The organism is Glutamicibacter sp. BS14 (genome assembly GCF_056934375.1).
The window spans coordinates 3,647,501-3,705,171 of record NZ_CM167801.1 but is presented as its reverse complement, the minus strand read 5'-3'; the positions used below and the strand labels follow the sequence as shown (position 1 = coordinate 3,705,171).

Genomic DNA, 57,671 nt, shown 5'->3' with positions numbered 1-57,671 from the left:
GTCGATACGGCCGCCTATATCCAGCGGATCTCACCGCATCGCCGCTGGGCCGGATCCTACGTATGGCATGTGATCGTGGCCGGGTTCCTCGGCTATGTCGCTGCCGTGGGAATCTCCGGATTGCTGCTGGCCATCAACCTGGGCGTGCACTGGACCGACGTCGCCAACGTGTCGCAGGAGTTGCGCCCCGGCCCGATCGGCTCGGCCGCGCTGACCACGGTGCAGCTGTCCTTCATCCCGAACGCAGTGTTCTGGGTCTTGTCCTGGATCAGCGGTGGCGGTTTCAGCATCGGTACCGGCAGCACCCTGTCCACCTTGGAAACCACGGTGGGTCCGCTGCCGTCGCTTCCGATGCTGGCTTCCCTTCCTTCAGGAGAGATGGCCCATCAATGGCTGTTCCTGCTGATTCCCGTGGCCGCGGGCATCGTGGCCGGCTGGTACTTCCTGCGCGTTGGCGAGAACCACCTCGAAGACTGGTTCGCCCGTCGCATTCCGTTCAATGCCCTGTCGCTGGCGGCATCGACCGCGTCCTTGGCGGTCTTCACCGGCATTGTCTGCGGGCTGCTGAGCCTGATCGGTTCCTGGCTGTCATCGGGCTCCCTGGCCATTGGGCGACTGGTTGAGATCGGCCCGAACATGTGGGCGACCGCAGGTGCCTTGGCACTGCAAATCGGCGTGGGCACCTCGATCGGCTACCTGATTGCCCCGCTGTTCGAGACCGACCCGGTACTCGAAGGCTAGAGTCTTGCCGCTGTTGGCCTAGGTCAGGCTGGCCAGGACCAGCGGATCGCCATCGGGGCGGTTGATGGTGATCGTCCCCAGCGCACTGGCAGTCGACTCCTCCATCACCAGCAGCACCGAATCATTCTCGGCAACTACCTGGATATCCTCGGCTTCAAGTTCGGGATGCTCGGCGCGAAGCTCGGAGATGGAGTTCTCCACCGTCACGTCGCTGATGCCAGCCGGCATCAGGTAGGTGACGGTCTTGAAGCTGTTTTCACCGCCATCGACCTTGAGCGGAATACCGTTCTGGACCACATAATCCATCGTCGGGCAGGTGGTCCCGGCGATCTCGTAATCGCCATCTTCTTCCACGGGCTTGGGAACGGCGATCATGCACAGCTGGCCTTCGTTGCCTACGGCGACGTAGTGCCTGCCGAAGTCCGAGGTGGCCAGCAGGTGGCGGGTTTCCGCGTCGTAGGACTCGGTATCCTCAAAGCCTTCAGGAAGCTTGTCTTCATCATCCTGCGTTTGCACCAGAAGCGGCATGTATTCTTCAGCCGATGGGACTGGAGCAGCGGATTCACCGGTCTCCGGAATCCCGGCAGAACACGCGGTCAAGGACAGCAGCCCGGTGAAAGCCAGTGCAGAAATTTTCCCGAAATATGGCTTGGGCATGACTGCCTGGCTCCTTATGTAGAACTGTTTTCGCGCGTACGCCAAGAAGTCTAGCCAAAGGGCAGTGCACCTGCCATTTGGCCCCTTCGTTTGTGTCGGGCGCGCCTAGCTGGTCTGCGGAGCCAGATCCCACAGATGATGCATGACGTCATGCCAGGCATACTGATTCAGCGTTTCAATGGTAAACGCGGCACCGTTCGAGCGCAGGCCGCGGCGGGAATACTGCGCCGGGTCGATGCTCGACAGCTTCGCGGCGTAGCGGGCGGCGCTTTCGCGCAACAGCTCGGCGACCTGCCCTGCAGGCAGCGAATTGTAGTTTCCCTCGTCGGCGGCCCGGTCCTGGTCCCAGTTGGGGAACGTCGGGTCATCGTGCTCAAGCATCAGGACCAGGCGCCCGGTCATCACCTGCAGCATTTCGGCGACGTGGGCCACGTACTCCTGGTCGCTCCAGCGGGTAGGGTTCGTGCGGGTCTGCGCATCGGGGCGCGCGAGCACTTCGATGTAGCGGTCCACGCACACCGGAAGCTGGGTCATGGCATCGCCGGGCGAGATGCCGCGCACATCGACGGCGCACTGCGCGCACACCGCGTCCAGGACAACGGTCCAGTCCTTGCCGTCGGGAACTATCTGGCTCATCAACTTCTCCACTTCGAATGGCGCTCTTACGGCCAGTCTAGGGCCGGCGCGGCAACGGTGCCGGGAAAAGGCCTGCGGATCGAAACGCCATGCAACATTGCGTCCGGGATGAAGCGTCGGACCCGGCGAACCGTAGAATTGAATTCATGCGCATTGTGGTTTTGGTTTCAGGTACCGGTTCTAATCTCCAGGCAGTCATCGACGCAGTGGCCGACGGCCAGCTGGACAATGTCGAGATTATGGCCGTGGGAGCGGATAAGCACGGCACCTACGGCGTGCAGCGTTCGGCTGAAGCCGGAATCGAAACGTTCGTCGTGAACTTCAAGGACTACGCGGATCGCGGCGAATGGAACCATGCGCTCACCGGAAAGTGCTTGTCCTACGCCCCGGACTATGTTGTCTCCTCCGGTTTCATGCGCATCGTCGGCGAGGAATTCATCAACGCCTTCGACGGCACCTACATCAACACCCACCCTGCGCTGCTGCCGTCCTTCCCCGGCGCCCACGGCGTGCGCGATGCGCTGGCCTACGGCGTGAAGGTCACCGGCTGCACCGTGCACATTGCCGATGCCGGGGTTGATACCGGTCCGATCCTGCGCCAGGAAGCCGTGCCGATTGAAGAGCACGACACCGAGGAATCGCTGCATGAGCGCATCAAGCTCGTCGAGCGCCGCCTGCTCATTGCCACGCTCGCCGATCTCGCCAAGGGAAAATAGGGCGCTGCCCACCGCGTAAAATTGGTGGGGAGATGACTGAACCTACGCCGCTGCCCTTGCAGGCACCAGAAACCGAACTGTTTACCGAAGCAGAACTATCCGCCGCTTTGAAGGTCCTGTCGGTGGTGCACCAGCTGGATCCCGAGGATGAACGGCACATTGCCGTGCGCAGGGCCACCAGCAACATGTTCAAGGCGGCCAAGCGCTACCGCAAGTCCCAAAAGCGTGCCGAGATCAGTGCCGCGGACAGGGCCGTGATCGAGCGCACCGCCACCGGCTCGCCGCAACGGCTGGATGACGAAACCCTCGGCCTGGACCTGAGCAGTTCAACCGGAAGCGCAAGCGCCGGGGAATTCCGCAAGCCGCGTGGCTGCTACATCTGCAAGCAGCGCTACACCACCGTGGATGCCTTCCACCATTATCTCTGCCCTGACTGCGCCGCACAGGGACGCGAACGCAGGGACGCGCGCGCGGACCTGAGCGGCAAGCGCGCCTTGCTGACCGGCGGGCGAGCCAAAATCGGCATGCACATCGCGCTGCGGCTGCTGCGCGATGGAGCCCACACCACCATCACCACGCGTTTTCCCAAGGACGCCGCACGGCGCTTCGCGGCACTGGAGGACAGTGCCGAATGGATGCACCGGCTGCGCATTGCCGGCATCGACTTGCGCGACCCGGCACAGGTCATCTCCCTGGCTGACCGCGTGGCTGCCGAAGGTCCGCTCGATATCCTGATCAACAACGCCGCGCAGACCGTGCGGCGCACGGCCAACTCCTACCAGCATCTGGTCGAATCCGAGCAGCAGCCCCTGGCCGCGCAGTTGCTGCCTGGCAACGGGGGACCGGAGCTGTGGGGCGAAGCGAACCCGCCCTCCGAGCATCCCAAGGCCCTGGCCAGTGCCTTCCGCCTGGAAGAATCAGCCCTGCTGGCCCCGGCGGCATCGGAAAGCTACGATGCGCAGCAGCTGGCCGATCTGGCCATGCGGGCCGGCTCCGCATCGCTGGAACGAATCGCAGCGGGAACCGCAATCGATGCCGGGGGCTTGATCCCGGACGTGGTGACGGAGAATTCCTGGACGCAGATCCTGGGTGATGTTGATGCCCTGGAAATGCTCGAAGTGCAGTTGTGCAATGTCACCGCCCCGTTCCTGCTCGCTTCGCGGCTGCGCCCGGCCTTGGCCGCCAGCGGGGCCCGGCGCAAGTACATCGTGAACGTCTCGGCGATGGAAGGCCAGTTCTCCCGCCGCTACAAGGGGGCCGGGCACCCGCACACCAATATGGCCAAGGCCTCGCTGAACATGCTCACCCGCACCAGCGCGGAAGAGATGCTGAAGACCGACCGGATCCTCATGAGCGCGGTGGACACCGGGTGGATCACCGATGAGCGCCCGCATGATGCGAAGGTCCGGAAAGTTGCCGACGGGTGGCACGCCCCCTTGGACCTGATTGATGGCGCAGCCCGGGTGTACCAGCCGATCGTTGACGGGGAACGCGGCATTGACCTGTATGGCTGCTTCCTCAAGGACTATGAGCCATCGCCCTGGTAGGGGTCGGCGGAATCCTCCCCGGCTAGGACGCCAAGCCCGGTGATACCAACGGCCAGGGCGTAGGCGGGGTCGGTTATGCGGTTGCTCCGGACGGGACAATGATCCAGTGATTCCCGCAAGCCAGGACCGTGGATTGCAGCGGGGCTGGCCCTTCGCACGCCATGGCGTGCGAAGGGCCAGCCCCGGAACCCGCGGTTACCTGGCCAGGGCGAAGCGCAGGGTGCGCACTTCGAAAGCGCCCAGCTTCAGCGGCACAGCACCATCGGAAAGCTCGATGGCCTGCCCCGCCAGCTCATCTTCCAGCAGGCTCGCGGTGGCTGCAGACAAGGCCTGCGCGTTGACCAACAGGCTGCCGCTGGCACGGCGCCCCAGGGATTCATAGACCCGCACCACCAAATCGCCGGAGTGGTCCGCAGCCAGCTTCACGCTGGAAATCACCAGGCCTTCGCCGGTGACCGATACCAGCGGGTCCACGCCGTGGGCGCCATGGACGACTCGCTCTGCGCTGTTGAGCAAGGCGCCGGCTTCTGTTGCCATGGCCACGTCCGCGCCGATGACCAAACCGTAGCGGTGGGCCTGCAGGCCTTGGTCGGTTTCAGGATCCGGGAAGCGCGGGGCTCGCAGCAATGACAGGCGCATGGTTGTCGTGACGGCCGCGTCCTTGGCATCGCGGGTGACATCGAATCCGTAGATGGAATCATTGACCAGTGCCGCGCCGAAGCCGGGTTCCTCGGCCAGCACGAAGCGGTGCATGGAAGTTTCGAACTTCGCCGCTTCCCAGCTGGTATTCACGTGGGTAACGCGCTTGTGGTAGCCGAACTGGGTTTCGGCAATTGCATGCTCGGCACGGATATCCAGCGGGAAGGCGACCTTGAGGAATTTCTCTGCCTCATGCCAATCGGTACTCTGCGAGATCTGCACGGTCCGCGAGCCTGGCGCCAGCGATAGTTCCTGGACCAGCGTGGATTTGGAGAAGCTGCGGGCAATCGTGATGACCTGGCTGCCGTCCTCGCGCGATGACAGCTCCAGGCTATCGAGCTCGCGCAGGTCGGTGACCTGGTTGCGGTAGTACTTGTCCACGTCCCAGGCATCCCACATGTTCGGGAAGTCCTGGTGCAATTGCAGCAGGTTCGCTTTCTGGCCCTCGGCAATAGTTTCACGGCCGGTAGCCAGATCCACCGCGGAGGCAATCAGGCCCTGGGCATTGACCGCCACCCGGATGACCGAGTTATCCAGGATGTAGCCGCCATCGGCTGCGGTTGCCCGGACCGCGGAAACAGGAACGGTTTCCACTTCCCTGGCCTGGCCGAAGGCCAGGTTATTGCGCGTGAACGCCGCACCGTTGAATGCAATAGGGGTGGACCCTTCGCCAGCCAGCTGCTGCTGGGCGGCGCGGATCAGCGCTTCGGCCTGCTCGATGACCTGGGCGTAGCGTGCCACCACTTCGCGGTGCACCCAGGCGATGGAGGTGCCGGGCAGGATGTCATGGAACTGGTGGAGCAGCACGGTTTCCCACAGTTCGTCGAGCTGCTCGTACGGGTATTCGGCCCCGGTGCGGATGGCTGCGGTAGCTGCCCACAGTTCGGCCTCGACCAGCAGCTGCTCGGTGCGGCGGTTGCCCGACTTGGTCTGGTGCTGGCTGGTCAGCGTGGCGCGGTGCAGCTCCAGGTAGAGCTCTCCCACCCATACCGGAGGGTTGGGCAGCTCGGCCTTGGCCCGGTCGAAGAAGTCGTTCGGGTGTTCCCACCGGACTTTCGCACTGCCTTCCAGATTGGCCAGGCGCTTGGCTTTGCCGGTCATTTCCCGGGTGGTGCCGCCGCCGCCATCGCCCCAGCCGACCGGTGCGATGGAGTTGTTGGCAAGCCGCGCTTCGCGGAACTGGCGCGAGGCCTTGGCGACTTCCTCCCCGGAGAGCTGCGAGTTGTAGGTGTCCATCGACGGGAAGTGGCTGAACACGCGCGAGCCGTCGATGCCTTCCCAATCGAAGGTGTGGTGCGGGAATTTGTTCTGCTGGTTCCAGGAGATCTTCTGGGTGAAGAACCATTCGAAGCCGGCCCGGCGCATCAGCTGGGGCAGGGCAGGGGAGTACCCGAAGGAATCGGGCAGCCATACGCCCTTTGAAGCGATGCCGAATTCGTCGCGGAAGAATATCTGGCCGTAGAGGAACTGGCGGACCAGCGATTCACCCGAGGGCATCACGGTATCGGACTCGACCCACATGCCGCCCAGCGGCAGGAAGCGCCCGTCGGCAATGGCCTTCTTCACCCGATCCCAGACCTCGGGGCGATGGGTCTTGAGCCACTTGTACTGCTGGGCGCTGGACATGCCGTAGAGGAATTCTTCCTCGTCGCCCAGCAGCTCCACCATCGAGGAGCAGGTGCGGGAGACCTTGCGGATGGTTTCGCGCAGCGGCCACAGCCAGGCCGAGTCGATATGCGAGTGGCCGATCGCGGAAATCTGGTGCGCACTGTGCTCGGCTGGGGCGGCCAGGACCGCTGCCAGCTCCTTGCGGGCGGCCTGCGCGGTCTCGGTAATCCGCTGCAGGTCGAGCACGTCCAACGCGTTGTCCATGGCCTGCAGCACCTGCATCTTGCGCGGGCCCGCCGGCAGCTGCTCTTGCAGATCCAGCAGCACCTCCAGATCCAGCGACAACTCGTGTACTACGGATTCAAAGACCGCCAGGTCCATGCGGCGGGTGGTGTACAGCCGGCGCGAAGACGAGGTAAGGATATCGCCCTGCTCGGTGGGGAGGAACGGGTGGTAGTCCAGCAGCACCGGGTTGGATGCCGCTTCCAGGTACAAGTCGATGACCTCATTGCCTTCGGCCTGACCGGTAATGGGCACCCACTGGTTGCGCGGGTTGATCGCCTTGATGGTGATGCCATCGGGCCGGTAAACCAGGCCCTCGCACTGGAAGCCGGTCATGTTGACGTCAAATCCCAGATCAATCACGGCTTCCACCCGGCGTCCGGCCCAATGCGCCGGAACCTGGCCCTGCAAATGGAACCATGTGGTGCCCCAGGCCGCGCCCCACGGGGTACCAACCTCTGTGGGCTGGTAGTCCAGTGCAAGGCCCTGCGCAGGAGCTATCGGCTCTCCTGGCAATTCGTGCCAGGAGAGGGTCAATGGCATGGTTTCCGAATATATCGCTGGAAGGATACGTTCGGTCAGAACGCGGCGGACGCGTCCGGTGGTCAGGGAAATGTCGTCGTGCATGAGGGCCTTCCGTTTGTGCGCTCAGCGGAAAATGAGCTCCCCTGCCAGACTACCGAAAAAATAGATGCTGAGTTGGTGCAACTCGCGATCCCCGGTGGAGCGGGGTGCTCAGGGGATGCCGTCCTCGCCACCCGTCACGTCCTCGGTGAGAACATCGCGAACGAAGTCGCCACCGAGCGGTTCTGGATTCCACCGTTCCAAGGCCCACGTTCCGCCGATGCCCAATTCCAGCAAGGAGCCACCGGTATTCTCGATATGCAGCTCTGCGGCATCGGCAGGCGCCATCTTCGTAGCCCATGCGCTGAAGACGCGAATGGCGGCACCATGGCTGAATACCGCGACCGTGCCGGAGTAGTCCTGTGCCCGGGCGATGGTTTCCAGGGCCTTGGAATATCTTTCAATGAAGTCGTAGCCGTTCGGCCCGCCGGGCATCTTCTGCTCCCAGTCGCCATGCATCCACGAATGCAGGCACATGCCGTAGGCATAGCGTGAGGCCTCGTCGGCCTGCATCTCCAAGGTGCCTGCTGAAATCTCCTCGAGGCCGTCAATGACCTGCAGCTTCTGTCCGGTGGATTCGCTCAATGGCCGGGCCGTCAGCTGCGTGCGGTTCAGCGTCGAGGCATAGATGGACTGCAACTGCCCGCCACTGAATGCCTGCGGCAGGGCACGAGCCTGGCGATGCCCCAGCGGAGTGAGGCTGGCACCCGGGTAAGCGGTATCAAGCTGCCCGGCAACATTCGATGGGGTTTGTCCGTGCCTGATGAGCTGAAAACGCATATCCGAGGATTCCTTGGCCTTGAGGTTCTAGATCCTAGGGATAGCACGGTTTCTGGAAATGCGGAATGGCTGGGCGCGGGCGCGGGGAGCAAACTTTTCGTTCTGGAAAGTTGATTTCCGCTTCGTCAGAGCACTGCCTGTCCGCTATCGTGAAATCGTCAGGTGGCAAGTCGTGCGCCAGAATTTCCTTCAGATCGGATTCCACTCATGCGTTCAGATGCTCTTCGGCGACGTGAGAACATCCTTCGAGCAGCTCGTGAATTATTTGCAGAACACGGCGCCCAGATTGCGATGGAAACTATTGCAGAGGCCAGCGGAGTGGGCATCGGCACACTGTATCGAAACTTCGCTGACCGGAATGCGCTGGTTGAAGAAGTCACCCTCGGCACGCTTGGGGATATCCGAATCGCTTCCCAATCAGCGGTTCAGCGGCTTGAAGACGGTGACACGGACGCTTGGGAAGTTCTGCTTGGCACGCTGGTCCAGCAGAATCTCGGGGCACTGAGCGAAGCGCTCGGGCTGCAATTGCCACGGAAGATCAGCCCCCGCATTCTGGAGGTCCAGGCAGAGGCCGGCCAGTCCCTGCACTCCGCCTTGGACTTGGCCAAGAACGCGAATTTGGTCCGCAAAGACGTAACGGAGATAGAACTGATTGCCACCATCGGGGCCATGACCCGTCCACTGCCGCGGGCCTTCAGCAAGAGCCAGCCTGGTTTGGAGGACCGCATCGTGCAGATCATGCGCGATGGCTTGCGCCCGCAAACTACGCAGGACTAGCAAATGCCAGCACCAGAAGGTGCTGGCATTCGCCGCTGGCCGATGATCCTTAATCCAAACTCATGCCGCGGGTTTCTGGAGCGAATCGCGCCATGAAGACGACGGCTACCAGCACCAGCGCAGTCGCGCCGGCAAACAGCCAGCCCAGCCCGACCACTGGCCACAGCGCCGCGAAAAGCAGGGGACCGAAGCCGGCGGCAAAGCGGGACATGGTCGAGGCCCAGCCAAAACCGCTGGCGCGCAATTCGGTGGGGTACAGCTCGGAAACGTAGGCATACAGCACCGGAATAGCGACCTGGACCACTACGCCGAAGACCAGCACCCAGGCAATCGCGGTCGCTGGGATATGCAGGTTCTGGGCTACGATCACAAGCACGATGCCTGAGATTGGCGCGGAGATCGCCAGCAGCCATTTACGGCCAACCCGCTCCACCAGCAATGCTGCCAGAACAACGCCCACCAGCCCCATCAGGGCCATCACCGCGGTAGCGAAGAACGACGCTGACTGGGCCATTCCGGCCTCGGTCAGAATCGATGGCAACCAGGTCAATGCCAGGTAGTAGACCAGCAAAATGGTCATGAACAGCAGCCAGCTAGTGGCGGTGATCTTCCAGGAGTACCGCCACAGCGAAGCGACCTGCTCCCACCAGCGCGGAGCCTTTTCCAATTCCACAGGTGCAATTACGTACTCGCGCTCAGTGGCCCCGGTGCGTTCCACGAGCTGGTCGATGACCGCACGGGCCTCGGCGTCGCGGCCCTTGGCTGCCAAGAACAGCGGGGATTCGGGCATGGAGCGCCGTACCAGGTACACCATGAACGCGGGCAGGATCATGACCGCCAGGATCAGCCGCCAATTATCGGCGGTGGCCATCACCCACCCCGAAACGAAGAAGGACAGTGCCGCGCCCACCGGCCACCAGCCATCCATGGCGGTGAGCACGCGTCCGCGCAGCTTGGCAGGGGTGAACTCGCCGACGAGCGCATAGTCCACAGGGATGCAGCCTCCCAGGCCGACGCCGGCCAGGAAGCGGAAGGCGACGAAGAAGCCGAAATTCGGGGACAGCGCGCCGAGGATGGTGAATAGCGAGAACATCAGAAGCGTCAGGCTGAAGGCGTTCTTGCGTCCATAGCGGTCGGCGATCCCGCCCCAGAGGAAGGCGCCCACGGCCATGCCCACCAGATTGGAAGTGCCCAGCAAGGCCGCGGTGGGACGGTCAAGCCCCCACTCTTCGGCGACCAATGGAATCAACGCGCCGTTGAGGGTCACGTCCCAGGCATCGAACATGAAGCCGAGTCCGCCGATAATGAAAATGGTGCCCTGCACCTTCCATTTGAACGGCAGCTCTTGCACGATCGATGTGCCAGAAGGCAGGGGTGCGGAAGACACAGTGGTGCACCTTTCGGTGTGCGAGCAGAAATGGTTTGTACCGCGTGAAGCATAGCCGAAAACCAGGTTCCAGGTGTAGCTCTCTACGCTTCTTCTCCCGCCACGTCAAGGCCTGTTGTCTGCGCCGGCAAGGGGGTAATCTCTGGACATGGGAGTAGATTGGACCGCTCTCGAAGAGGCTATACGGGTGACTGCCCTTCGACACGCAGCGGAAGTGATAGCTGGACACCCCGACCAGGACTTCTATGCCATTGCCTTGCATGGAGTCAGCACCGAGGAAAGCGAAAGCATCGCCATGCCGTTGCTGGCCTTGAACTCGGTGCAGGCCCTGGAACGAGATCGCCTCACGGAGTCTCGCGAGCAATTGGTGGAACGCGGTGAAGACGCCGATGAGCCTGCCGATTACGAGGACCGTCCCGATGCCGAAGGCGATGGAAGCCTTGAACCTGAAACCGTCACATTGGAAGACGATTCGCTGCTGATCACGGATTCCGATGATGAAGACGAAGACCAGCCGGATGACGAGGATTCCGACGGGGAAGATCTCGACGACGTCTTGGCCTCCTTGGAAGCGGATCTGGAAGACAGCGACGAGGAGAGCTTCTACTCGGATAAGTGGGAACCCAGCGATTGGCACTGGTCATCCATTGATTTATGCGAAGATCCCGCGGCCACGCTATGGTCCGAGGCGATGACCGGACTGGCAGCGCGTGATGGCTGGGAACCTACTATCAAGCGCTACTATCACACGCTGGTTGCGGTAGCCCGGTCGTTGCGCGAAGAGTTGGGCGAACGGACCAAGGCGGATCTCGTGGCCTATGTCGCAGATGAAGAACATGCAGAGAAACTTCTGCAGCTTTGCCTGACTGACAAGCAGCTTTCTTCATATTTCCCGCACCTTTCCTCATTGCCGGAAGGGGCTTGACACGAACTGAAATTCCGGTGCCTTCCTTGGTTAGAATGAAGGCGGTGGCCTCTGCGCTGCCCGCCCCATTCATTCTCACCGCCGGGAGAAAAATTTCGTGAGTAAGACCGTGCTGGACAAAGTCGCTATCCGTCGCGCACTGATTTCCGTCTATGACAAGACCGGCTTGGAGGAGCTGGCCGCTGGATTGCACGCCGCAGGCGTGCAGCTGGTATCCACCGGCTCCACGGCCAAGAAGATCGCTGCCGCTGGAATTCCCGTGACCGAGGTCGAGCAGGTGACCGGTTCCCCTGAAATGCTCGATGGCCGCGTCAAGACCCTGCACCCGCGCATCCACGGCGGCATCCTTGCGGACCGCCGCGTCACCGAGCACATGGACACCCTCTCCTCGATGGATATCGAGCAGATCGACCTGGTGGTGGTGAACTTGTACCCCTTCGTGCAGACCGTCGCCTCGGGTGCCTCGCAGGATGAAGTTGTCGAGCAGATCGATATCGGGGGCCCAGCCATGGTCCGCTCGGCAGCGAAGAACCACGCCGCCGTTTCCATCGTGGTTGATCCAGTTTTCTACCCGCAGGTCATCTCAGCAGCAGCCGAGGGCGGCTTCGATCTGAAGACCCGCCAGCGCCTGGCCGCCAAGGCCTACGCTCACACCGCAGCCTACGACACCGCGGTAGCTTCGTGGACCGCAAGCCAGTTCCTGGATGAGGACGGCGACGGCGTCATCGACTGGCCAGCCTACGCAGGCGTGGCCCTGCAGCGTGCCGATGTGCTGCGCTACGGCGAAAACCCGCACCAGCAGGCAGCGCTCTACGTTGACGAAGCCGCTCCAGCCGGCATCGCCCAGGCTGATCAGCTGCACGGCAAGCCAATGAGCTACAACAACTACGTGGATGCAGATGCTGCACTGCGTGCCGCATACGACTTCGAGAAGCCGGCTGTGGCTGTGGTCAAGCACGCCAACCCTTGCGGTGTGGCCGTCGCTTCGGATGACGCGGCAGATCCAATCGCTGATGCGCACCGCAAGGCCCACGCTACCGACCCGGTGTCCGCATTCGGCGGCGTCATCGCCGCGAACCGCACGGTCACCAAGGAAATGGCAGAAACCGTCAAGGGCATCTTCACCGAGGTAGTTATTGCCCCGGACTTCGAGGCCGAAGCGGTGCAGATCCTCTCCGCCAAGAAGAACATCCGCCTGCTGGCCCTGCCAGAAGGCTATGGCCGCAACAAGAACGAGTTCCGCCAGGTAAGCGGTGGCATGCTGGTCCAGGCCGGCGACAAGATCGACGCCGAGGGCGACAACCCGGGGAACTGGACCCTTGCTGCCGGCGAAGCTGCTGACGCTGCTACCTTGGCAGATCTGGAATTCGCTTGGAGCGCCGTGCGCGCTGCCAAGTCCAACGCGATTCTGCTGGCCAAGGACGGCGCTGCAGTGGGCATTGGCATGGGCCAGGTCAACCGCATCGATTCCTGCAAGCTGGCCGTGGAGCGCGCCAACACCCTGGGCGTGAAGGTCGAGTCCGGCGCGGATGCCGCCGGTGGTGCAGAGAACGCTGACGCGGCTGCTTCCGAGCAGCGCGCGCAGGGCGCGGTTGCTGCCTCGGATGCGTTCTTCCCGTTCGCCGATGGCCTGCAGATCCTGATCGATGCCGGCGTCAAGGCTGTTGTGCAGCCGGGCGGCTCGGTACGCGATGAGGAAGTCATCGCGGCAGCGAATGAAGCAGGCATCACGATGTACTTCACCGGTGCACGCCACTTCTTCCACTAGTCGAGCCGCGTCGTGAGGAAGGCTGCTGCCAAGACATCCAAATGTCTTAGCAGCAGCCTTCTTCGCTTGCTGGCAAGCTGCCAGCAGATAGGCACCAAACTTACTATGACGGCCGCCGTATGCGGGCTCTGCTCCCGTCCTCGGTACAAACCGGCAAATCGACTAATCCATCTGATTGCCTAGGGAGAATGCCAGTTTCTGAACAGCCTAATGGGTAGGGTTCTCTTCGGGGGTCGAGCAGGTGGAATGGAATTAATCGGGTCCGACGCAATATTATGTGAAGTTATGGATACTGATAAGTCACGTCCAAGAAGTTCAGCAGACAGGTCTGGAGAAGTTTCTTCGGCTTCTCCAGATATGCAAGAAAGTTCGGGGAAGAAGGCCAACAAGGTTAAGAACGCATTGCGCGGTGTCGCGAAGGAACCAGCATTTGGGATCCACCCAGGTTTGATTCCGGGGATCAGCGTTGAGGACACCGGAATCAAGTTTTCGACGCGCCGCAGCGTCTTCGTTGTGGCGTTGCTGGTTTCAACCGCGGTCTTGGTCTGGGCCATTTTCGCGCCGAGCAATCTGAACCTGGTGGGAACGACCATGCAGAGCTGGGTCGTGGAAAACTTCGGCTGGCTCTTCAATCTCACCGTGGTTGGAATCGTCATTTTCATGCTGGTGGTCGGCTATGGTCCGACGGGGAAGATCCGCCTCGGCGCCGATGACAGCGTTCCCGAGTTCTCGACAATTTCCTGGATTTCGATGCTCTTCGCTGCGGGGTTGGGCATTGGCTTGATCTTCTACGGCCCGCTTGAGCCGTTGAGCCACTTCATCACGCCGCCGCCTTCGACAACTGCCGAAGCGGAATCCGCGGCAGCGGTGCTTCCAGCCATGACCGACTCGATTTTGCATCAAGCCAGCTTCGCATGGTGCATCTATGCGTTGGTGGGCGGAGCCTTGGCGTATGCGTCCTACCGTCGCGGTCGCCTGCCTCTGATCTCCTCGCTCTTCGAACCGGTATTCCCCGGAGGAAATAACAAGGTCCTGGGCAAGATCATCGACATCTTCGCGGTGCTGGTGACCCTGTTCGGCACTGCAACCTCGCTGGGCATCGGCGCGCTGCAGATTCGTACCGGAACGAACATCATTACCGGTCTGGAGCTGGGCAACGGATATGTTGTCGTCGTGATCAGCATTCTGACCGCGGTCTTCACGCTGTCGGCCGTAGCCGGCATCAAGAAGGGCATTCGCCTGCTTTCTAATGCGAATATGACCCTCGTCGTAGCCATGGCCTTGTTCGTGCTGGTCACCGGACCCACGGTCTTCATCCTGGACTTGGTTCCTACCTCACTGATTGCCCTGATCGGCAACTTGCCTGAGATGCTTACCGTTGCCGCGAGTCAGGGCGAGGTGCAGAAGGAATACTTGACCGCCTACACGACTCTGTATTGGGCATGGTGGATCTCGTGGTCGCCATTCGTGGGCATGTTCATTGCAAAGATTTCCAAGGGCCGCTCCCTGCGCCAATTCGTGACCGTGGTGGTCTTTGTGCCGGCCGCGATTTCCATCATCTGGTTCGTCGTTTTCGGTGGCAGTGCCATCTGGATGCGGATGACCGGGCAAGACATGGAGGTGAAGAACTCAGGTGAGAATGTCATGTTCGATCTGCTCTCGAATCTTCCCTTCAGCCCGGTGATGTGGGTGGTCTGTTTGGTGGCAATTCTGGTGTTCTTCGTGACGGCAGCGGATTCCGCAGCCAATGTCATGGGCTCGATGTCCCAGTCCGGTCGACCCGAGCCCTCCAAGCCCGTGACCATTGTGTGGGCTGTCGCCCTCGGCCTGATTGCCATGTTCCTGCTGCTGGCCGGCGGACGCAACGCGCTGTCTGGCTTGCAGTCGATCATGGTAACCTGCGCCTTGCCGTTCACCGTGATCCTGATCGGCGTGATGATCTCCTGGGCCATGGACCTGAGCAATGATCCGCTGATGATCCGCCACCGCTATGCGGTCGAGGCGATCCGCGGCGGTGTCCGCCGGGGCATCGACGAGCATGGCGATGACTTCGTCTTCGGCGTGGCCGCAGTGCCCGAGGAGGAAGGTGCGGGCGCGGACTTCGAAAGCGATGACCCGGCGCTAACCGAGTGGTACACGGATACCGGAGTGCTGGATATCGTGGAAGTGAAAAAGGAACTGACCGATGAGTCCGCGACGCCTAAGGGAATCGAGGCCAAGCACGAGGAGCTTGGCGATTCGAAGCAGTCCTGAACGCTGCGCTTCCTGGGATGCAGCGGCAAGAAACCTTTGGGGCCGGGCAGGGCACCGAGTAATCGAAGGCCCGCGCGGCCCCATTTGCCTGATCGCCGCACGGAGCCCTGATCACCTTCATATTGGCGTTTTCAGCTGAACCGGCATGCGGGTGAGCTGCCACAGTAATTTAAAAGCGCAAAAATTCGAAAATTGTTGAACAACCCGTTGCAATAGTTGTTCAACAACCTGTATTGTCTTGTGCGTTACATTGATTCTGTGACAGCTGTCACCACTATCGCATTGGAACGTCATCATGGCACTTCCTGAGTCAACATCCCAAAGCAGCAAGGCGCGGCGCACGGCGCTCCTAGGCGCCATGTTCCTGATGGCCACCAGCGCCATCGGACCGGGCTTCATCACCCAGACCACAGAATTCACGGTCCAAATCGGCGCGGCCTTCGCCTTCGCCATTGTCGTCTCCATCCTTGTGGACATCGCGGTCCAACTGAACGTCTGGCGCGTGATCGGGGTATCCGGAATGCGTGCCCAGGAACTGGGCAACAAAGTCGTCCCTGGCATCGGTTGGGTACTGGCCGCACTGGTATTCATCGGCGGCATGGTCTTCAACATCGGCAATATCGCCGGCACTGGACTGGGCCTGAACGCCATGCTGGGTGTTGACGCCAAAATTGGCGGCGCCATCTCCGCGGCCATCGCCATCCTGGTCTTCCTTTCCAAGAAAGCCGGCATGGCATTGGACCGCATTGTGGTGATGCTGGGAGCCGTCATGATCCTGCTGATGTTGTACGTGGCAATTGTCGCCGCCCCACCGGTGGGCGATGCGATCCGCAACGTGGTACTCCCCGAGAAGATCGATTTCTTGATCATCACCACCCTGATCGGCGGCACCGTTGGCGGCTACATCACCTACGCCGGCGCCCACCGCATGATCGATTCGGGCACATCGGGCGTGGAGCATGTCAAGGCGATCTCCAGCACCTCGACGCTGGCAATCATCGTCACCGGTGTCATGCGCGTACTGCTCTTCCTGGCGATCCTCGGCGTTGTGGCTGGCGGCGTAGCGCTGACCAGCGACAACAAGGCTGCCGAAGCTTTCGGCCACGCCGCGGGCCCCATCGGCATCCGTGCCTTCGGCGTCATCCTCTGGGCCGCTGCGCTGACCAGTGTGATCGGTGCCGCCTACACTTCGGTTTCCTTCATCACCAAGCGCACCACCCCGGAGCGCACCCGCAACCTGATCACCGTGGCTTTCATCGTGGTCTGCGGGATCATCTACCTGTTCCTGGGCAAGGCGCCGGCAACCCTGCTGATCTTCGCCGGAGCCTTCAACGGTCTGATCCTTCCGGTGGGCTTCGCAATACTGCTCTGGGTCGCATGGCGCCGCCGCGACCTGATGAACGGATACAACTACCCCAAGGCCCTGCTGGTCATCGGCGCCTTGACCTGGCTGCTCAGCGTGTACCTCGGCTGGAACTCGATTTCGGGTCTGGCAGCCCTCTGGAACGGCTAGGAGCCAAGCAACCATGAAGGACTTGAAGAATCTCGGGCATTCCGAACGTGCGGCGATGGCCCCGAGCGAAGCTCGCGAATTGTTCCGTGCCGGGCAGGTGCTGCCTACCGCCGGGATCAGCGCTGGATATGCGCAGGCAAATCTGATCATCGTTCCACGGGAACTGGCCTTCGATGTGCTGCTCTTTGCCCAGCGCAACCCCAAGTCCTGCCCGATCCTCGGTGTCCTGGAGGCGGGGCAGACCAGCAACGAGTTGCTGGCAGGCGGGGACATCCGTACCGACGTGCCGAAGTACATGGTTTACGAAAACGGGGTCAAGGTGGATGAGCCCACCGACCTGTCCATGTACTGGCGTGATGATCTGGTGACCTTCATTGTCGGTTGCTCGTTCACCTTCGAGAGCGCACTGATGGAAAGCGGCATTTCCATCGCGCATATCGACCAGGGCGTGAACGTGCCAATGTACAAGACCAATATCCGCTCGCAGTCGGCCGGAGCGATGTCCGGTCCGATGGTGGTCTCCATGCGTCCGATTCCAGCCTCTCAGGTTGCCGACGCGGTACGCATTACCTCGCGCTATCCAGCTGTGCACGGGGCTCCGGTGCATATCGGGAACCCCCAAGAGCTGGGCATAGCAGATCTGGGGTCACCGGACTTCGGAGATGCAGTGCAGATCCCGGAAGGGACGATTCCGGTGTTCTGGGCCTGCGGCGTCACGCCGCAGGCAGCCGTGATGGAGTCCCGCCCGGCCTTGGCCATCGGCCACGCACCGGGGCACATGCTCATTACGGATATCAGGGATTCCCAATACCAGGTTCCCTAGCCCATAGACCGAACGAGGCGGCCTCACCCCAAGGGGGCCGCCAAGTTCCCACCAGGGCCTTTGGCACTGGATCGAACGCGGTGGCCTTCCCCCAAGAGGCCGCCGCGTTCCCATGTCTAAAGGCTTTGCCGCTGAACCCAGGCCTGGACTTCGGCAAGCAGTACCTGCTTGGATTCTTCATCCAGGAATGCGGATTCAAAGGAATTCCTTGCCAGCGTAGCCAACTGCCCGGTGCTGAAGTTGAAGCTTGCCATGAGCGAGGCAAAATTGGCATCCATGTATCCGCCGAAATAGGCAGGATCATCAGAATGCACCGAAACCTTCAAGCCCTTTTCGAGCATCTGCGGCAACGGATGATCGGCCATGGTGTCCACCGCACGCAAGCGGATGTTGGATAGCGGGCAGACAGTCAAAGGCATCTGCTCGTCGACCAAGCGCTGAACCAGCGTCGGGTCGTCCAGGCAACGGATGCCGTGGTCCACGCGCTCAACCTCCAGCAAGTCCAGCGCCTGCCAAATGTAGTCAGCAGGGCCTTCCTCGCCCGCATGGGCAACGACGTGCAGGCCGTGGGCGCGGGCATAGGCAAAGACTTCCTGGAACAGCTCGGGCGGGAAACCCACCTCCGAGGAATCCAGGCCGATGCCATCGATATCGTGCTTCTCGGCGACCAGCACCTTCATCAAGTCCATCGCTTCTTCCGCTGGGGCATGGCGCCAGAAGCACGCGATGAGCTTGTGGGAGATCCCCCAGCGTTCTGCGCCCTCGGCCAGGCCGGAACGGATGCCGGCGATGACCTCGCCCAGGCCCAGTCTGCGCTGGATGTGAGCTTGTGGATCGAAGAACAATTCCACATGGCGCACGCCGGAGTCATGGGCGCGCTGCAGGTAGGCCACGGTGATTTCGTGGAAGTCTCCAGCAGTGCGCAAGACCGCCATATTCGCATAGAACAGGTCGAGGAAGGATTGCAGATTGCTGAACTGGTACTTGGCACGCAGCTGGTCAACGGTGGCATAGGGCAGCTCAACACCGTTTTTTGCCGCCAGCGCCATGATCATTTCTGGCTCCAGCGTTCCCTCAAGGTGGATGTGCAATTCGGCTACAGGCAATTTCACGGGTGGTGCGACCTTCCAAGCAGGGGACGTGGGCCTAGGCCGTGATGAAACGGCGGTGGCGCGCAATGGTTTCGTTAAACCATACGTTGGCTATCTATGTGCTTGCTTGGTTTGTCCGTGCGTCGAGGAAACCCGCAGGGCGCTGGGCTTGCGGCTGTCCGCACCGGCAGGCAGGCGGCGGCGATAGCATCAAGGATCCGGAAAAACCGGTGATCGCAGTGAAAATTCCGCGGAGCAAACCCGGATTTGGCGTCGGGGGCATCCTTGGAAAACAAGGGTGCACAACCCGATGAGGCAAGCGCTGGAGGCTGGCATTTGCCGCAAAGCAGTGAGGAATGCACGGCGCGGATGAGATGGAAATCGCAAGTGGCATGGGCCAAGGCCCTGCTCCATGCCTACTCCGAGCGTTGGGCGATGTGGCTGAGCAATTCAGCTTCAGCGGTGTCGAGATAGCCGCGCAGGGTCTGGGCGGCTTCCAAGCGCTTTCCGGCGCGGAGCATGGCCAGCAGATTCGCATTGCGCTCTACGTAGTGCGAATGGAAATCCGGGGCGTCGCTCATGGCGTGGAAGACCAGGCGCATGCGGGCCAGCACGCGGCTCATCAGCTCCTGGAGCAGTTCGCTGTCGGAGGAGGCGACCAGCTGCTTGTGGAAGGCCTGATTGGCATTGGCCATCCGCGGCACGTCGCCGGCAGCCAGACCTGTGCGAGCCTCCTCGATGATCTTGCCCAACCGATCCAGGTCGATGTCTTGGCCCCACGCCAGGCATGCCGGCTCGACGGTACGGCGCACCGCATAGATTTCCCGCACATCATCAGCATCCGGAGAAGCCACGAAAACACCCCGGTTGGGGATCCGGGTGATGATCAGCTCGCTATTGAGCAAGGTGAAGCTCTCGCGCAAGGTATTGCGCGAGAGCCCCAACGATTCAGCCAGGGTCTGCTCGGAAAGCTTGTCACCGGGCAGTAGCTCGCCTTCGGCAATGCGGCGGCGCAGCTCATTGGCAGCCCAGAGCCCGCTGTGCGCGTGTGGGGCCTTGGCTGGATGCGAGGTGCTGCTGGTGGCTTTCATGCTTCCAATTTATCCCAACTGGCCTGCGGCTACGGATTCCATGGCCTGGACGCTAGCCGATGGTGCCCAAGGTGTCGCCGCGGCGTACGGCTGACCCTGCGCTCAAGTCCGCTGCACGGAAGATGCCATCACGGTGCGCGGTGATGGTGGATTCCATCTTCATCGCCTCGACGATGGCAATGCTCTGCCCTTCGGCGACTGCACTGCCATCTTCAGCAGCGAAGCGGACGAGATTCCCGTCCATGGTGCTGCGTACCGCGGCGGCATCGACCTGGCCGGCAGCATCATCCTGGGTGGCGGCGGCGGTGCCGGCTCCCGGGGTATTGCGCAACGCGTTGGTCAGTGCAGCGGGAAGACCCAGCTGGACGGCCTTGCCATCGAGCTCGATGGTGATGGTTTCACGGCTGGTATCGCGCTGGTCCAGATCCATCTCGTCGCTGGCCTCCACCTCGTTGAGGAACTCGTCCTCGATCCACGTGGTGTAGACGCCCAGGGATTCGCCGTTGAACGCTTCGTGCTCGATGACGGCGCGGTGGAATGGCAGGACCGTGGGAACACCGGCAATGCTGATTTCTTCCAGCGCCAGGCGGGCACGGCGCAAAGCCTGGTTCCGGTCGGCACCGCGCACAATCAGCTTGGCGATCATCGAGTCGTAGAACGGCGGAATGACCGAGCCGCTGCGCACGCCCGAGTCCACGCGCACGCCGGCGCCGGTTGGCGCTTCGAACCGCTCCACGGTGCCCGGCGCAGGCAGGAAGCCGCGAGCCGGGTCCTCGGCGTTGATGCGGAATTCGATGGCATGGCCGGTGGGCTGCGGGTCCTCGGTAATGGACAACGGCAGGCCATCGGCAATGCGGAACTGCTCGGCCACCAGATCGACGCCGGAAGTCTCCTCGGTGATCGGGTGCTCCACCTGCAAACGGGTATTGACCTCCAAGAAGGAGATCAGACCGTCCTGCGCCACCAGGTATTCCACGGTCCCGGCCCCGACATATCCGGCTTCCTTGCAGATCGCCTTCGCGGACTGATGGATCCGGGTCCGCTGCTCATCGGTCAAGAACGGGGCAGGCGCCTCTTCCACCAGCTTCTGGTGGCGGCGCTGCAAGGAGCAGTCGCGGGTGCCGACGACCACCACATTGCCGTGGGTATCGGCCAGCACCTGGGCCTCGACGTGGCGCGGCTTGGCCAGGAAACGTTCCACGAAGCATTCGCCACGGCCAAAGGCCACGGTGGCTTCGCGGGTGGCGGACTCGAAAGCATCGGAGATCTCATCGAGCGAGTAGGCGATCTTGATGCCGCGGCCACCGCCGCCGAAGGCCGCCTTGATGGCGACCGGCACGCCGTACTCTTCAGCGAAGGCCCGCACCTCGCCGGCGTCCGCTGCCGGGCCGTCGGTGCCCGGGGCCAGCGGCGCACCTGCGCGCACCGCGATCTGCCGGGCCGTGACCTTGTTGCCCAGTGCTTCGATGGCCGCGGGAGGCGGACCAATCCAGCTCATGCCGGCTTCGATGACGGCGGTGGCGAAGTTCGCGTTCTCCGAGAGGAAACCGTAGCCGGGGTGCACCGCATCGGCGCCGCAGCGCTTGGCAATCTCGATGATCTTGTCGATATCCAGGTAGGTGTCCGTGCCGGTGGAACCGTGCAGCGGGTACGCTTCATCTGCGCGGCGCACGTGCAGCGCGTCGGCATCCGGGTCCGAGTAGATGGCTACCGACGAAATATTTGCGTCGGTGGCCGCCCGGGCAATGCGGACCGCGATTTCGCCTCGGTTGGCGATGAGAACTTTTTTCATGGCAATTCCTTAGGCGTCTGATGCCGCGTGGCCGGCAGCGGGATGGAGTTCGAATCGAATTCTGCTTCCGGGCGGAAGCTGCGCGGCTGCGCTGAGGTCTTCGGCAATGACGGTGGCGATCACCGGATAGCCGCCGGTGACCGGATGATCTGCGAGGAACAGCACCGGCAGGCCGGAGGGCGGCACCTGCAAGGATCCGCGGGCTACGCCTTCACTGGCCAGTTCCCCGGAGCGGACGCGCTGCAGCGGTTGCGCGCCGGTGCCCAGGCGCACGCCCACGCGGTTGGATTCGCTGGTGACATCCCAAATCTGGGCGGCGAGCTGGTCCAGGCCCGCCAGGCCAAACCAATCGGCACGCGGACCGGGCATGGCGCGCAGCGTGTACACGCCGTTATCGTCTGGGACCGGCAGGGTGCTCGGTTCGCTGTTGCCAACGATGTGGCCCAGCTGCGGGCGGTTCACCGGCAGCATGCCACCGGCTTGCAGAGGCTGGGGACCGACGCCGGAGAGGGTGTCGGTGGACAGCGAGCCGAGGACCGGTTCCTGCTCGATGGTGCCGCGCACCGCAAGGTAGCTGCGCAGCCCGCGGCCGGCAGGTTCAACCTCCAGGCGCTCGCCGTGCAGCAGCGCGAACGGTGCATTGGCCGCGGCCTGGCGCGGGGTGCGGACCTGGTCGTCTTCGGCCGGGGTGATCCAGAGTTCTGCTTCGGCGCCGGTGAGCGCCAGCACTTGGTCTTGCTCGGCTTCAACGGTGATGCGGCTGCCGAGGTTCTCGATCACGGCTTGGCCTGGTTGGTTGCCCACCAGGCGGTTGGCCTGGTGGAAGGCGGCCGGGTCTGCGGCTCCTGCGACGCCAACTCCGAGGTTGCCGTAGCCGATGCGTCCGGCATCCTGGAGCAGGGACTGCAGGCCGGCGTCGATGATTTTCAGGCCACCGGCAAGTGCCTGCACTGATGCTTCGTCTTGTGCGGCGGGTGCTTGGCTCACCGATATTTTCCGGGTGGCCCGGACGAACTGCACGGTATCCTGCGGCCGGATCAATGCAGGATTTTCGCGCTGCAAATCCCACATTTGCAGATCGGTATGTCCAATCAGCTGCCAGCCTCCGGGGGATTGGCGCGGATAGACGGCCGAGTACTCACCGGCGAGCGCCACCGCTCCGGCGGGCACCTTGGTGCGCGGGGAGTCTCTGCGCGGGACATTCAAGTCCTGGTTTTCGCCGAGCAGATAGGCGAAGCCGGGAGCGAACCCGCCAAATACTGCACGCCACCTCTGGCTGGTGTGCGCATTGATCACAGCCTCGGTGCTCAGCCCGGTCAGCTCGGCCACGGCGGCGAGGTCTTCGCCATCGTAGTTCACTGGTACTTCAACCAGCTTGCCCGCAGCGTGGAGTGCAGAAGCTACTTCAAGTTCTGGCAGTGCTGCCATGGCCCGTTCGGCGCTCTGCGCGGAATCGAATTTCAGCAGTACCGTTTGCGCGGCGGCCAAGAGGTCGCGCTGTCCGGACAGAGGAGAGGTTTCCAAGGCGGCGTTGAGCGCCAAGACAGCATCGAGCGAGTCCAGGTCGATGAGCAGATCATGGGAACCTGCCCGGTGAATGGCGCGGATGCTCACGCGAAGCTCCGGATCTGCACGCCGGCATGTTCCAGTCCTGCGCGCACGGCGCTGGCCATGGCCACTGCACCGGCAGTATCGCCGTGCAGGCAGATGCTCTCGGCTTCCATCTTGATGGTGCTGCCGTCCACGGCAACAATGGTGCCTTCGGTGGCCAGGCGGACCATGTTCTCGGTGACCTGCGCGGGGTCGTGCAATACGGCGTTGGATTCGCGGCGGGAGACCAGGGTGCCCTCGGGGGTGTAGTTGCGGTCGGCGAAGGCTTCTGCGACGCCGCGCAGGCCAGCGGCTTCGGCCTTTTTCAGGGCGACAGCACCTGGCGGCAGCAGGACCGGCAGGTCGGTGCCGAAGGCCTTGATGGCATCGATGACGGCCTGGGCATGCGCCTGGTGGTGCACGATGGTGTTGTACAGCGCGCCGTGCGGCTTGACGTACTTGATTTCGCTGCCTGCGGCGCGTGCCAGGGCTTGCAGGGCTCCAATCTGGTAGAGGACGTCATCGGCCAATTCGGTGGCCGAGCAGTCCAGGAAGCGGCGGCCGAAACCGGCCAGGTCGCGGTAGCCCACATGGGCTCCGATGGTGACGTTGGCGCTGACCGTATCGCGGCAGGTCTGGGCGATGGTACTGGGGTCTCCAGCGTGGAACCCGCAAGCTACATTGGCCGAAGACACGGAGGTGAAGATGGCGGCGTCGTCGCCCATCGTCCAGTTGCCGAACGACTCGCCTACGTCTGAATTCAGGTCTATGTATGGCATTGTGATCCCCGTCTCGTGAAAACCTCTTGGTAAAAGAATGCCCCACTTTCGGTAATTGTTCAACAATCTTGGCAGGGTTTTTGAGTATCGTTTCCCGGAATTCTGTTGGAGCGGTGCTCCCACCTCTCTTCTGATCAGGCGTTTTGCACGTGGAATAGCAAAGCCCGAGGCCAGGAATCCTTGCGGAATCCTGGCCTCGGGCAGGTCTTGTGACTGGCGGTGCGGCTACTGGCCTTCTTCGCCGTCGGAATCTTCATGCCCGAACGGAATGGGCGCGTTCTGGGCCGCATCCGGATCAGGGACAGTAGTGTTCTTGTCCTCTGGGTCCGGAGTCTGAGCTGGACCTGTGGTTTCGTCGTGGTTTTCGGTTCCCATGGTTATTTCCCTTCAGCCGTGCCTTGCTTGATTGCCAGCTATCGGGTGCTGGTTCACATAGCCTAGCTGTGAATCGTGGCGAAAAGCGGTGCGATCAGGGAATTACCATGTTCGCCCGCCGTGGAATCCTGGCACGCTGGCGATCCCCGCGGTCTTGCCCGGCCGCTAGGACAGTCCGATGGCGTTGCCGTGCTCGTCGACATCCATGTGCAGGGCCGCTGGCACCCGCGGAAGTCCCGGCATCGTGGTGAGCGCCCCGGTGATGGCCACGATGAATCCGGCACCGGTCTTGGGGATCAGCTCGCGGACCTGCACGGTGAAGCCGCTGGCGGCGCCTAGCAGCTGCGGGTCATCGGAGAAGGAGTACTGGGTTTTGGCGATGCAGACCGGCAGGTGCGACCAGCCGTTGTCGTGGATCTGCTGGAGCATCCGCCGGGCCTTGGGGGAGTACTCGACGCCTTCGCCCCCGTAGACGCCGCGCACCAGGGCCAGGATCTTGTCCTCGACCGGCTGCTGCAGCTCGTACAGCGGGGCAAAATTGCCCGGTTCCCCGATGGTCCGCAGCACCATGCCGGCCAGCTCGCCTGCTCCGGAGCCGCCCTGGCCCCAGACATCGGCGATGGCGCAGGCAATGCCCTGCTGTTTTGCCCAGCCGGTGACCGCTTCCAGCTCGGCATCGGTATCCGTGGTGAAGCGGTTGATGCCGATCACTGGCTGGATGCCGAACTTCGAGACGATCGAGGCGTGGCGTTCCAGGTTCGGCAGCCCGGCCCGCACGGCCTCGACGTTTTCTTCCCCCAGCTCCTCCTTGGGCACCGAACCATGCATCTTCAGTGCGCGGACGGTGGCGACAATGACCACCGTGTCCGGCGGGCACCCGGCGTAGCGGGCCTTGATGTCCATGAATTTCTCGGCGCCCAGATCGGTGCCGAAGCCGGCTTCGGTCACCACCACGTCGGCCAGTGCGCGGGCGGTGTTGGTGGCGATGGCCGAGTTGCAGCCGTGGGCGATGTTGGCAAAGGGCCCGCCGTGGATGAGCGCGGGAGTGCCCCCGATGCTCTGCACCAGGTTGGGCTTGATGGCTTCCTTGAGCAGCAGCGCCATCGCACCCGCCGCGCCCAGGTCATCGGCGGTGACCGGGACCTTGGCGTAGGTGTATCCGACGGTGATCCTGCCCAACCGGGCGCGCAGGTCCGCCAGCCCGGTGGCCAGGCAGAAAACAGCCATGACTTCGGAGGCGGCGGTGATTTCGAAGCCAGTTTCGCGCGGCACCCCGTTGGCGGTACCGCCCAGGCCGATCACCACGTGGCGCAATGCGCGGTCGTTCATGTCCAGCACCCGCTTGAAGGTGATGGATCGCGGGTCGATGCCCAGCTCGTTGCCCTGCTGCAGGTGGTTGTCGAGCATGGCCATGAGAAGGTTGTTCGCGCTGGTGATGGCGTGGAAATCCCCGGTGAAATGCAGATTGATCTCGTCCATGGGCAGCACCTGGGATTGGCCTCCGCCGGTGGCTCCGCCCTTCATCCCGAAGCTCGGGCCGACTGAGGGCTCGCGCAGCGCGATGATGGTCTTGGTCCCGGTGGCAGCCAGCGCGTCGCCCAGGCCCACCACCATGGTGGATTTGCCTTCCCCTGCCGGCGTCGGGGACATGCCGCTGACCAGGACGACTTTTCCGGGCCGGCTTCCGTTGGCCGGCAGCAGGGCAGGATCAATTTTGGCCTTGTACTTGCCGTAGGGCTCCAGCGCGTCGTGCGGGATTCCGGCCGCCTCGGCAATCCGGGAGATCGGCCTGAGCACTGCCCGCGAGGCAATGGCCAGATCGCTCATATCGGTTTCCGGCAATGCTGCCATGTTGTGTCCCCTGTCTGGCTGCCCGGTGACCCGGGGGTGAGGAAGACCAAGGCTTCTGGTTTCCCTGATTGGCCTTCAAGCTATCACCTTGCAGGCAAGGCGAGAAGGCCTTGATGGGCAGAACGCGGATCGGTTCTCGGCACGGGTCCGAGGGCCGGACAAGGGGTAGCGGCACCCTAAAGCCAACTTCTCAAGAATTTAGTTGTGCCCAAGCCGCGGTCGCTGCTTGAAGATCGCGGACCAGGCGGTTTCGTGGCCAGCCTCGCGTTTGGGGAGCTTATGAGGTCGCCATAGCCATGCAACTGCCCAGAACCCAACGGACAAGGAAGCGGCCGACAGCCCGGGGTGCCTCCAAGGACAAATGAAGCCCGAGCGGAGGAATTCCACCAGGAATTCCTCCGCTCGGGCTGAACACTATATTTATCTGGGATGCCTGCTGCTTTCCCGGAGGTCAGCGTCTGGGCATCCAGGCCTTGAGGGCCAGCAACGCCGAAGTGGCGCCTCAGTGATTCGCGTGCGGCTTCTCGCCCTTGATCATGAAGGCGAAGACGATCCCGATCGTGGCCAGCACGGCGCCGACGATGAACGAGATATGCGCGCCAGAGAACAAGGCCTCGGCCAGCTCGGACCCGGCGTCCAGCTGGACCTTTGACAGCAGCGACATCACGGTCACGAAGACCGTGGTGCCGATGGCACCGCCCAGCTGCTGCGCGGTATTGAAGATTGCCGAACCGTGGCCGAACAGGCGCGGATCCACCGAAGCCATCGCCGAGGACATCAGACCGGTCATCAGCAGCGCCAAGCCGATGGAGAAGATGATGTGGCAGAGCATGAACATCCACAATTCGGTCTGCGCGGTGACAGTGGTGTACATCCACTGCCCGGCGGCCAGGAGCACGGCGCCGGGGAGCAGCACCGGGCGCGGTCCGCGCTTGTCGTAGATCCGCCCGAAAATCGGCGAGGCGATGGCCTGGGCCAGCCCGCCGGGAAGCAGCATGATGCCGATCTGCAGCGAGTCGATGCCCTGCCCGGATTCCAGCAGGATCGGCACGATCATCAGCGAACCGAGCAGGGTGCCGAAGGCAATCATGATCATCGCGATCGCGAAGCTGAAGCTGCGCGAGGCAAACGGGGTCAGGTTCAGCAGTTCGCGGCCGCTGGCGGCCAGCTTGACCTGGCGAATGATGAACAGTGCCAGGGCCACCAGGCCGATGGCGAAGCTGGCGACGGTCATCGTGGCGTTATCCGCGGCATGCTCGATGCTGGAAATGCCGTACACCAGGAACCCGAAGGCCAAGGCGGAAAGGAGCACCGAAGCCGAATCCACCTTGATCTTGCGTGCGCTGGAAGGGATCTTGAAGAAGACGGCGCCCAGTACCAGGACCGCCACGGCGATTGGCAGCATCAGGATGAAGATGTAGTGCCAGCCCAAGGCGTGCACGATGGCCCCCGAAGCGGTAGGCCCGATAGCCGGGCCGACGCCGATGACGATCGAGTTCAGGCCCATGATGGTGCCGCGCTGGTGGACGGGCACCAGCGTCAAGGTGGTGGTCATCAGCAAGGGCAGGACGATGGCCGTGCCGACGGCCTGGATAACGCGTGCCAGCAGCAAGAAGCCGAAGCTCGGCGCCAGCACCGCGATGACGGTGCCGAGGATGAAGCTGATAATGGCGAAGAAGAACAGCGACCGGTGCGCGAAGCGCTGCAGCAGGAAGCCGGTGGTGGGGATGACGACCGACAGGGTCAGCAGGAATCCGGTGGTGAGCCACTGGCCGGTGGACGCCGAAATGCCCATGTCCTGCATGATGCCGGGCAGCGCCACCGTGAGCACGGTTTCGTTCAGGATCATCATGAAAGCGGCCAGGGCCAGCGAGGCGATGATGCCTGTCAGGGTTTTGGCGGAAAGCTGCCCGGCGGGCGCCGCGCTTGGCTTGGCGCTGGTTCTAGGGGGATTTGTAGTCACGAAGTCTTCTTCCTGTGGAGTGTCAACCGCTAAATACTGTCACACTCTGCCACTTTTTCGTAAGCGAATCTGTCAGACTGTGACAGGAAACAATTTTGGTGGACGAGGCCTGCGCAGCACAGGCAGTCCGGAGCATCGGAGAGCGCCATGGGGATTCGCGAGGAACGCAAAGAGGCAACGATCCAGTCCATCCGGGCAGCAACCCTGGATCTGGTGGAACTCCATGGCCTGGAATCGGTGACGGTGGGGCAGATCGCTGCCCGGGCCGGCATTTCCGAGCGGACTTTCTTCCGCTACTGCGAATCCAGGGAAGCGGCCATGGTGCCGGCGCAGCATGAGTTGATCCAGGCCGTGACCGAATGCCCCATTGCTGACGGATCCACGAGCGCGCAGATTTTCCGGCTGCTGGCCAACGAATGCCGCCGGATCCTTGTTGCCGAGATCCGTGGCAATGAATACCGCCGCATATCCCGGTTGATTGCCACGGAGCCGAAGCTGCTATTGGCCATCACCCGGCAAGATCAAGCCTTCTGCGCTGCCACGGCGCAGGAGCTGCGCCGCCGCGGGCTGGTGCCGGCCATGCCCGCCTTGATGATTGGCGAAGCCTTGGCCGCCCTCTGGCGCGTGGCCTGGCAGAGTTTCGGCCAGGCGGAACGCGCCGGGGAGCCTGCGGATCCAGTTGAGCTCTTCGATGAGGCCCTGGCGAATCTCGAAACGCTGGCCGGCGGAAGAGCCGAATAGCGAATAACTCTGTTGAGTTATCGCTGATTAACTTAAATGTGACGAACTGCTTGCAGGCTGTCCAGCCCGGCATTTCGGTGAATAAACGGCGTTGCCGCGCGTATTTCCCGCTGCCGCAAAGTGTGGTGCAGAGCAAAATCAGGTAGATTTGGAACGTTGAGTTCAGGGCGGTAACACCGCTTCCGCACGACGTTCAGGGAGACGCCACACCTATGGCAAAGATTATTTACACCCACACCGACGAAGCGCCTATGCTGGCGACCCACTCGTTCCTGCCAATCGTGGAGGCCTTCGCCTCGACCGCCGGTGTGGAACTTGAGACCCGCGACATCTCGCTGGCTGGTCGCATCATCGCTACCTTCCCGGATTATGTCACCGAAGAGCAGCGCATCGGTGATGCTCTGGCAGAACTTGGCGACCTGGCCAAGACCCCGGATGCAAACATCATCAAGCTGCCGAACATCTCGGCTTCGATCCCGCAGCTGAAGGCTGCCATAGCCGAGCTGCAGGCTGCCGGCTACGCACTGCCTGACTACCCGGATAACCCGACCTCGGATGAAGAGACCGACGTCCGCGCACGCTACGACAAGATCAAGGGTTCGGCTGTGAACCCGGTCCTGCGCGAGGGCAACTCGGACCGCCGTGCACCACTGAGCGTGAAGAACTACGCTCGCAAGTACCCGCACTCCATGGGCGAGTGGGCCGCTGATTCGAAGACCAACGTGGCCACCATGGGCGTTGACGACTTTGCTGCCAACGAGAAGTCCATAGTCATCGACGCGGACAAGAAGATCTCGATCCGCTTCGTCGGCGAAGACGGCGAAGTCAAGGTCCTGAAGAAGCCTTTCGACGTGCTGGCCGGCGAAGTCATCGACGGCACCGTCATGCACGCCGCGGCCCTGTCCGAGTTCCTGAAGAACTCCGTGGCCCGCGCCAAGGAAGAGGGCGTGCTGTTCTCGGCTCACCTGAAGGCCACCATGATGAAGGTCTCCGACCCGATCATCTTCGGCCACGTGGTGAAGGCCTACTTCTCCGAGCTGTTTGAAACCTACGGCGATGAGCTGGCAGCAGCCGGCCTGAACCCGAACAACGGCCTGGCAGCCATCCTCGGCGGCCTGGACGAACTGTCCGACGAGGTGCGCGCCGGCGTGGAGAAGCTGATCGCCAAGGGCCTGGAAGAGGGCCCGGCAGTTGCCATGGTCGATTCCGACAAGGGTATCACCAACCTGCACGTTCCATCGGACGTGATTGTCGACGCTTCGATGCCGGCCATGATCCGCCTGGGCGGCAAGATGTGGGATGCCAAGGGCGACACCGCAGACACCCTGGCTGTGCTCCCGGATTCCTCCTACGCAGGCATCTACCAGGTGGCCATCGACGACTGCCGTGCCAACGGCGCGTTCGACCCGACCACCATGGGCACCGTGCCGAACGTCGGCCTGATGGCGCAGAAGGCCGAGGAATACGGCTCGCACGACAAGACCTTCGAAATCGCTGGCAATGGCCACGTGCAGATCGTCGACGAGAACGATGCAGTGCTCATCGAGCACCAGGTCTTCGCTGGCGACATCTGGCGCGCCTGCCAGACCAAGGATATAGCCATCCGCGACTGGGTGAAGCTGGCAGTGAACCGCGCCCGCGCCTCCCAGACCCCGGCTGTCTTCTGGCTCGATGAGAACCGCGCCCATGACGCAGTGCTGATCGCCAAGGTCAACGAGTACCTCAAGGAGCACGACACCGAGGGCCTGACCATCGAGATCCTGTCCCCGGTCGAAGCGACCCAGTACTCGATCGACCGCATCCGCAAGGGCGAGGACACCATTTCGGTGACCGGCAACGTGCTGCGCGACTACCTGACCGACCTGTTCCCGATCCTGGAACTGGGCACTTCGGCCAAGATGCTCTCGATCGTTCCGCTGCTGGCTGGCGGCGGCCTGTTCGAGACCGGTGCCGGCGGTTCGGCTCCGAAGCACGTGCAGCAGCTGGTGAACGAGAACCACCTGCGCTGGGATTCGCTGGGCGAGTTCATGGCACTGGGTGCTTCTTTCGAGCACCTGGCAGTGACCACCGGCAACGCCCGCGCCCAGGTGCTGGCCGATACCCTCGACGCTGCAACTGGCACCTTCCTGCTGGAAGACAAGTCGCCTAAGCGCAAGGTTGGCGAGCTGGATAACCGCGGCAGCCACTTCTACCTGGCCAAGTTCTGGGCTGAAGAGCTGTCCAAGCAGGACAAGGACGCAGAACTGGCTGAGGCCTTCTCCGCAGTTGCCAAGGCACTGGGCGAGAATGAAGAAGCCATTGTTGCCGAGCTTGCCGAGGTGCAGGGCAAGGCTGTCGAGCTGGGTGGCTACTACCGCCCAGACGAAGCCAAGACCGCAGCGGCCATGCGCCCAAGCGCAACCCTGAACAAGGCTCTTGAACTGCTGACCAAGTAGTCCTTGCAGCCAATCAGCTGGCCTCAATCCTCAGTGAGGATTGGGGTCAGCTGCTTTAACGCGCGATGAAGCTATGGATGCCGAACATCGGGATTGACTGCATGTGGAGATGCCCCGGGCCGTCAGTTCCTCGTTGGTTGTTCCACTAGCGCGGCAGCAACTGGACAATCATTTTCCGGGTTTCTTGCGATTTTCGCCGTTTATTCCTGAATTCCCTGGCGCTGACAGTGGACAGGTTAATTCCGTTATCAGGAAATTGCCCGGGCCAATAAGGTCGGTGAGTGATTGCATGAATTCTGGCGGCAGGCCAGTATCCATAGGGCAAGTCGGAGTCAATGCGAGCTGGTTACCAAACGGCAAGTAGCAGTCGCTGGTACGGCAGTCAAGAATTCTAATGTAAATCGTTCATTGCATCCGTGTAAAAAGTTTCTAATATTCTCTAAATTTGCTCTTGTCAGAACTATGTCGAGTTAGTGTTATACGTGTCGGAACGAGTCACTCGTACCAACACGAAACATAGATAAGACGAAAATGAATGAGGTAATTTGATGTTGAGCGAACTTCTTGCAGCCTTGGTAGAACTTATCCGCAGCCTGGGTCTCTAAGCTTCAGACCTCGGTAAACTTCAGGCCTCGGTCATTGAACCGATGCCATTGATCGCCACTCGTGAAAATGAGTGGCGATCAATGAATTTAACACGGCAGATAAATGCCTTGCTTGAACGGATATGCCGGATCAGGAGTTTGACTTGCGGGGAGTATTCCTCAGTGAATCCTTTTGGCAAAAGAATCCATTATTCAATATGTTTCGCGCCGCGCGACTACTTGGCCGACCTGTTCCCGATGGTGGAACTTGCCATCTCGGCCAAGATCCTGTCGAGCGATCTGCTGCAGGCTCGCGTCGGCCTGTTCGAGACCGGCGCTGGCTACCAGGCGAGGTAATACGGCGGGTCCATGGAAACCGAAGTCCGCGATATCCTCACCAGGTGCCCCCACCAGAACATTCGGGCCCGGGGCTAAATCGTAGGTGACAGTCGATAGGATCGCCTGACATCTACAAAACAGGCAGGAGGAATCTCAATGCTGGTGCCAGTTCCACGTCCGCAGATGCCCATTGCGCTCGAACCGGATGGAGTGCGGAGATTGGCCGGCGTACAGCGGCAGCCGCAGCCTTCACGGCTGATCGCCGTTCTCGAACGTTCAGCGTTCATTCGAGATGCCCACGGGAAGAAGCAGCAGTACGTTCCATTTGCGGAACGGATTGTCGGGGAAAAGCACCTCGCCCAGCGAAGCACGCACGGTCTCCACTTCGATTTTGCACTGACCTTGTGCGATTTCGTGAACCGTCCATTGCTGACTCTCACGGGTACTGCTGTCAACGGGGAATTGGACCAGGCCATCCTGCAGGCTATCGCGGAGTTCTCCGGTACCTGCAAAATCTCGCAGCCGTCATCGATCGACCTGTTGGTCCCGGACTATGACGACCTCGGAATGGCAGAATTATCGATGAATCCCGTTTTCTGCCTCAATCCGTCGTGGCAATTCGGGCTGGATCTGGGCGTTGCCAACGAGGCCAATAGCCAGGCGCTGGCCCCGCTGGTACAGGACTACACGGCGAACCTTCCAGTCATTGCCTATACAGACGGTTCGGTGCCGCGGAACAGGAAGTTCCGCAGCGCTGGAGCGATGGTGACCTCGCAAGGCCATTGGGCCTGCGCGATTTCGCCGAAGCACTACGTCCAGGACACCTTGCTGGCAGAAACCACAGGCGCCCTGCTGGCGCTGACCCACGCCCCGCTCGATTCGGACCTGACCATTTTCAGCGACAGCCGTGCCCTGGTGACAGCGGTCAATGATCTTGTGCAAGAACGGCAGCGCACTGTGAAGGTGCATCATGAGCTGCGCGAGAGTCTTGAACTTCGGACCGGGCGCACCCGAGCCCGCTGGGTTCGAGGGCACGATGGAAATCGGCACAACGAAGCGGCCAACCGGATGGCCATCCTGATGTCGCGGCATTTCAGCGCCCGGATCAATCCGCAACTGACACAGTCAATGATGATGAAGATCGTGCTCGAGGAGCTGTCACAGCAGGCTCTCGCGGCATGAAACATGCCGCACCCGGCCGCTAGAGTCCGCGGCCGGCTTCCCAGAGATTGTCCGAGGTGCCGGTTAGCAGCGAATTCAACGAGACGGCTTGGGCATCGGTGAAGGAAGCAATGTAATCGACGATGGCCCGGGCCTGGCCCAGCCGTTGGATCTCTTGCGGGCCGGACTGCGAGAACAGCTCCGGGGTGCTCTCGCGCAGCTGGCGGTATTCCTCGGTGGTAGCTTCCACCGAGTCCAGCAACCGTCGCGGTGCGCGCCCTGCATCCTCCGGATCATTGAGCCAGGTGTTGAAGCCTTCTGCCAGGGAACGGATAATTCGCGTTTGCCCACGCTGGTATACCGCCAGGTCTGAACGGTCCAAGACGAAGCGGGCATGGACGAACTTGAGTACTACGACGTCATGCCATGCTTCATCGCTCAAGCGGATATGGCCGCTGCGCACATTAGGCGTGCGTTCAACGGTGATCGATTCCTGCAACCGGTCAATCCATCGCCGGGTGAAGGCGGTAACCGCACGGTCCGCCTGCAGGCCGCCGTCGTAGGGAACTGCGAGCAAGCCATCGACGAGGTCATGGCCGACCCGTTGCACCGAGGCGCGGAATGCCTCTGGATTGGCAATCCAGGGATCCTTCGCCAGGACATGGCGCCACGTAATTTCCAGCGCGTGGCCCGGCTGCCGCTGGTCCAGCTCTGGAGCCTTCAGGGCTTGGAAGCGCACGGACTGATCCAGCCACGCCCGCAGTTCAGCGGAGACGCTGGTGTATTGCAATATGCCAGCTCGATAGAAATCATCGAGGTCATGAACCGCGTAGGCGATATCGTCTGCGATATCCATAACCGAGCTTTCCAGCGTCTGCTGGTATTTTCCGATGCCCGGGAAGACCGACAGGACGTCGTCCATTTCCACGGCCTCGATATCGTAGGCCGAATACTTCATGGCGCCAGCAGCCGGATTCGCACCGACGCCGCGGGGGAGCAGCTCCGGGGCGACCGGGGCCTGGCTGCGCCATTCATTGCGCGTCCAGGGATATTTGAGCACAGCCGCGCGAACCGCGCGGGTCAGGTTCATGCCGCGCGGTGTGGCATCGCAGCTATCGAGGGCGGTGAGGATCCGGAAGGTCTGTGCGTTGCCTTCGAATCCATCGGGAAGCCCCAAGGTATCGCGGGCGACCCGGTCGAGTTCCTGCTCTCCCAGATGCCCGAAGGGCGGGTGGCCCAGATCGTGGGCCGCTGCAGCTGCTTGGACAACTACCGGGTCGCACCCTCCTAAGTCGGAGATAAGTCGCCTAGTAGGTTCGTCACGCCTTCGGAGGCCGATGGCGATGGAACGGGCCACCGCCGAAACCTTCAGCGAATGGGTCAACCGGTTGTGGACCAAGGTGCCTGAACCCGCCTGGGGAATCACCTGCGTCACCGAGGACAGCCGGGAGAAGTACGGGGAGAAGCGGATGCGCTCAATGTCTACGCGGAACTCATCTTCACCGGTGCGATTCCGTTCGGCGATCGCGCGGTCGCGGCCGCCGGTCTGATGTGTCTGTGCTCTAGTTTCCATCGTATGAACTAGCCTAGGCGATCGAGCAAGAGAAGCCACGCGAATTGGTGCAACTTCGTTTCGGGGCGACGAACGTCCAGTGCCGTGGCAGTTGCGCATGCATGCGCAACTGCCCAACGGTACGGGATCCCTGTTCGCTGTCGCCTAATTGGTGAAGTGCTCGTGAACGCCGACAGCAACCACCAGATCTTGCCAGGACATCCCAGTGCCCTTGAAGATGTTAGGCCGGTCAGGTCATCGACCACGAAGCTACCGGATCCAACCTGCACACCTTGATCACTGATTCCGGGAGGGTCTCGGCGCGACACGTGGTTTTGGCAACGGGGGCCTCAAGCCGTGAAACCGGCAAGGCCTTGGGAGTCAGTGTGCCAGTTGAGCCTGGATACGGCTGGTCGGTGATGCTGGAAGATCAGGACCGCTTGGTTAGCCGTGCCTTGATGGGGATGGAAGATCATGTGGTCATTAGTCCAATGCCTGGACGTGTGCGAATTACCGGTGGAATGCGTTTTGGCGGCATGAGCAATGCAGTGCCAGCGGATTCGGATATTTCAGCCCTGCGCCAGGGCGCGGAAGCATTGCTGCCAGAGCTTAGGCATTTGCCGGAACTTAGCCGTTGGCAGGGCGCTCGGCCGATGACTGCAAGCGGCGTGCCGATCATTGGGCAACGCAAATACGAGAACCTGACAGTAGCCGCGGGGCATGGACCCCTCGGCGTTACCCTGGCTCCGGTTACCGTCGACAAGGTTCATGAAATTGTCGAGCATTCCTTGGCGGCAAGCAGGGCCTACCCAAGGTTGCGGCGAACAATGTTGTGCGGTGCCGAACCGGTGGATAGCAGCTGAACTTGCTGCGTCGCCAAATCCGACACCAACCGCATGAATTCCGAGGTATCACCAGCCATATGCGGCGTAATGATGCAGTTCGGCGCGGTCCACAAGGGATGGCCCGTGGGCAACGGCTCGGGATCGGTCACATCCAAAGCCGCGCGCAGGCGTCCCGAGCGCAGCTCGTCGAGCAGATCTGCGGTGTTCACAATAGGGCCGCGGCCGACATTCACCAGCAGTGCGCCGTCGCGCATGCGCTGGAGGAATCCTGTATCTATAAGGCCTTGGGTCTGGGGTGTGTGCGGCAGAGTGCAGATGACGACATCTGCATCAGGCAGGAGCTCAGCTGCATCGCGCAGGGCGACAACATTGGTGCCATCATCCAGGATTCGCGGGGAACTGGCGACTCCGGTGATTCTGGCTGGTTTGAAAGCTTTGAGCCGTTCAATAGTGGCCGTGCCAACACCGCCCACTCCGAGCACCACGACATTGGAGCCGAAAAGCGAGGACGTCCACAAGCGAGGCCATTCCTGCTCTTTCTGTGAGGCCATGGCCGCAGGGAGCTCGCGCAATGCGGCCAGTACCAGGGCGAGGCAGTGCTCAGCGGTGGAGTCTTCCACCGCGCCGCGGGAATTCGACAAGACTGCTTCGCCGGGGAGATGCTCCAGCACCCACTCGTAGCCGAGGGATAGCAGATGCACGTGCTTGAGCCCCGGGATTCTGCTGACTCGCGAGCGATGCGCAGGATCCAGCGGCCGCTCGGTAACGAGCACATCAGCTGCTGGAGGCTCGCCATCATTGATATTCCACAAGACGGTTTCGACCCCGGGAATCTGCATGCTGTCGACCAAGCTCTGCCACGGAACTAATACACGCAAACCATGAGTCCAATCGTGAGATGAGATTTTGCCGGGGTTGCCCGGGCGTTGAATTCCACGGTACCAAGGCCCCCGCGAAAATGATCAGTTCCCGAAACCATTTTCCCCAGAGCTCAGCCCTGCGTCTAAACTGGCGATATGACTCAGAGCGTGAAGAAAACTCGACAGGCCGGACTGGGAATGACTACAGGAGCAATGTTCATTGCCTGGACCTTGGGCCTTGTCGGAGTAGTCATGCTGATTCTTGGAGGGGGCACTGCAGCCGCGCTAGTCATTCTTGCGGCAGCGATTCTGCAAGCTGGCGCCATGATCGCCGAAGCGATATACCGTTCCAGAAGCTAGCGCTCAGCAGCACCATCCGCGTAGTGATGTACCGGAGAAAGGATCAGCCTGCTGGACCCTGCTCAAGTTCTGCAACGAATCGGGCCAAGCGGGCAGTCCTCGTTTTCTCCGTTCGGGCAATCATCAGCTGATGCAGGATGTGATAGCGCGGTTGGGATTTCAAGGCCGCAAAATTCGTGGCCGCCACGGCCGAGCGATCCAGCGCTTCTTGCAGATCCGGAGGAACCTGGGCGGTGGCCTGGCCTTGGTAGGCACGCTCCCACCGTCCATCTTCCTTGGCCTTCTGGATTTCCGCGAAGCCTCGTGGCCGCATGCGTCCTTGATCAATTAATTCCTGGGCGAATTCAGTGTTCTTCTGGGACCAGACAGAGTTCTTCCGGCGGGGAGTGTAGCGCTGGAGGAAGGTCGTCTCGTCGCGCTTGCGGCGGATGGCATCGATCCATCCGCTGCAAAGCGCCTCGGGCAATGCTTGTGCGACAGCGAGCGAGGTGGGGGAAGTCGTTCCCTTCTTTGCCACTACCAGCCAAACGCCATCGCTGGTTTCTTCGTGCTCGTCGAGCCAAGCGCGCCAAGCGGTGACATCAGGAAGAATCAAAGCATCTTGTGGATCCATGGAATCTATCCTGCACCTCGTTGCCCATAGTTGCTAGAGCTTGGATTCACCGTCGGGACGATGCCTGCCATTGCTTGCCCGAAGGGCGGCGGGCCGTGGCTGGACACCGTGGAGCAATTTCCTGCTCCGGAACATCATGAAATGACACGCCACGGATCATGGCGAAGAGCGCGGTCAGCTGTCGGCGGGCATCAATGCCGGCAGGCTACGTGGAGCTGGCAACCCCATGGCTGTGCGCCAGCGCGACAGCTTGGGCGCGGGAGGTGACGCCCATCTTCTTGAAGAGATTGCGCACGTGGAATTTCACCGTGTTCTCGCTGATCCCCAGCGCCTGCGAAATAGCCCGGTTGCGCTGCCCCGCTGCCAGGAGCTGCAGGACCTCGAATTCCCGGCTACCCAGGCTCCATTCGGCGATTTCCGCGACGGCCGACGGCGGGGCATCCAGCGGGAGCCGCACCGCGACCTCCGTGCCCCATCCGCCCATGACCTCGATTTCGATCAGCCCGTTCAATGCCTCCACACGCCGCACGAGGCGGTCCAAGGCCGCCGCGGAGGGATCAATGCCACCCCGTGCATCGTCACGGACGTTGATCAGCAAATTCTCGCCGTCGCAGTTCCACTGCACCCGGATCCGCTGGATGTCCTCCTGCTCCATCATCGCCAGGGCCAGGCCGCGCACGATGGCCCGGGCGGCATGGGCCACCTCGCCGGGCAGCGCCCTTCCATTCTTGGGCGGCTCGACGAATTGCAGGTCCACACCGCTCAAAGTGGTCAACGGGCGCAGGTCATCGCGCAAGCGGGTGAAAGCCGAAGCAACCGGTTCCTCCACGATGCTATTGGTGCGGTCATCCACGGTCTTGAGCCCGACCAGGGTCTTGGCCGCAAGATCGATGGCGGCAACGCGCGCGGCCGCATCGTCCAATTGCGTGGAGCGCAAGGTCGCCAGCAGGATATCGAGGCTCGTCGCGTACTGTTCCACCAGCTCGCCGGTAACCCGGACACGCTCTGCCGAGACCGCGCGCGATTCCCGCAAATAGGACGGAGGAGCATCGGCCACCTTCTCGCGGATCCGGTTGGCGGCCAGATTCCACAGGTATCCGATCATCTCGGGCTGGCCACCGGCGGGGCGGGGCTCGATGAGCACCAGCAGCGCATTGCTGGGCGGGTAGCGCAGGGCGAGGATCTCCCGCGCCGCACCGCCGATTTCGGCATGCCCGCTCCAGCGGTTCTCGCCTGGATGGGAGCCTCGGATCGAATCCAGTTCCGCGATGCCCACCAGATCCGTGATGCGCTGGTCGCCGGCAAGCTTCCTGGGCCTGTCGGTGCACTCCTCGGTGAAAATCGCCAGCGCCGCGCAGCGGATTTCCGGAGCCATGGCATCACGCAGGCGGACGGCGATCTGCGGCAGCGGGGCCGAGGCCAGCAGAGCGATCGATTCGAGCAGCCCCGGCGCCGGTTCGGCATTGCGCAGGGCAGGGGTGGAGGGGGAATCCAGAATGCTCATGCAGGCGAGTGTATCGCAGCTCCGGGGAACAGGCACTATCCGAAAGGATAGGTGAAACTGCCTGTAAATGGCGTGGCGGCCACCCCTTTCTGGCCGGAGGATTGACTCATGCCCATCAAAGCCGAACCGGTCCACCGGGAGGCGCTGTCGAAAGGAATGGCATGAACACCATGGCCGAGTCCCTCGCTGAAGCGATATCCCAGCAGGATGTGCTGGACACCCTGGACCTGGTCCACTCGGAGATCGAGGCAACCGTGCGGGGCGTGAATCCGCAGCAGGTCATCGAGCTCGCAGCGCAGCTGCGCACGGCACCCAGGGTGTTCGTAGCAGGAGCGGGGCGCAGCGGGCTGGCCTTGCGCATGGCGGCGATGCGCCTGATGCATCTGGGCCTGGCCGTGCACGTCGCCGGGGATGCCACCACGCCGGCCATCGCCGAGGGTGACCTGCTGCTCGTGGCCTCCGGATCCGGAACCACCGCGGGCGTGGTCCAGAGCGTCCGCACCGCCCAGCGGGTCGGTGCCCGGATCGCGGCCATCACCACCGATCCATCCAGCCCCATCGGGTCGGCCGCCCACGTTCTCGTAGAAGTCCCGGCCGCCGGGAAAACGGAGCACGGATCGTCCATCACCCGCCAATACTCCGGCAGCCTGTTCGAGCAGGCGCTGTTCCTGATCACCGAAATCGTGTTCCACACGCTCTGGAGCGCGGATGACGCCACCGCGCAGCAGCTGTGGCAGCGCCACGCGAATTTGGAGTAGACCGGCGTTTTGGCGCCATTATCAACCCACCACCAATAACCCCTGAAAGGGAACATCATGAAAATCCAAGTTGCCATCGATCTGCTCAGCACTGCCGAAGCGCTGGAGCTGGCTGGAAAAGTCGCCCCATATGTGGACATCATCGAGCTGGGCACTCCGCTGATCAAGGCCGAGGGGCTGTCGGTGATCACCGCCATCAAGCAGGCCCACCCGGACAAGACCGTCTTCGCGGATATGAAGACCATGGACGCCGGGGAACTGGAGGCGGATATCGCCTTCGCCGCTGGCGCGGATCTGGTCTCCATCCTCGGGGCCGCCGATAATTCCACGATCGCCGGCGCAGTCAAGGCCGCTACCGAGCGCGGCAAGGGCATCGTCGTGGATCTGATCGGCATCGCGGACAAGCCCGCCCGGGCCCGCGAAGTTGCTGCGTTGGGCGTCCAGTTTGTCGAATTCCATGCTGGGCTGGACGAGCAGGCGCAGCCGGGCTACGACCTGGACGTGCTCCTGAGCGCTGGCACGGCATCCCAGGTGCCGTTCTCGGTGGCTGGCGGCGTCAGCATCAGCACGATTGCCGACGTCCAGAAGTCAGGCGCGCAGGTAGCCGTGGCCGGGGGTGCCATCTACTCCGCCGACGACCCGGCACAGGCAGCCAAGGAACTGCAGGCCGCACTGGTCTAGACACGGTTCCCCGTGGGGTCGTGAATACGATCTGACGGAATATATGCGCTGATCCTAGTGTGGGGTCGACGATGCTCATGGTGGCGAGGCCAGGCACCGTAGTTCCGTGGGACATGAAGACCCCCGTCCACGATGGTGAATGCGGTAACCAGCATCCTGCCGGAGGTCTTCTTCATTCTCTAGTGTCCACAATGTCCCGGGGAACTACAGTTAGCAGGACCTTGGCCAACGACTGCTCGAACAGTACTGGGAAAGCCTGGCTCCAGGCATTGGCTCTGCTGGTCAGAACCATTGGCGACCCCACCGAGTGTAGCCAATAATCGACATCGTGCACATTGAGATTGGGCGCTAAAGCACTCCAGAGGCCGGGACAATGTCCCGGCCCTGGAGTGCAGGAATGAGTTCCGGGGACTAATAGAGTTTGTTGGCTCCACCATCTGCCATGAGAGTTTGGCCGGTGATGTACTTGGCGTCATCCGAGAGTAGGAAGGCGACCACCGGTGCGACGTCGGCTTCCGGATCGCCGAAACGGCCCAGCGGAACCTTGGCCAGCGACTGCTTGTACAGGTCAGGGAAGGCCTCGCTCCAGGCCTTGACGCCGTCGGTCAGCGCCATGGGCGAGACCACGTTGACGCGGATGTTGTTGCCGGCCCATTCGTTGGCGGTCACGCGGGACAAACCGCGGATGGCTTCCTTGGCCGAAGCGTAGGCGGCCTGGGTCGGCTGGCCGACCATGGCCGAGCCGGAGCCGAAGTTCACAATCGAGCCGCCGTTGTCCTTCAGGTGCGGGTAGGCGGCGAGCATGAACTGGCGGGTGGCAACGAAGCCGGTGTTGAAGGACAGATCCCAGGCAGCCTGGTCCAGATCGGTGAACGGCGCCTGACGGGAAGCATGCGCGTTGTTGACTAGTCCGTCCAAGCCACCGAAAGTCTCCACGGCCGTGGAGACTGCTGCATCTGCGGTTTCCTGTTTGCTGACATCGCCTTCGATGAAGATCACCGAGTCGCCGAGTTCTTCTGCCAGCGCGGCTCCAGCCTCGGCATTCAGATCCACTGCCACGACCCTGGCTCCGCGGCGGGCCAGGACTCGCGAGATTGCTCCGCCAATGCCGGATGCGCCACCGGTGACAATGACAACCTTGTTTTCAAGCTGCATGAATTTCTCCCTTTGGCGGGATAGCCCCGCTGTGCTCTGGCCGTCGCCTGTCGACGTAATCGGAGTCTACCGCCAACAAAGAGGCACTAGATTTAATTGTCGCCTAAGTCAATGGTTCGTTTCGGGTTCCGGCGGGTAGGGGCATGATGGACGCAGACCCATCGATTAGCTGCAGCCAGGGGAGCAATACCCACAACGCAACGGGTCTTCTTATCAGTGGGGATAGGGGACACATAGAGCAGTGCCGCCGCGGGCGGGTGTGAATCGGACCTTGCGTTAACTATCTTGCGCGTTCGTCTCTTGCAGCTGGGCGATGAAGCGGGCTATGCGCGCAGCTCTGGTATTCTCCGTCTTGGCGATCATCAGCTGGTGCAGGATGTGATAGAGCGGCTGGGACTTCAATGACTCAAAAGCCGTCTTACCCGCCGGCTCGGCGTCCAGCGCACGCTGCAGGCCCTCGGGGACCTGGGCCGTCGTCTGTTCTTGGTAGGCGCGGTCCCACCGTCCATCGGCCTTGGCCTTGTCGATTTCTGCCTGGCCGCGCGGACGCATCCTGCCCTGTGCGATCAGCTCTTCGACGAACTGCGAATTTTTCTCGACCATACCGAGGCCTTGCGCCGTGGAGTGTAGTGCTGCAGGAACGTCTTCTCGTCGTTGCTGCGCCGCTGGCCATCGATCCACCCGCTGCACAAGGCTTCTTGCAGAGCATCGGCAACTATCAGCGATGTCGGTTCGGTGGTGCCCTTCTTAGCCACAAGCAGCCACACGCCATCGCTGGTTTCTTCGTTTTCATCCAGCCATGCGCGCCAAGCGTCAACATCCTTGAGGATCAGCGGATTGTCAAAGTCCATGGCAACTATTGTGCTGGCTGGAGTATCAGCTGGAAAGTAACACCGTGAGTTGTGGAGTCTGAAAATGCACTCCTACGAAACTTTGCATGGACGGGCATTTTCGTTTACTTCGTTTATTCGTGGCTCTTAGAGTCCATTTCAGAATAGGGACCCAACGTGTGCTTAAAGATCCTAGGGTGGGCCGTCGTATATGCTTCTGCCAATTCTCGCAAAGTTCGATCGAGCGCTAACGGTCCGTCTAACTTGCCGGAGTAAAATTCACGGAAAGGCCGATTCTTAGCACTCGTAAGCATTCTATAGATGACCACATCTCCGGATTCTTTATTATCGCAAGCGTTGGCAGCGTAGGCAGCGTCAAGAAGACAATCGTCGAAGGCCGCTAGCCCCTCTGGAAACGTTGGGTACTCCCAGAGCATCGCGAACTTTTGTTCAGCAGCCCTCAAACGACCAACCAACTCTTGTATGGCTTCTGCCCCCTCCAATAATCTTGAGTCGAGTTCGGAATACACTCCAAACAGTTCAAACAACGATTCAAGTTGGATAGATCTCTCATACCTATATGCATTTTCCGAGCTTTCACGCTGGGCAGTCTTGAGTTGTTCCCTCGAAGTATCCCAGGCACGATAAGCGAATATTGCCATGACCAATGTCAGTACGACGCTAGCCCAGCTGGCAATATCTCCGAACACGAGATAGTTCTCATTGGGTGGCGCAGAGCAATAAAGCACACCATCTTTGATCGCGTTGGGCGAAGGTACTTCGCATTCGAATTGTTGAGCGAGTGTCATGCATTGAGTCTAGTCACCGCTGACGCATCGAAAATTTTTAGGAAAAGCGAGACCAGAAGTTACTGCCGCCTGAAGCAGCGTAGAGCTACGTACCAGTGAAGTTGGATCAAGGTGAAGAAATGATCGCTGCTTAGAACTAATTAGACTCACTTGACTTGAAAATTTCCGTCTTTGAGGAGAATAGCAACGAAGCTAAAATGCCTGTCCGCGTCGGTTATTCGAGGAATCGTCCGTGGCTATTCCTGCGGTATGGGTCATCGCCGGTGGTTCGCGGTCACGGATTCTTATAAGTGTCCACCCCGGTCGATAGAATGAAGCGAATCGCTCATTTAGCTCGATTATCAGGAGAATTGCTCGTCTTGTCAGTCCTTTCCAGCTTCGTGTGGAGCGTTGCCGACACGCTCCGCGGCCCCTACTCTGAGGCCGAGTACGGCTCGGTCATCCTTCCCTTCACCGTGCTGCGCCGCCTGGAGTGTGTCATGGAGCCGCACCGTGAGGCCATGGCCGAGATCGTAGGAAAATACGATGGCGAGCAGCAGCGGCGCACCCACCTGAAGATCCGTACCCGCAGCCAGGACACCGCAGGACTGTCTTTCTGGACGACCAGCGACTACACGCTCAATAAGGCACTGCAGGACCCCGACAATCTGGCGGCCAACCTCATCGACTACGTCGGCGGCTTCTCCGCGAACCTCGACGTGTTCAAGTCCTTCGACTTCGAGAACGTCATCCGCACCCTGGACACGCGCGACCGGCTGGCCCAGGTGGTTCGGCACTTCGAGAAGATCGACATGTCCCCGGAAGCGGTGTCCAACGCCGACATGGGCGACCTGTTCGAGAACCTCATCTACCGCTTTGCCGAGTCCGCCAACGACGGCGCGGGCCAGTTCTACACGCCCCGCGACGTGGTGCGCCTGCTCGTCGATTTGATCTACGACGAGGACACCGATGCATTGCGCGAGCGTGGCACCGTGCGGTCGATCTACGATCCGACGGTCGGTACCGGCGGCATGCTCACGGTTGCCGACGAGCACCTGCACGACCTCAATCCCGGGGCTTCCACGGCGCTGTTCGGCCAGGAGATCAATCCTCGAACCTATGCCATCTGCAAGGCCGACCTGCTCATCAAGGGGCAGGACCCGTCCAACGTCCGCCAGGGCGACACGCTCGTCGTGGACCGGTTCGAGGACCTGCGCTTCGATTACGTCCTGTCGAACCCTCCGTTCGGCACCGACTGGAAGGCTGTCGAATCGGAGGTGAAGAAGGAGCATGCGCGCGGGGGACAGGGCCGCTTTGCGCCGGGACTGCCCTCTGTCGGTGATGCGGCAATGCTGTTCCTGCTCCATGTCGCTTCGAAGATGAGAGACGTGGACGAGACCGGTCGCGGCGGCAAGGCAGGCATCGTGCTGAACGGCTCGCCGCTGTTCAACGGCGGCGCAGGATCGGGCCCCTCGGAGATCCGCGGCCACATGCTGGAAAACGATCTGGTCGAGGCGATCGTCGCCCTGCCGAACGACATGTTCTACAACACCGGAATCTCCACCTACCTGTGGATCCTGACCAATGCAAAGTCCGACGAGCGCAAAGGCAAGGTCCAACTCATCGATGCCACCGCGCTGGGCTCGAAGCTGCGCAAGTCCATCGGCTCCAAGCGCGTCGAGATCTCGGACAACAACCGCGACCGCATCGTCAAGGCCTTCGCAGGTTCGCAATCCGAAGACGACACGATCATCGTGCCGGTCAAGGAGTTCTCCAACCGGGACTTCGCCTACTGGACCGTCACTGTTGAACGGCCTCTCCAGCTGCGATTCCAGTGCACGCCCGAGGCGATCAGCGCCGTAGCCGAGCACAGGAAGCTGGGCCAAGTAGTTGGCCTGGTGGACGCGCTCGAAGCGTTCGGCGACGAGGCGTATCTGAACCGCGAGAAGTTCAACAAGTTGATCAGTAAGCACCTCGACGACCATGGTGTCAGCATGACGACGGCTCTTCGCAAGACCCTGTGGCAGGCGATCGGCGTCCACGACGAGACGGCCGAGTTCTGCCGCGTCGCCACCGGCAAGAACAAGGGCGAGATCGAGCCCGATCCCGCGCTGCGCGATTCCGAGAATGTGCCCTTCGGCTGGGGCGATCAACCGAAGACCCATGAGGCGCTGAAGGAGACTGTCCAGGCGTACTTCGATGCTGAGGTGAGGCCCCATGTCGAGGACGCGTGGATCGACTGGGACAAGACCAAGACCGGCTACGAGATCCCGTTCACACGGCACTTCTACACCTACGAGCCTCCACGGCCGCTGGCCGAGATCGATGCCGATCTTGAACGGGTCGTTGGAGAGATCATGGAACTGCTTCGTGTGGTGGAGTCCTAGTGGCGACTATTCCATTAAAGAGACTCGCGCACGTTGCGCTCGGGAAGATGGTCCAACCTCAGGCGAGATCTGAAGCGGATACTCTTGCGCAATACCTCCGTGCCGCCCATGTGCAACCGCGTGGGACGATCATCGAACTCCCGGAACAAACGATGTGGTTCAGTAAGACAGAATTACGGTCACTCACACTTCGCCAAGGCGATGTAGTGGTCGTCGAAGGCGGTGCTGGCTACGGACGCTCGGCAGTGTTGCGTGATGATCTACCGGGCTGGGGATTCCAGAATTCGATCATTCGATTGCGCCCAATTGGAGGGCATGCCGATAGTAGATATCTTGACTACGCCCTTCAGGATGCGCTGACCGACGGGCGGATCGATCTGGCCACGAACACCGCGACACTTCCGCACTTCACGGCCGATAAAGTGTCGAAGTTTGAGATTACTGCCTTTGACCTCGATGAGCAGCGCGCCATCGCCGACTACCTGGACCAAGAGACGGCCCAGATCGACGCGCTCGTGGCCAAGCAGGAGGAGTTCATCGGGTTGCTGCGGGAGCGGCGGACTCATGCCCGGGAAGTACTTGCGTCGCATGTTTCCACTGGTCCGAGGTTGCGGTGGACTTTGCACGAAGTCGACGTCCGTGCTGGAACACGAGCTATTGAATTGCCGTTGTTCTCGGTTTCAATCGATTGGGGGGTCCGTCGTCGAGACGAGACGACGGACAAGCTCTCGCGCGCCGAGGAGCTGGATCACTACAAAGTCTGTCTCAAGGGCGACATAGTCATTAATCGGATGCGCGCTTTCCAGGGTGCCCTTGGCGTTGCTCCCGCTCACGGTGTTGTCAGTCCGGATTATGCGGTTCTTCGAGCTAAACTCAATGTCGACTCCGAGTGGCTTGCTGAGTTAATGCGAACTAAAGCTTTCGTAAGCGAGATTATTCAACGTCTTCGTGGCATCGGGGGGACAAGCAGCGGCAACGTGAGAACTCCGCGGATCAATACCGCAGATTTGCTCGATATTCGCGCACATATTCCGACAGCCATTGTTCAGCAAGCCGAACTTACAACGCTGACAGAAGAGGGCAAGCGAATCGACACGCTCATCGCCAAGGCCGAGGAACACATCGCTCTCGCCAAGGAGCGCCGCTCGGCACTGATTACCGCCGCCGTCACCGGGCAATTCGACGTACGCACCGCCCAGAAGGGAGCCCGAGTCTGATGGCATCACCAGACGGAACACGCGAGGAAGCGTTCGAGACAGAGATCGCTGAGTACCTCGCCGCGCATGGCTGGGAGTACAGCCGGACCGATGAAGGCTACGATGCCGAGCGGGCGATCTGGCCCGAGGACGTGCACTGGTGGCTGAGCGAGACGCAGCCCGAGGAATACGCCAAGGTTGTGCGCGTGGGTACCGGGGCCGAAGCCGCCGACCGGGAAGCACTGCTTTCTTCCCTCGTGTCCCGTCTGGACACTCCCATGAGTTCGGGCGGCAGCACACTGAACGTGCTGCGCCGCAAGTTCTCACACACCCGGGGTGCGACTGCGCACTTGCGCATGTGCCAGTTCAAGCCAGCCACGTCGCTGAACCGCGAGGTCAACGAGCACTACCGCAAGGTCCGCCTGCGCGTGGTGCGCCAGGTGCACTTCTCGCCAAAGAGGGGCGACTCGCGCTCCATCGACCTCGTGTTCTTCGTCAACGGCATTCCGGTGGCAACCTGCGAGCTGAAGTCGTTCTTCAAGCAGGAATGGCGCAGCGCCGTCACCCAGTACAAGCAGGACCGCAACCCGGCCGGCCAGCCGCTGCTCGGTTTCGGCACGCGAGCGCTCGTGCATTTCGCGGTGGACGACGACCAAGTGCATATGACAACCAAGCTTGCAGCAGAGAAGACCTACTTCCTGCCGTTCAACCGAGGCCACGATGCCACCGGAGCCTCGGGCAACCCCGCGAACCCCAACGGTGCGGCCACGTCGTACCTGTGGGAACAAGTGCTCCAGCGCGACAACTGGCTGGCAATACTCGGATCGCAGATGTTCCTGAAGGACGAGACTCATGAAGATCCTGCCACCGGTCGCATCCGGCACTCCACCGCGCTGATGTTCCCGCGCTACCACCAGTGGCGCGCGGTGACGAAACTTGTCGACTCCATCAGCCTTGAGGGTCCCGGACATCGGTACCTGATCGAACACTCCGCTGGCTCGGGCAAGACGAACACCATCGCTTGGACAGCGCACAGGCTGGCCCGCCTGCATGACCAGTCGAACCAGAAGACGTTCGACAAGGTCCTGATCGTCTCGGATCGCCGTGTCCTGGACAAACAACTACAGCAGGCCGTCGAACAGGTCGACGACACCGTTGGGACCGTCGCCGTCATCGACTCCGCGGCCGTGCGCCGTTCCGGCGGATCGAAGTCGCGAGCGCTGCTGGACGCGTTGACGGGCTCAGCGCTGATCGTCGTCGTCACCATCCAGACCTTCCCCTACGTCAAGGGGTTGCTGGACACAACGCTTGGCGACAAGAACTTCGCCGTGATCATCGACGAAGCGCACACCTCACAGTCCGGCAAGACCGCCGCCGACCTGAAGAAGGTCCTCACAGGCGGGGGAGAACTCACCGACGACGAGGAACTCGACAGCCAGGACGTCGTCAACCAAGTGGTGGAGGCCGACCTCGCCCGTGAGCGGAAGATCGCTGCCGAGACCGCTGCCCGTGCCGGTGCGCGTAACGTTTCGCTTTTGGCATTCACCGCGACGCCTAAGCACAAGACGAAGATGCTGTTCGGCCGGATGAACGACGACGGCATACCTGAGTCCTTCGACGTCTACTCGATGCGCCAAGCAATCGAGGAGGAATTCATCCTCGACGTGCTACGCGGGTACCAGACCTACAAGACCGCCTTCGAGATTGAGCAGCACGATGACAAGGGAATCATCACTAGCATCACCACTGGGGCAGAAGGCAACCCGTTGGTGGACTCGAAGGCCGCCACTCGCCAGATCATGCGCTTCGCCAAGCTGCATCCGACAAACGTCGGACAGAAGGTCGATGTCATAATCGAGCACTTCCGCGCGAACGTTGCCCATTTGCTCGACGGGCACGCCAAGGCCATGGTGGTCACCGACTCACGGCAGGCAGCCGTGCGCTACAAGATCGAGACGGACAGGTACCTGAAGCAGAAGGGCTACGGATACCAATCTATCGTTGCGTTCAGCGACAAGATCAGCGACGCAGAGTACGACCTCACCGACGCCACTGAGGCGACGATGAACCCAGGGGTCGGTGCGGATCTTGCCCGCGAATTCGGCCGGCCGGAGTATAGGCTGATGCTCGTGGCGGACAAGTTCCAAACGGGCTTCGACCAGCCGCTGTTGTGCGCAATGTACGTCGACAAGAAATTGCCCGACGTCCACGCCGTCCAGACGTTGTCCAGGCTGAACAGGACGTACCGTGCGCAGTCGGGGGAGAAGAAGGAACGGACCTTCGTGCTTGACTTCGTCAACGAACCGCAGGACATCCGCGATGCGTTCCTGCAGTACTACTCCGAGACGCACGTCGAGACAGCCACCGATCCGAACCTTGTGCATAAATTGGCGACCAAGCTGTCCCAGCCCCGCATCTACACGCAGGCCGACGTGGAGTGGTACGCGAAGGCGTGGTGGGCGCGCACCCAGTCCCACAGTGCGTTGACCGCGGCCGTGACTCCTGCACGCGACGAGTACGTTGCCCGGTGGGCAGATGCATCGGCAAGCAATGATGACCAGGCCCTCGATGAGTTGCGTACGTTCAAGAAGGATTGTGGCACGTTCGTGCGCTTGTACGACTTCATGTCCCAGGTCGTCGACTACGGTACCAGTGACTTGGAAAAGCTCGCGGAGTTCCTACGCCAGCTTATAAGGCTGTTGCCATCCGACGATGCCTCTGTCTCGGTGGACGTTTCCGGGCTCGAACTGCGCAAGGTCCGCCAGATCGACGGGGGCAAGGCGGACATCGGCCTGTCCGGCGACCTGGACACCCCGGTGCTCCCTGGGATCACCGGTGTCGGTTCGCATGTCTCGAGACAGGACCCGCAGCAGGAACTGCTTTCGGAGATCGTGGCCAGGATCAACGCGCTGTTCGGCGCGGAGTTCGCCGATCCGCAGATCCAGGGCTTCGTGATCGCTGCAGCCGGCATGGCCGCGGAGGATCCGCGCATCGGTGAGCAGATCGACCACAACGCGCTTGACCAGTTCATGGCGTCGCCAGAATTGCGGGAGATCCTGACGGATGCGGCAGTGCTGAACGAAGGCGCCTTCGGAAAGCTGACCGGTGCGCTGACAGGTGAGAATGACCGCGCGGACGACTTCATCCGTCTTGTCGCTGCGTACCTGTACCGTTCCAGGAAACTACGGTCGGATGAAGAAACGGGAAGCGATAAGTGACGAAGAATTTTCGAAGTGCTTGGAGCCGAGAAACTTTTGCCACCAGCTGTATGGAAAGCCGGTGGGACGCCTTATGAGGTGGTTTACCTGGAATAGCGGAACGGCCGACGACGGAACCATTCCGGATGAACGCGAAGTGCTTCCGCCAAACCCTGAGCATGCCTGGAAAGCGCTCGCGTTGGTTAACGAGTGGATCCGTCATTCCGACGCCAAGGCCGGTGTCACTTTGGCCTTTGCAGGTGTCCTGTGCACGATGACCTTCAACCTTGTCAAAGAAGCCGAATGTCGTACTCCCTTGGTTAATGTATTGGTAGTCGTCACTTGCGTACTGATAGGGCTGAGTGGAGGTCTTTGCGGATGGACTCTCACACCACGCGTGAATGACAAGGACTCCGATCGTGACGCCATAAATAGACTCTTTTTCGCGAGCATTTCGCAAAACTTCAAGGGCAAGCGTTCAGAATACGCGAGCGTGCTCCATACGCTCACTGCGGATCCTGTCGAGCTGACACGAGACCTTGCTGATCAGATTCACGCGAATGCTCGTATTGCATCAGTCAAAGCGAAATACGCAAAATGGGCAATGCGGTCAGCATTAGCTGCCGGGGCTACGGTAGCTGTTCTCGCTTTACTAATAGGAAGCGTCGGTAAATAGGGGGAGTAATGGACGGAAACTACAAAGCGTATAGCCATACAAGCAGTTCGGAACGCATCAAGAATATTCTGGACCAACCCGCAGGAGCCTTCGAGGAGGTCGACGCACTGCCAGACCGAGACAGTTTGACGTATTCCAACGGATTTTACGGAATGTGCTCAGCAGTCTTTATCGATATACGTGGCTCATCTGGCCTCACGACCAATCACAAGCGCCCTACATTGGCGAAGATCTACCGGGCCTTCATATCCGAAATGGTGGCAGTGCTGAACTCTGACGTGAATGTCCGGGAAGTCAATATCGTTGGTGATTGCGTTTGGGCTGTCTATAATACGCCGATTAAGCCGAACATCGATGCTGTTTTTAGCGTAGCATCGACGGCGAATACCCTCTTGGAGTTACTTAATTATCGCTATGGGAAGAAGGGTATTGACCCGCTTAAGATTGGCATCGGTATAGATTACGGGCGCGTTCTTATGATCAAAGCAGGCTTCAGCGGCAGTGGGATAAACGACGTAGTTTACATGGGCGACGTTGTTAACCGTGCCGCTCATCTTGCTCATGAGGCCGGTCGTGGATATGCAGATCCCATCTTCGTAGGAGGGGTATTCCAGCAGAATCTTAACGACCACAACCAAAGTCTCCTTCACTCAAGGTACGTTTCAGAGTTAGGAAACATCTATACCGGGAATGTAGTCAATTCGGAGATGAACAACTGGATAAAAACACTGCCGTGATAGTTCGTAAACTAGCATTGAGCCCAATTCTCCATAATGCAGGCCTGAATCCAGTTGAAGTGCAGGTGATCCGGCACGCCTTCGTCCGGGAGCACGATGATTCAGGCCTCCAGGGGATACACGCCGATTCCACCGACGAAGAGATCCTCTCCTATACATCCCAGCAGTCAGCGAAACCCAGAGTCTTTCCAGTGAATCCGCCTCGACTGTGGGTCGTGTTCATCCGCGAGGGCGGCGACCGGGCACGGTTCTGGTCCGTCGTGGAAAACCGGGGCGAGATCTCTAACGACGGCACTCTGCGCACGTTCGACTTGGAAGTGACCGACCATCTATCCGATCTCAGGAATCGCCTGGTAATTGGGTGGAAGTCTCCGCGCACCTGGCGGCTCAATGGGCCGACGGCGGCTGCCTATCCGGTGGTGGAGATCGCCGATGCGCAGCCGGTGCCTTTCCCAGGTTTCGACCGCCTGATCCTGGACTACTCGCAGTTGCAAGCCGTGATTCGCGAGCATCGGTACGCGTCGTGGCGCACGGCTTTGTCATCGGTCGTCGGGATCTACTTGATCACCGACACCCGCGATGGACGCCATTACGTCGGAAAGGCTGACGGCGCGGAGAACATCCACCAGCGGTGGGGCGTCTATGCGTCCAACGGCCACGGCGGCAACGTCGAGCTGCGCGGGCTTGATCCATCAAGTTTCAGATACTCGCTTCTCAGGGTCTTCGACCCCTCGACCCCCACTCGGGCGATCGATGAGTCTGAGAGCCACTTCAAACGGGCGTTGGACACCAGAACTCACGGTCTGAATCGGAACTGACTGAATTCTCCGAGCATAATCCAATAGGTGCTTGAGTCCAAGGCCTGGAATGATAAAAAGCAAAACCACTTACTCTCATAGGGGCACCCCGGACTATTGGATAAGCAGGGGCAGGACACCATGCCGAAATTGGTCGGCTGAGATTCCCTATGATCCTCGTATTAGGGGCTAGCAATAAGATAGCGAGCAGAATACGTCAGCCACATTTTCGGGGATGGGAACATCCTTACGATCCCTAGTGCCCTCTGTTCAGGCTCTGATATATCTTCGAACCGAAGCTTCTCAAGGCCATCCGTGAGCGCATCATAGGTTTCGGCTTCACCCCAAGGCACTTCAAGTCTTTTTAGCGGGACATTTTCCAGGGCTCCCTGTTTTCCCTCGATACGAAAAGGCTTTCAACTCTGATTTTATGCTATTCCCAGTGTGTTGACTCGACCCGAACTTGCTCAGAAGGCGCAGTGTCTCTTTTTCGGTAGACCTATTCTTGGTCTTGAACTGGATCGATATAGTCGTTCATGGGGACCTCATATGCTGCGCTGGGTCGTGCTATACACCTTGGGCAGGGATGAAATGACAGAATTATTGATCGTCTTACGGTCAGCTTTCGTTGTGTGCATATTCGGAGCTGTTAGCTACGAGGGGTGCATGTGCAACCGAACGCGATATCGCCGAGTCTTTGAGCGCTGATTCTACCGCAACGCTTGCACTTAACATGGTGAGGATCATCGTTGAGCGAAGGCGTGGTTAGAGGACCAAGGTAGATGTACCCATGACCTTCGCTGGCCGATTTTGCTTCAAGGAATGGAACTGGGGCGGGGTCCGCCCAGGTTCCTTGCCCACTACGGTTTCTCATTGCCCATTGACGCCAGTAACAGGCACGACAAGTAAGTTCGCCTTCTTTGTTTTTATCCAGGGTGTAGTTGAAACGGTAGTGTGCTTGTACGTGGCACTGCACGCATTCAGTGAGTTGCCAGTCATTGGGGTGGGTGAATTCTTCGAGTGCCCGGAGGCCGCCATGAAGCTGGATATCGGCAATGTGCTCAGTGCACCACGTGGGGCTGGTTCGTGTTTTGAAAGCCGCTGTTGCACTGCGTGGAGTAATCGAGCATTCCTGGTTGGTAGGAATAGGTTTCCGTTTGAGAGGCTTCGGAGGCTTTGTGACCACCGACTGATCACTCTTTGCTTCGTGAGCCTTCGAAGTTCTCGAGTGCAAAGCTGTCGAAGGTGACGTTTCTTCCGGGGAAGCAAGGATAACCTCAACGCTTTCGAGTTGCGTCCCCGCAAGGCAGCGGAGGAAGTCGTCCTCCGTCATGACCTCGATTGGCTGGCCCTTGTCTTGAAGTTCAAAGGCTCGGCGTGTTTTGCCGGTGAGATTTGAACCAGGACGTAAAACCGAAGGTTCAATGTCACCTACAACTAAGACGTTGGTTCGCTTTGTCGTGTTCTCTTCGGGAATGGCTCCAACACGAGCGCATTCTTGGCGTGCGGCATCGCGCGTCATCGATTGGAGCGTTCCGGTAAAGACAACGACGCGCCCGTAGAGGTATCCGGCTGGGTCTGCATCCGCATTCACCGAAACATGCGTGAATCCGCGAGATGAAGAACCTTGCGCTACGCTCCCGGAATACCGTCCTAGGCCCATGCTCCCCATGCGGATACCGATTTTTTGCGCTAGGTCGCGCACATCCGTGGCTTTTTCCTGTTGTGCGAATTGGTTGACGATTTTCACCACCGCCGAGGCGTCGGCGTGGGCGTCGTGGTGGTCCTCTAACGTGAATCCTAAAGAAGCAGCGACATAGGGCAACCGGTAGGAGGGAAGTGCTAGTGCTTTTCGTGCCATTACCAATGTGCAAAGGAAATCGAACCTTGGCCATTGGATGCCGTCAGCCTCACAGGCGTAGCGGATAACCCCGGTATCGAAAGCTGCATTATGGGCGACCAGCGTGTCTGCCCCAACAAAATCCACGATCTGAGGCAGCACATCTTTCCATCTCGGTGCCTCGACAACCATTTCGGGAGTGATCCCATGGATCCTTATGTTCCAATGGTCGAACCAGTCCGCGGCTTCTGGAGGACGTATAAGCCAATGGCATTGTTCGGTGACTTTTCCATCGCGTACACGGATGAGCCCAACTGAACATGGTGAACCACGGAAAGAATTAGCCGTTTCGAAGTCGATCGCAGTAAAGTCCAACACTGATATCACTAGCCCCCGATTGATGTTGATTCGCTTATTGCGCTCTTTCTGATTGTCTATGATATTGCAGAAGTAGAAGACAATTAGGACATAAAAATCCTGCCAGTGCCAACTTTGTGGACGAAAAAATCAATTGTGACTAGGAAACGATGCTTACTGAATGTGGATTTTATGCTTCTCAGGCTTGCTTACCGATTCGGCCCTCAAAGAGAGTTTTCGTCAATGTGACTTGGAGCCGCACGCAGTCTCGTGTCTGGTAATTGCCGGGCGAACTCCGAAATCTGACATCTCGGCGAAGCAGAAATCACTTGAGTTTTTCTGCGCGAATTCTCGAAATGTAACAATTGTTTCTTATACTGAATTCCTGGAGGGGATAAAGTACTTCGGGATTTTCTCAGTCCCGATACAATTGTTGATGAATCTGTGGAGGCTGGATTGTGAGACTTAAACAACTCAAGATAGAAAATTTTCGGTCCTGCGTCGAAACGACAGTTGATATGTCGGACGATATCACTATTCTCGTCGGAGAAAATGCATCAGGAAAAACTGCAATCATTGACGCGATCCGTTTAGGCACGCAATCAGCACTAGAAGGCCGCGGCATTTCCTTTACGCCGGAACGAGACCTGACTCATTCTGCACCTGATGGTGCAGTTTCTAAAGTTAGCCTCAGATACGAAAATTTGACGCCTGGCCAACTTGCGACGTTTCTGACGCAGGTTGTGGACGAAGATGAGAGCCTTACATACACTTATACGTTCAATACGTTACCGGACACGCCTTATTGGAAGCGCGCTTCCCATACGGTGGGCGCTATCGGAGTTGAAGATGCTGAGCCGGCTAATAGCATGCGACTAGCGCATGTATATTTGCCACCGCTACGTGATGCCGTTCGTGAACTCGACAGCGGGAGCGGAGACCGTCTGGCGGAAGTTCTCAAAGTCCTAACCACTGGAGATGATGTTACCCGTCAGGATTTTGTAGATGAAGCAAACCTCATTGTGGATGGAGTAGTAAAGCTTTCCCTTCCAGAGAAAGCACGTGGTGAGATTGAAGCGCACCTTAGTCAGATAACACCGCCAACTAGGCAGCATAAAGTTCAGTTTGATGGCCGCCGACATGAACTTCGACGACTAGCGGGCATGATGCGCCTCCAACTAACGGAGGCCGGGATTAATCCTAAAGAACTAGGCGCTTCAGGGTTGGGGTATGCAAACCTTGTATTCATTGCAACAATCGTTTTACAACTGACTAATGCTCAAGACTATGACCTAACCCTTTTGCTTGTTGAAGAGCCTGAAGCTCATCTTCATCCGCAACTACAATCCGTACTTCTTGACTATTTAGAGAAACAAGCCAGGGAGAGCCGTGCCGATGCAGACGAGACTTCGACCGAGCCGGCTGGAAGAATTCAGGTTGTAGTATCTACGCATTCACCACAGCTGGCCAGTTCTGTGGATGTTGAAGATATTGTGGTCGTTTCGCGTCACCAAACAAATAAAAGCGTTGGTATTCTTGTCGCTGCATCAACCCAGCAAAATACAGGTAATCAGGATGCACCAAGCACGGACATGGTTGTTCCAGATCAATGGAGCACCAAGACAACTGCATTGGGTGACCTTGGGCTAGACGAGTGGGATTACCGAAAGATAAACAGGTACCTCAATGCAACGCGTTCAGCTCTCTTGTTCGCAAGGCACGTCTTCCTGGTTGAAGGTGTAGCGGAATCAATTCTTATTCCAGAAGTCGCGAGACGGCACCTCCGAGCGCAGAGTACAGAGGCCAAGAGGCATCTGTCATCTGTTGCATATATCCCCATAGATGGTGTTGATTTTGATCCGTACCTGAACATACTGCTCAAAGGTACTTTTCCACGAGTAGACCGTGTGGTTGTCTTGACGGATGGAGACTTGGACAAGACCGGTAAATCCCAAGGTAAAGCGCGCAAAGAGCGCATCGAGGCGAATTTTGCAGATGACGTCAATGCAGGCAGACTGTTCGTCCGGCACGGCCTTACGACGCTTGAAGCGGACGTTTTTGGGATGTCTGGAAACGAAAAACTACTAAAGGCTGCTTACAAGAAAATACATCCGCGTTCAGGTAAGAAGTGGGACGATGCGTTCGGTGAGCTTGAAGACGACGCCATGATTCGCTCGAAGGAATTCGCTCGTATGCTCAGGCAAAAGAAAGGGGGTCTAGATCTTGGCAAGGGAGATTTCTCGCAACTGGTAGCTGAGTCGCTATACGACGGACAAGAACTAGCCTTGCCACAATATATAGAGCAAGCGGTCGAAGATATCCTAGATCGATTTATAGTCGACGAATCTACGAGCGAAGAGGCCGAGCTAGAGGAGTCTGGTGAACAATAGCGTGCTTACAGACGAGCAACAGCTAGCACTTCAACCACAAATTCAGCTAATTGAGGCTGGACCTGGTTCTGGGAAAACTCGTACTGTAGTTCAGCGTATGCACACTCTTTCGCAAACAAGTAAGGCAGGGCGTGCATTAATTTCATTCACGAATGCCGCTGCAGACGAGGCCATGCGTCGTGCTTCGGCGAATGGAACCACACTGCTCCCACCGAACTTTGTTGGCACCTTTGATGGGTTCCTGCACCGTTTCATCGTAACTCCTTGGCATGTTAGAAAGTTTGGCACGCGGCCGAACTACGTGCACTCTTGGGACGACTTAGGGAATGGACTTGAGCTGATCCGACATCGTGAAGTCAGTGGAACGGGCTTGAAAATGTCATCTTTCCGTCTCCAATCTGATGAAACATTCGTGTACCCAAGCGAAGCTCCAGGTAGCGACCGCATCTACGCAAAGCAGTTGGAAAAAGCCGGGTTCTCACCGTCCGATCTTGCTGCTGATGCAACCCGTCGTGCTAAAACATTGTTGGCAAATGGCGTCTTCGACAGTGACTGCGCAAGGTTGCGAGCGCTGAAGATTTTGAAGGCAGAAGAAAATTCTTGGCTTCTTCAACGCTTAT

The 57,671-nt window shown here is 60.3% G+C and carries 47 protein-coding genes (2 of these 47 running past the window's edge); 25 read left to right on the top strand and 22 right to left on the bottom strand.

Annotated features, from left to right (window positions below; all coding sequences use genetic code 11):
- Positions 1-741: the 3' portion of a cell division protein PerM gene (locus AC1Z36_RS17385; RefSeq protein WP_483561534.1), read on the top strand. The gene continues 591 nt to the left of window position 1, outside the view; the window shows 741 of its 1,332 coding nt (coding positions 592-1,332); its start codon lies off the left edge, out of view; its stop codon occupies positions 739-741.
- Positions 742-759: 18 nt separating this feature from the next.
- On the opposite strand, the gene AC1Z36_RS17380 is transcribed toward AC1Z36_RS17385, so the two are convergent.
- Both AC1Z36_RS17380 and AC1Z36_RS17375 read right to left on the bottom strand, forming a co-directional pair.
- Entirely contained in the window at positions 760-1,398 is a 639-nt protein-coding gene (locus AC1Z36_RS17380) for a hypothetical protein (RefSeq protein ID WP_483561533.1), read from the bottom strand.
- A gap of 105 nt (positions 1,399-1,503) precedes the next feature.
- Positions 1,504-2,034, bottom strand: coding sequence for a DinB family protein (locus tag AC1Z36_RS17375; protein ID WP_483561532.1), 531 nt, complete (start codon positions 2,032-2,034; stop codon positions 1,504-1,506).
- Between the two features lie 146 nt (positions 2,035-2,180).
- Between AC1Z36_RS17375 and purN the strand changes: the two genes are divergently transcribed.
- Together purN and AC1Z36_RS17365 are read left to right on the top strand one after the other, a co-directional pair.
- Positions 2,181-2,750 carry a phosphoribosylglycinamide formyltransferase gene (gene purN, locus AC1Z36_RS17370; RefSeq protein ID WP_483561531.1) on the top strand — a complete coding sequence of 190 codons (570 nt, stop codon included), beginning with the start codon at positions 2,181-2,183 and terminating at the stop codon, positions 2,748-2,750.
- Between the two features lie 32 nt (positions 2,751-2,782).
- Positions 2,783-4,297: an SDR family oxidoreductase gene (locus tag AC1Z36_RS17365; RefSeq protein WP_105657362.1), complete on the top strand. Its 1,515-nt coding sequence runs from the start codon at positions 2,783-2,785 to the stop codon at positions 4,295-4,297.
- Positions 4,298-4,492: 195 nt separating this feature from the next.
- On the opposite strand, the gene AC1Z36_RS17360 is transcribed toward AC1Z36_RS17365, so the two are convergent.
- Together AC1Z36_RS17360 and AC1Z36_RS17355 are read right to left on the bottom strand one after the other, a co-directional pair.
- Positions 4,493-7,513: an alpha-mannosidase gene (locus tag AC1Z36_RS17360; RefSeq protein ID WP_483561530.1), complete on the bottom strand. Its 3,021-nt coding sequence runs from the start codon at positions 7,511-7,513 to the stop codon at positions 4,493-4,495.
- A gap of 108 nt (positions 7,514-7,621) precedes the next feature.
- Positions 7,622-8,290 (bottom strand): histidine phosphatase family protein, encoded by a 669-nt coding sequence (locus AC1Z36_RS17355; RefSeq protein ID WP_402741920.1) that lies wholly within the window; start codon positions 8,288-8,290, stop codon positions 7,622-7,624.
- A 207-nt stretch (positions 8,291-8,497) separates the two neighbouring features.
- Between AC1Z36_RS17355 and AC1Z36_RS17350 the strand changes: the two genes are divergently transcribed.
- A complete protein-coding gene (locus AC1Z36_RS17350; protein ID WP_133833191.1) occupies positions 8,498-9,067 on the top strand; it encodes a TetR/AcrR family transcriptional regulator in 570 nt (189 codons plus the stop codon).
- A 49-nt stretch (positions 9,068-9,116) separates the two neighbouring features.
- Here the strand turns inward: AC1Z36_RS17350 and AC1Z36_RS17345 are convergent, their stop codons facing one another.
- Positions 9,117-10,454: an MFS transporter gene (locus tag AC1Z36_RS17345; RefSeq protein WP_483561529.1), complete on the bottom strand. Its 1,338-nt coding sequence runs from the start codon at positions 10,452-10,454 to the stop codon at positions 9,117-9,119.
- 148 nt (positions 10,455-10,602) lie between these two features.
- Between AC1Z36_RS17345 and AC1Z36_RS17340 the strand changes: the two genes are divergently transcribed.
- From AC1Z36_RS17340 to AC1Z36_RS17320, 5 genes are all read left to right on the top strand, one after another.
- Positions 10,603-11,379, top strand: coding sequence for a hypothetical protein (locus tag AC1Z36_RS17340; protein ID WP_483561528.1), 777 nt, complete (start codon positions 10,603-10,605; stop codon positions 11,377-11,379).
- A gap of 97 nt (positions 11,380-11,476) precedes the next feature.
- The gene (purH, locus tag AC1Z36_RS17335; RefSeq protein ID WP_105661642.1) at positions 11,477-13,147 is read left to right on the top strand and encodes a bifunctional phosphoribosylaminoimidazolecarboxamide formyltransferase/IMP cyclohydrolase; all 1,671 of its coding nucleotides are present in this window, start codon (positions 11,477-11,479) and stop codon (positions 13,145-13,147) included.
- A gap of 357 nt (positions 13,148-13,504) precedes the next feature.
- On the top strand, positions 13,505-15,400 hold the full coding sequence (locus tag AC1Z36_RS17330) for a BCCT family transporter (protein WP_181148832.1): 1,896 nt from the start codon (positions 13,505-13,507) through the stop codon (positions 15,398-15,400).
- Between the two features lie 295 nt (positions 15,401-15,695).
- A complete protein-coding gene (locus AC1Z36_RS17325; RefSeq protein WP_105657371.1) occupies positions 15,696-16,913 on the top strand; it encodes an NRAMP family divalent metal transporter in 1,218 nt (405 codons plus the stop codon).
- A gap of 13 nt (positions 16,914-16,926) precedes the next feature.
- Positions 16,927-17,736 carry a putative hydro-lyase gene (locus tag AC1Z36_RS17320; protein WP_402741923.1) on the top strand — a complete coding sequence of 270 codons (810 nt, stop codon included), beginning with the start codon at positions 16,927-16,929 and terminating at the stop codon, positions 17,734-17,736.
- A 116-nt stretch (positions 17,737-17,852) separates the two neighbouring features.
- On the opposite strand, the gene AC1Z36_RS17315 is transcribed toward AC1Z36_RS17320, so the two are convergent.
- The 8 genes from AC1Z36_RS17315 to AC1Z36_RS17280 all read right to left on the bottom strand — a co-directional run bounded on the left by AC1Z36_RS17315 (position 17,853) and on the right by AC1Z36_RS17280 (position 28,268).
- The gene (locus AC1Z36_RS17315; RefSeq protein WP_402696597.1) at positions 17,853-18,848 is read right to left on the bottom strand and encodes an adenosine deaminase; all 996 of its coding nucleotides are present in this window, start codon (positions 18,846-18,848) and stop codon (positions 17,853-17,855) included.
- Between the two features lie 395 nt (positions 18,849-19,243).
- Entirely contained in the window at positions 19,244-19,918 is a 675-nt protein-coding gene (locus AC1Z36_RS17310) for a GntR family transcriptional regulator (RefSeq protein ID WP_365945765.1), read from the bottom strand.
- Positions 19,919-19,970: 52 nt separating this feature from the next.
- Positions 19,971-21,710 carry an acetyl/propionyl/methylcrotonyl-CoA carboxylase subunit alpha gene (locus AC1Z36_RS17305; protein WP_483561527.1) on the bottom strand — a complete coding sequence of 580 codons (1,740 nt, stop codon included), beginning with the start codon at positions 21,708-21,710 and terminating at the stop codon, positions 19,971-19,973.
- A 9-nt stretch (positions 21,711-21,719) separates the two neighbouring features.
- Positions 21,720-23,324, bottom strand: coding sequence for a 5-oxoprolinase subunit B/C family protein (locus AC1Z36_RS17300; protein ID WP_483561526.1), 1,605 nt, complete (start codon positions 23,322-23,324; stop codon positions 21,720-21,722).
- Positions 23,321-24,079 carry a LamB/YcsF family protein gene (locus AC1Z36_RS17295; protein ID WP_483561525.1) on the bottom strand — a complete coding sequence of 253 codons (759 nt, stop codon included), beginning with the start codon at positions 24,077-24,079 and terminating at the stop codon, positions 23,321-23,323. The genes AC1Z36_RS17300 and AC1Z36_RS17295 overlap by 4 nt, the downstream gene beginning before the upstream one ends.
- A gap of 225 nt (positions 24,080-24,304) precedes the next feature.
- A complete protein-coding gene (locus AC1Z36_RS17290) occupies positions 24,305-24,454 on the bottom strand; it encodes a hypothetical protein (RefSeq protein WP_181148833.1) in 150 nt (49 codons plus the stop codon).
- A 165-nt stretch (positions 24,455-24,619) separates the two neighbouring features.
- On the bottom strand, positions 24,620-26,305 hold the full coding sequence (locus AC1Z36_RS17285) for a formate--tetrahydrofolate ligase (protein WP_483561524.1): 1,686 nt from the start codon (positions 26,303-26,305) through the stop codon (positions 24,620-24,622).
- Positions 26,306-26,807: 502 nt separating this feature from the next.
- Positions 26,808-28,268, bottom strand: a complete 1,461-nt coding sequence (locus AC1Z36_RS17280; RefSeq protein WP_105657379.1) for an MDR family MFS transporter — start codon at positions 28,266-28,268, stop codon at positions 26,808-26,810.
- A 147-nt stretch (positions 28,269-28,415) separates the two neighbouring features.
- Between AC1Z36_RS17280 and AC1Z36_RS17275 the strand changes: the two genes are divergently transcribed.
- From AC1Z36_RS17275 to AC1Z36_RS17260, 4 genes are all read left to right on the top strand, one after another.
- Positions 28,416-29,009, top strand: a complete 594-nt coding sequence (locus AC1Z36_RS17275) for a TetR/AcrR family transcriptional regulator (RefSeq protein WP_483561523.1) — start codon at positions 28,416-28,418, stop codon at positions 29,007-29,009.
- A 212-nt stretch (positions 29,010-29,221) separates the two neighbouring features.
- Positions 29,222-31,444 carry an NADP-dependent isocitrate dehydrogenase gene (locus AC1Z36_RS17270; protein ID WP_483561522.1) on the top strand — a complete coding sequence of 741 codons (2,223 nt, stop codon included), beginning with the start codon at positions 29,222-29,224 and terminating at the stop codon, positions 31,442-31,444.
- A 767-nt stretch (positions 31,445-32,211) separates the two neighbouring features.
- Positions 32,212-32,385 (top strand): NADP-dependent isocitrate dehydrogenase, encoded by a 174-nt coding sequence (locus tag AC1Z36_RS17265; RefSeq protein ID WP_483561521.1) that lies wholly within the window; start codon positions 32,212-32,214, stop codon positions 32,383-32,385.
- A 144-nt stretch (positions 32,386-32,529) separates the two neighbouring features.
- Entirely contained in the window at positions 32,530-33,549 is a 1,020-nt protein-coding gene (locus AC1Z36_RS17260; RefSeq protein WP_483561520.1) for an RNase H family protein, read from the top strand.
- Between the two features lie 19 nt (positions 33,550-33,568).
- Here the strand turns inward: AC1Z36_RS17260 and AC1Z36_RS17255 are convergent, their stop codons facing one another.
- Complete coding sequence (locus AC1Z36_RS17255; protein ID WP_483561519.1) at positions 33,569-35,101, bottom strand: deoxyguanosinetriphosphate triphosphohydrolase family protein; 1,533 nt, start codon at positions 35,099-35,101, stop codon at positions 33,569-33,571.
- A 236-nt stretch (positions 35,102-35,337) separates the two neighbouring features.
- On the opposite strand from AC1Z36_RS17255, the gene AC1Z36_RS17250 reads away from it, so the two are divergent.
- A complete protein-coding gene (locus AC1Z36_RS17250; RefSeq protein WP_483561983.1) occupies positions 35,338-35,943 on the top strand; it encodes an NAD(P)/FAD-dependent oxidoreductase in 606 nt (201 codons plus the stop codon).
- Here AC1Z36_RS17250 and AC1Z36_RS17245 read toward each other — a convergent pair.
- Positions 35,886-36,803, bottom strand: a complete 918-nt coding sequence (locus AC1Z36_RS17245) for an NAD(P)-dependent oxidoreductase (protein ID WP_483561518.1) — start codon at positions 36,801-36,803, stop codon at positions 35,886-35,888. The genes AC1Z36_RS17250 and AC1Z36_RS17245 overlap by 58 nt on opposite strands.
- 138 nt (positions 36,804-36,941) lie before the next feature.
- Here AC1Z36_RS17245 and AC1Z36_RS17240 point away from each other — a divergent pair, with 138 nt between their 5' ends.
- Positions 36,942-37,145: a hypothetical protein gene (locus AC1Z36_RS17240; RefSeq protein WP_146112916.1), complete on the top strand. Its 204-nt coding sequence runs from the start codon at positions 36,942-36,944 to the stop codon at positions 37,143-37,145.
- Positions 37,146-37,188: 43 nt separating this feature from the next.
- Here the strand turns inward: AC1Z36_RS17240 and AC1Z36_RS17235 are convergent, their stop codons facing one another.
- A complete protein-coding gene (locus tag AC1Z36_RS17235; protein WP_483561517.1) occupies positions 37,189-37,758 on the bottom strand; it encodes a YdeI/OmpD-associated family protein in 570 nt (189 codons plus the stop codon).
- Between the two features lie 205 nt (positions 37,759-37,963).
- Positions 37,964-39,262 carry a helix-turn-helix transcriptional regulator gene (locus AC1Z36_RS17230; protein ID WP_483561516.1) on the bottom strand — a complete coding sequence of 433 codons (1,299 nt, stop codon included), beginning with the start codon at positions 39,260-39,262 and terminating at the stop codon, positions 37,964-37,966.
- A 161-nt stretch (positions 39,263-39,423) separates the two neighbouring features.
- Here AC1Z36_RS17230 and hxlB point away from each other — a divergent pair, with 161 nt between their 5' ends.
- Entirely contained in the window at positions 39,424-40,020 is a 597-nt protein-coding gene (gene hxlB, locus AC1Z36_RS17225; protein ID WP_483561515.1) for a 6-phospho-3-hexuloisomerase, read from the top strand.
- Positions 40,021-40,077: 57 nt separating this feature from the next.
- A complete protein-coding gene (hxlA, locus tag AC1Z36_RS17220; protein ID WP_483561514.1) occupies positions 40,078-40,701 on the top strand; it encodes a 3-hexulose-6-phosphate synthase in 624 nt (207 codons plus the stop codon).
- Between the two features lie 411 nt (positions 40,702-41,112).
- On the opposite strand, the gene AC1Z36_RS17215 is transcribed toward hxlA, so the two are convergent.
- The 4 genes from AC1Z36_RS17215 to AC1Z36_RS17200 form a co-directional block, all read right to left on the bottom strand.
- Positions 41,113-41,856 (bottom strand): SDR family NAD(P)-dependent oxidoreductase, encoded by a 744-nt coding sequence (locus tag AC1Z36_RS17215; RefSeq protein ID WP_483561513.1) that lies wholly within the window; start codon positions 41,854-41,856, stop codon positions 41,113-41,115.
- 276 nt (positions 41,857-42,132) lie between these two features.
- Complete coding sequence (locus tag AC1Z36_RS17210) at positions 42,133-42,459, bottom strand: YdeI/OmpD-associated family protein (RefSeq protein ID WP_483561512.1); 327 nt, start codon at positions 42,457-42,459, stop codon at positions 42,133-42,135.
- On the bottom strand, positions 42,423-42,707 hold the full coding sequence (locus AC1Z36_RS17205) for a YdeI/OmpD-associated family protein (protein ID WP_483561511.1): 285 nt from the start codon (positions 42,705-42,707) through the stop codon (positions 42,423-42,425). The genes AC1Z36_RS17210 and AC1Z36_RS17205 overlap by 37 nt, the downstream gene beginning before the upstream one ends.
- A gap of 113 nt (positions 42,708-42,820) precedes the next feature.
- Positions 42,821-43,495 (bottom strand): hypothetical protein, encoded by a 675-nt coding sequence (locus tag AC1Z36_RS17200; protein WP_483561510.1) that lies wholly within the window; start codon positions 43,493-43,495, stop codon positions 42,821-42,823.
- A 359-nt stretch (positions 43,496-43,854) separates the two neighbouring features.
- Between AC1Z36_RS17200 and AC1Z36_RS17195 the strand changes: the two genes are divergently transcribed.
- The 6 genes from AC1Z36_RS17195 to AC1Z36_RS17170 all read left to right on the top strand — a co-directional run bounded on the left by AC1Z36_RS17195 (position 43,855) and on the right by AC1Z36_RS17170 (position 52,485).
- A complete protein-coding gene (locus tag AC1Z36_RS17195; RefSeq protein ID WP_483561509.1) occupies positions 43,855-45,861 on the top strand; it encodes a type I restriction-modification system subunit M in 2,007 nt (668 codons plus the stop codon).
- A gap of 206 nt (positions 45,862-46,067) precedes the next feature.
- Entirely contained in the window at positions 46,068-47,078 is a 1,011-nt protein-coding gene (locus AC1Z36_RS17190; protein WP_483561508.1) for a restriction endonuclease subunit S domain-containing protein, read from the top strand.
- Positions 47,078-50,275 (top strand): type I restriction endonuclease subunit R, encoded by a 3,198-nt coding sequence (locus AC1Z36_RS17185; RefSeq protein ID WP_483561507.1) that lies wholly within the window; start codon positions 47,078-47,080, stop codon positions 50,273-50,275. The genes AC1Z36_RS17190 and AC1Z36_RS17185 overlap by 1 nt, the downstream gene beginning before the upstream one ends.
- The gene (locus AC1Z36_RS17180; RefSeq protein WP_483561506.1) at positions 50,250-50,930 is read left to right on the top strand and encodes a Pycsar system effector family protein; all 681 of its coding nucleotides are present in this window, start codon (positions 50,250-50,252) and stop codon (positions 50,928-50,930) included. Before AC1Z36_RS17185 ends, AC1Z36_RS17180 begins: the two co-directional genes overlap by 26 nt.
- An 8-nt stretch (positions 50,931-50,938) precedes the next feature.
- Positions 50,939-51,667: an adenylate/guanylate cyclase domain-containing protein gene (locus AC1Z36_RS17175; RefSeq protein ID WP_483561505.1), complete on the top strand. Its 729-nt coding sequence runs from the start codon at positions 50,939-50,941 to the stop codon at positions 51,665-51,667.
- Between the two features lie 17 nt (positions 51,668-51,684).
- Entirely contained in the window at positions 51,685-52,485 is an 801-nt protein-coding gene (locus tag AC1Z36_RS17170) for a GIY-YIG nuclease family protein (protein WP_483561504.1), read from the top strand.
- Positions 52,486-53,113: 628 nt separating this feature from the next.
- On the opposite strand, the gene AC1Z36_RS17165 is transcribed toward AC1Z36_RS17170, so the two are convergent.
- Entirely contained in the window at positions 53,114-54,682 is a 1,569-nt protein-coding gene (locus AC1Z36_RS17165) for an exonuclease domain-containing protein (protein WP_483561503.1), read from the bottom strand.
- Positions 54,683-55,119: 437 nt separating this feature from the next.
- On the opposite strand from AC1Z36_RS17165, the gene AC1Z36_RS17160 reads away from it, so the two are divergent.
- Entirely contained in the window at positions 55,120-57,051 is a 1,932-nt protein-coding gene (locus AC1Z36_RS17160) for an ATP-dependent nuclease (RefSeq protein ID WP_483561502.1), read from the top strand.
- Positions 57,041-57,671 carry the start of a UvrD-helicase domain-containing protein gene (locus AC1Z36_RS17155; protein WP_483561501.1) on the top strand. The gene runs 1,121 nt beyond the window's last position, so only the first 631 of its 1,752 coding nucleotides appear in the window; the start codon lies at positions 57,041-57,043; the stop codon falls past the right edge of the window. The genes AC1Z36_RS17160 and AC1Z36_RS17155 overlap by 11 nt, the downstream gene beginning before the upstream one ends.

Excerpts from the sequence above, each read along its gene's own strand:
- AC1Z36_RS17380 (WP_483561533.1), bottom strand. The coding sequence starts at position 1,398 with ATGCCCAAGCCATATTTCGGGAAAATTTCTGCACTGGCTTTCACCGGG.
- AC1Z36_RS17375 (WP_483561532.1), bottom strand. The coding sequence starts at position 2,034 with ATGAGCCAGATAGTTCCCGACGGCAAGGACTGGACCGTTGTCCTGGAC.
- purN (WP_483561531.1), top strand. The coding sequence starts at position 2,181 with ATGCGCATTGTGGTTTTGGTTTCAGGTACCGGTTCTAATCTCCAGGCA.
- AC1Z36_RS17365 (WP_105657362.1), top strand. The coding sequence starts at position 2,783 with ATGACTGAACCTACGCCGCTGCCCTTGCAGGCACCAGAAACCGAACTG.
- AC1Z36_RS17360 (WP_483561530.1), bottom strand. The coding sequence starts at position 7,513 with ATGCACGACGACATTTCCCTGACCACCGGACGCGTCCGCCGCGTTCTG.
- AC1Z36_RS17355 (WP_402741920.1), bottom strand. The coding sequence starts at position 8,290 with ATGCGTTTTCAGCTCATCAGGCACGGACAAACCCCATCGAATGTTGCC.
- AC1Z36_RS17350 (WP_133833191.1), top strand. The coding sequence starts at position 8,498 with ATGCGTTCAGATGCTCTTCGGCGACGTGAGAACATCCTTCGAGCAGCT.
- AC1Z36_RS17340 (WP_483561528.1), top strand. The coding sequence starts at position 10,603 with ATGGGAGTAGATTGGACCGCTCTCGAAGAGGCTATACGGGTGACTGCC.
- AC1Z36_RS17330 (WP_181148832.1), top strand. The coding sequence starts at position 13,505 with ATGCAAGAAAGTTCGGGGAAGAAGGCCAACAAGGTTAAGAACGCATTG.
- AC1Z36_RS17325 (WP_105657371.1), top strand. The coding sequence starts at position 15,696 with ATGGCACTTCCTGAGTCAACATCCCAAAGCAGCAAGGCGCGGCGCACG.
- AC1Z36_RS17320 (WP_402741923.1), top strand. The coding sequence starts at position 16,927 with ATGAAGGACTTGAAGAATCTCGGGCATTCCGAACGTGCGGCGATGGCC.
- AC1Z36_RS17310 (WP_365945765.1), bottom strand. The coding sequence starts at position 19,918 with ATGAAAGCCACCAGCAGCACCTCGCATCCAGCCAAGGCCCCACACGCG.
- AC1Z36_RS17305 (WP_483561527.1), bottom strand. The coding sequence starts at position 21,710 with ATGAAAAAAGTTCTCATCGCCAACCGAGGCGAAATCGCGGTCCGCATT.
- AC1Z36_RS17295 (WP_483561525.1), bottom strand. The coding sequence starts at position 24,079 with ATGCCATACATAGACCTGAATTCAGACGTAGGCGAGTCGTTCGGCAAC.
- AC1Z36_RS17290 (WP_181148833.1), bottom strand. The coding sequence starts at position 24,454 with ATGGGAACCGAAAACCACGACGAAACCACAGGTCCAGCTCAGACTCCG.
- AC1Z36_RS17285 (WP_483561524.1), bottom strand. The coding sequence starts at position 26,305 with ATGGCAGCATTGCCGGAAACCGATATGAGCGATCTGGCCATTGCCTCG.
- AC1Z36_RS17275 (WP_483561523.1), top strand. The coding sequence starts at position 28,416 with ATGGGGATTCGCGAGGAACGCAAAGAGGCAACGATCCAGTCCATCCGG.
- AC1Z36_RS17270 (WP_483561522.1), top strand. The coding sequence starts at position 29,222 with ATGGCAAAGATTATTTACACCCACACCGACGAAGCGCCTATGCTGGCG.
- AC1Z36_RS17255 (WP_483561519.1), bottom strand. The coding sequence starts at position 35,101 with ATGGAAACTAGAGCACAGACACATCAGACCGGCGGCCGCGACCGCGCG.
- AC1Z36_RS17240 (WP_146112916.1), top strand. The coding sequence starts at position 36,942 with ATGACTCAGAGCGTGAAGAAAACTCGACAGGCCGGACTGGGAATGACT.
- AC1Z36_RS17235 (WP_483561517.1), bottom strand. The coding sequence starts at position 37,758 with ATGGATCCACAAGATGCTTTGATTCTTCCTGATGTCACCGCTTGGCGC.
- AC1Z36_RS17230 (WP_483561516.1), bottom strand. The coding sequence starts at position 39,262 with ATGAGCATTCTGGATTCCCCCTCCACCCCTGCCCTGCGCAATGCCGAA.
- hxlB (WP_483561515.1), top strand. The coding sequence starts at position 39,424 with ATGAACACCATGGCCGAGTCCCTCGCTGAAGCGATATCCCAGCAGGAT.
- hxlA (WP_483561514.1), top strand. The coding sequence starts at position 40,078 with ATGAAAATCCAAGTTGCCATCGATCTGCTCAGCACTGCCGAAGCGCTG.
- AC1Z36_RS17215 (WP_483561513.1), bottom strand. The coding sequence starts at position 41,856 with ATGCAGCTTGAAAACAAGGTTGTCATTGTCACCGGTGGCGCATCCGGC.
- AC1Z36_RS17210 (WP_483561512.1), bottom strand. The coding sequence starts at position 42,459 with ATGGTCGAGAAAAATTCGCAGTTCGTCGAAGAGCTGATCGCACAGGGC.
- AC1Z36_RS17205 (WP_483561511.1), bottom strand. The coding sequence starts at position 42,707 with ATGGACTTTGACAATCCGCTGATCCTCAAGGATGTTGACGCTTGGCGC.
- AC1Z36_RS17200 (WP_483561510.1), bottom strand. The coding sequence starts at position 43,495 with ATGACACTCGCTCAACAATTCGAATGCGAAGTACCTTCGCCCAACGCG.
- AC1Z36_RS17185 (WP_483561507.1), top strand. The coding sequence starts at position 47,078 with ATGGCATCACCAGACGGAACACGCGAGGAAGCGTTCGAGACAGAGATC.
- AC1Z36_RS17180 (WP_483561506.1), top strand. The coding sequence starts at position 50,250 with ATGAAGAAACGGGAAGCGATAAGTGACGAAGAATTTTCGAAGTGCTTG.
- AC1Z36_RS17175 (WP_483561505.1), top strand. The coding sequence starts at position 50,939 with ATGGACGGAAACTACAAAGCGTATAGCCATACAAGCAGTTCGGAACGC.